Below are 57,671 nucleotides of genomic sequence, written 5' to 3'. Positions count from 1 at the left end.
TTACCGTCGGCGAACGGCGTGATCAGGGCGACGAGGGAACCGGCGAGGGCGGGCGTGGCGGTGGTCATCTCTGCAGTCTCCGTGGGCATTCGACCCGAAAGGCGCGAACCTTAGCGGCCCGGACCCTGGGTGACAAGCGACGAGAAAAGACCCCCTGGCCCCCGTTACGGCGGGGGCTGGCCGCCTTGATCCTACCGCTGTCCCTGCTGTGCGCGCCGATGGCGGCCATGGCCCAGTCTTCCAGCGATATCAGCACCTACCGTGCCGCCTTCAAGGCGGCCGACAGGGGCAAGTGGGCCGACGCCCACAAGCTGGCCGAGCGCGGGCATGACCCGCTGGGCGAAAAGGTCCTGACCTGGATGGATCTCGGCCGCGCCGACACCGATGCCAGCTTCCAGGAGCTGACGGACTTCATCGACAGGAATCCGGACTGGCCCGGCCTGGCGGCCCTGCGCCGCAACGCCGAAATCCGCATGCCCAATTTCGGCGACACGCCGACGCGCGACTGGTTCGACAAGCACCCGCCCCTGACCACCGCCGGCTTCATGCGTTACGCCGACAGCCTGCTGAACCTGGGCGACAGCGAGAAGGCCATCGGCCTGATCCGTGATCGCTACATCAAGGGCAACTTCGGCGTGGTGGACGAGCGGACGTTCCGCACCAAATACGTGGCCATCCTGCGCCCCGCCGACCATTGGGCCCGCCTGGACCGCCTGCTGTGGGAAAATGACGAGGAAGACGCGCGGCGCATGCTGCCCATCGTCGACCCTGGCCACCAGGCGGTGGCCCTGGCCCGCCTGGCCATGGCCGACCTGGACCCGGGCGTGGAGCGCCTGCTGCAGCAGGTGCCCGCCCCGCTGATGAGCGAACCCGGCATCACCTATGAGCGCCTGCGCTGGCGCCGCCGCAAGGAGATGGACGCCGGCGCGCTGGAAATCCTGGAGAACCTGCCCAAGGACGCGGGCCCCAAGAATGCCAATGGCGACCTGGGCCATCCCGAGGCCTGGTGGACGGAACGCCACATCCTGGCGCGCCATCTGATGGACCAGGGTCAGATGCAGCGCGCCTATCGCCTGGCGGCCAACCATGGCGTGACCGACGGCCTGGGCTTCATCCAGGCGGAGTTCCTGGCCGGCTGGCTGTCGCTGCAGTTCCTGAACAAGCCGGAACAGGCGCTGGAGCATTTCACCCGCCTGTATGAGGGGGTATCCTCGCCCGTCGGGCAGTCGCGCGGCGCCTATTGGGCCGGCCGCGCCTGCGAGAAGCTGGGCAACCCGGAACGCGCCCGCCAGTGGTATGAGCTGGGGGCCCGCTACGGCAGCACCTTCTACGGCATGATGGCGCAGGAGAAGCTGGGCCAGGCGGAGGCTATCCCCATCGCCCCCACACCCTCCGTCGAGGCCCGCGCCAAATTCGAGAAGAATGAACTGGTGCGCGCCGCCCGCCTGCTGGACAAGGTGCTGACCGAGGACGACGACCGTGTGGACCTGTTCCTGCGCAAGCTGTCGCAGGACGCCAAGGCGCCGGACGACTTCGTGCTGGTGGCCAAGGCGGCGCTGGAAATGCACCGCCGCGACCTGGGCGTGGGCATCAGCCGGCTGTCGCTGAACAAGGGTATCGTGCTGGCAGACGCCGGATATCCCATCGTCTCCAGCCACCTGCCGGCGCAGCCGGAACCGGCGCTGATCCACGCCCTCATCCGCCAGGAAAGCAGCTTCAAGGTCGACGTGGCCAGCGGTGCCGGCGCCCTGGGCCTGATGCAGCTGATGCCGCCCACGGCGCAGCAACTGGCCAGGCGCGAGGGCATGAAATATACGGTCGCCAAGCTGACCCACGACCCCGACTTCAACATCCGCTTGGGCAGCGTGTTCGTGCAAGATTTGCTGGACCGTTTTGGCGGCTCCTACGTCCTGGCCATCGCCGCGTACAACGCCGGCCCCGGCCGGGTGGCCAACTGGCTGCGCGACTATGGCGACCCGCGCATCGAGGCGGTGGATCCGGTGGACTGGATCGAGACCCTGCCCTTCTACGAAACGCGCAACTATGTCCAGCGCGTGCTGGAGAACCTGCACGTCTACCGCATCCGCATGGGGGGGCGCCAACTGCCCATGACCACGGACTTGAAGCGGGGCACGGCCGGTTGATGTCCAATCGGCAACACTATTTTGGTTAATTCGCGCAAAAGGTTAGGGGGGAAACCCTCAGACCCAATGTTAACTTGCGATTAACGACGAACGCCATATCCTACCCGGGTAAACAGTTCCCGGTAGGTACGCGCTATGGCCTCTGTTCCCCTGGCTCCGCAGCCGCTTCCCGCCGCCCTGCTGCGGGCGGCCGTCATTCATCATCGTCTTGTCGACGCCTTCATCCAGTTGACGCGGACTGAGCTGGCGCGCCAGCGCGATGATTACGCCCGCGACAGCCTTAATGAATTGCTGGACGTGTTGAAGGCCCAACTCGCCGTTTACGGACCGGACGCCGTAGTCCCCTCGCCGGCAGGGGTGCTGACGGGGATGCCCACGGGGCTGGAAGCCGCCAATCTACCCTAACCTACGCGATTAGGAGGCGCCGGGGCTTGGCGCCCACGGGAACAGTGGCGCGAGTCGGCGCGCATACTCGTCTGTGCCTGAACTTTTCAGCCGTGATACCCCTGGCATCACTGCCTCTCCCCGGTGTTCGCGATTGTTTCAGGGACTGAAAGGATGAATACTATTGTATTCTTTCAGCTAAACAGCTCTAAAGAAGGAAACAGCAGGGGAAGGTTGAGTGTGGGAAGACAATGCCAGTTGTCAGCGCCAAGGCGCCTTCATACTCTCGCCCCAATTCAGGCTTCCTACCTTAGTAGGTTATGCTGTCGTCCCATCCGATGATCTCAGATGGCGCGTCATCGACTTGGAGTAGTGCCCATGCCCCGTAGGACTAAGAACACGGTTGTTGCCGAACTTGAAGGCAAAATTGAGAACCACGTTGCCAGCCGCATCCGTTTGCGCCGCGGTCTTCTGGGGATGAGCCAGTCGGATCTGGCCCGCGCCTTAGGCATCACCTTCCAGCAGGTGCAGAAATACGAGCGGGGTTCCAACCGCGTCTCGGTGGGCAAGCTGTATCGCCTGGCCGAAATCCTGGACGTGCCGCTGACCTTCTTCTTCGACGACCTGGAAAGTGGCGCCGACCGCCCCGCCCCCACCACCTTCAGCGCACCGGACGAGGGCTCGCCGCTGCTGTCGCGCCGCGACCTGGACCTGCTGCGCGCCTGGCGCAACGCCCCGGCGGATATCGCCGACTGCGTCGCCGGCCTGCTGCGCGCCGTGTCGCAGGATGAGGACGGTGCCGGAACCGCCCCGGCCGCAGCCTCCACCGCTGCCTCTGGCGACGGCGAGGAAGACACCGGCGGCGACGCCAAACCCGCCCGCCGCCGCCGTGGCGCCGTGTGGGACCCCGCCGACATGTACAAGGCCGCCAAAGCGCCCAAGCGCGGCAAGTCAGCCCCCACGCCGCCGTAAGGCCAGCACACGATCCCTTCATGGGGACGGCTTCAGGTCGAAGACGGGCGCGGCGGGCAACTGCCGCGCCCGTCTCGTCTCAATTCAGGCAATTGGACATGATCGACTTCACTATCGCGTGATCCAAGCCGCCTAACCCTTCCCCCCTTGCGGCCCATCCATCGCCCGGCGTATCCGCTCGTAAAGCGAGGTGCGCGCCAGGGCGGCGTCCAGGCGGTCGAGCATCGACATCACGTCCGCCACCTCGGCGTTGAGTTCCACCGCGACCACGTCCATCGCCGCCCAGACGGGCGCCAGTTGGCGGTACAGCGCTCGCCCCTGATCGGACAGGTCAAGCCGCCGGCTGCGCGCGTCGCGAGGGTCCGCTTGCGCCTGGATGAGGCCCGCCGCCTCCAGGGAGCGGCGCGTCTGGCTGACGGATGGCTGGGTGATGCCCAGGGCCCGCGCCAGTTCCGCCACCGACGCCGGCCCCTGCTCGGCCAGGTGTTCCATCACCCCCCACCACCGCTGTTCGAACACGACCCCCAGGTCGGCGTAAACCCGGCCGGCGTCCTGGTCCATGCGTTCGACCAGGCGGCGCAGACGGCCGCCGATGGCCAGGGGGCCGCGCTTGCGGGTGTGATCCGTCGCCATCGGTTCCTCATTCTTGTATTTACATAGGCGCCTAATTAATATCAGCGCCATCCGGGATTGGATATCACCTGGATGCGAAAACAGCGAAGGGGGGATCATGCGACACGCTTCCGGCATGTTGATGGGGCGCCGTGTTCGGGCCTTGGCGCTTCTTTGTGGCTCGACCTTGGGCGCCTTGGCCTTGGGCGTCTTGACCTCGGGCGTCCTGGCGCTCGTCCCTCCCCCGGCGACCGCGCAGCCCGCCGTCCAGGCCAGTTATTCCCCCGACCAGGTGCTGGCGGACCTGGACATGCTGTATCAGCGGTTGAAGGCCGACGCCTTCGACCTCTACGCCTTCACCCCTGAGGCGGAGATGGACAGCCTCTACCAGACGCTGCGGGCGGGGATCACGGGGCCCATGACGCGCAGCGAGGCCGAGGCGCGCTTCCAACGCCTCGTGGCGATGGCCCACCAGGGGCATGCACGGGTCGAGGGCGTCTACGGCGCCTGGGCGGCCTACCGGAAGGCGGAGGGGCGCGCGTTCCCCTTCATGGTCCGCATCCGCGATGGCCGCCTCCATATCGCCGCCAATCTCAGCGACGTTCCACATCTGCCCCGGGGCGGTGAGATCCTGGCCATCGACGGGGTGCCGGCGGCACGCTGGCTGGAGCGCACGCGCGCTCATGTCTCGGCCGAGACGACGGCGCTGGCGGACAGCATCCTGGAATATGATTTCCCCATGTACCTCTGGGTGGAAGCCGGCGCCCGGTCCGGTTTCAAGGTCCGCGTGAAGACGGCCGACGGCGACGCATTCGACACTGACGTCGCCGCGCGAACGGCATCGGAAATCGCAGCGGTTGCCGGCCGGCAGCCGCCCCGCCTGGACCTGGAGCATCCCCTGCGGGACGCCCGGATCCTGGCCAATGGCGTCGGCTATCTGCGCCCCGGCCCGTTTTATAATGAGGCCGCCAAGACCGGCGCGGACGAGTGGGATGTGACCGCGTTCCGGACGTTCATCAACAACGCCTTCGGCATGTTCGCGGCCAAGGACGTGCACCGTCTGATCATCGACCTTCGCGGCAATCCCGGCGGCGACAGCCTGTTCAGCGACGTCATGGTCTCCTGGATCGCCGACCGGCCCTATCGCTTCTTTTCATCGTTCAAGATACGGGTCAGCGCCGACGCCGTCACGGCGAACCAGGACCGCATCCTGCACGACGCGGTCGCGGCTGGCCCCATCTCCCGCCGCTTCGCCGATTTGTACGCCACGGCCCATCCCGGCGCCGTCGTGGACTTCACCCTTCCGGAAACACAGCCCAATCCGGGCGGACGGTTCCAAGGCACGGTGTACGCCCTGATCGACCGGCACACCTATTCCAACGGGGTGGCCGTCGCCGCCACCATCCAGGACTATGGGTTCGGCAAGGTCCTGGGGGAGGCGACCACCGACATGGCGACTGCCTATGGCGCCATGGAACGGTTCACCCTGCCCGCCACCGGCATCACCGTGGGCTTTCCCAAGGCGCACATCGTGCGGCCCAACGGCGACACGCGGCCCCGGGGGGTGACGCCGGACATCGCCATCCCGGCGCCGTTGATCGAAACGCCCGACGACGCCATGCTTCAGCGCGCGGCGGAGATCGCCGCCACGGGCCCAGCCCGACACTGAAAGTCCGGCTCAACCTTTCTTCACGAACTCCGCCCGCAGCACCAGGCCCTTGATGGTCTCGTGGCGGCAGTCGATCTCCTGCGCGTCGCCGGTCAGGCGGATGGACCGTATGACCGTGCCGCGCTTCAGCACCTGGTTGGCGCCTTTTACCTTCAGGTCCTTGATCAAGGTGACGCTGTCGCCGTCGGCCAGCAGGTTGCCCACGGAATCCCGCACCTCGACTGTACTGGCCGCCGCCGCGTTGGCCGCCGCTTGGCTGGCCGGGATCCATTCGCCGCTGGCTTCGTCGTAAACGAACTCTTCATCGGCCGAACTGTTCATTGGGAACCTCAATCTCTGGGTATGAGCCACCGTCGCCCGGGGACGCCGAGACGGCGCGGGCGCGGTAGCGTGGGTGGGCCTATCGCTTGGCCGGTAGATCAGGGCGCCGGCACGCCGCCGGGAAGGTAGCGGACGGACCGGCGGCCGTCACTCCCGAAAGCCCCGCCGGTGCTATAATGGCGGCACAACGGCGTTGTTTCATTCAGGGGGCCCACCTCATGACCGACCTTCCCCAGGACCTCCAGGGCACGCGTGTGCTGGTTTGCGCGGCGGAGGGGCCGCCGCTGACCGGCGACCAGGACGCAGTGCCCCTGATCGGCCTGGCGTGGGAGCATGGCGCCCGGGTGGTGGCCATCCCCCTCGGCCGCCTGGCCCCCGGCTTCCTGACCCTGGCCACGGGCCAGGCCGGGGCCATCATCCAGAAGTTCGCCAACTACCAGCTGCGCCCCGTCATCGTGGGCGACGTCAGCGCCTGGACGGCCGGCAGCGGGGCCCTGCGCGATTTCATCTATGAGGCCAATCGGGGCCAAGTCGTGTGGTTCGTAGATGATCTGGCGGCGCTGGAACGGCGGCTGGCGGCATGAACGGCCGGCATCGTTACGTGCCCGGAACCAGAAACGACAAAGCCGCCCCGAGGGGCGGCTTGTCCGTTCACTTAGCCCATGATGTGGCTTGCGCTAAGTGATGGCGGAGGGGATGGGATTCGAACCCACGGTACCAGTTTCCCGGTACGACGGTTTAGCAAACCGTTGCCTTCAGCCACTCGGCCACCCCTCCGTCCACCGACTGTCGTCGGCGGTTCGCGTATGTACTCGGGCGGCGGCCCCCTTGTCAACGATAACGGTGAGGAAAAATCGCCGGAAAATGAAAAGGGGGACCGACCGGCCCCCCTGCCCACGCCATCCCCGGGAAAACCCCGGTGCGGCACGCCATTTTTCCTGCCGGACCAAGGCGCAAGGGCCCGGTCCTAACCTTAAGCCTGCGCTTCAGCCCTTCAGCTTGGCGGTCAGGATCTCGTTCACCAGGGCGGGATTCGCCTTGCCCTGGGTGGCCTTCATGACCTGCCCCACGAAGAAGCCGAACAGCTTGTCCTTGCCGCTGCGGAACTCCGCCACCTTGTCGGCGTTGGCCGCCATCACGGCCGCAATGGCCTGGTCGATGGCGCCCGTGTCGGTCACCTGGCGCAGCCCCTTCTCCTCCACGATCTGGGCGGCGGGCTTGCCCGTCTCCAGCATGTCGGCGAACACCTCCTTGGCGATGCGGCCGGAGATGGTGTTGTCGGCGATCAGGTCGATCAGGCCGCCCAGCGCCGCGGCGCTGATGGGCGAACTGTCGATATCGGCACCCGTCTTGTTCAGGGCGCCCAGTAGGTCGCCGATGACGAAGTTGGCAGCCTGCTTGGGATCGCGGCCCCGGGCCACCTCTTCATAGAAGTCGGCGCGCGAGCGCTCGGCCACCAGCACGCCGGCGTCATAGACCGGCAGCTTGTAGTCGGCCATGAAGCGGGCCTTCTTCTCATCCGGCAGTTCCGGCAGGGTGCGCTTGATCTCCTCGACCCAGCCGGCGTCCAGTTCCAGCGGCAGCAGGTCCGGGTCGGGGAAGTAACGGTAGTCGTGCGCCTCTTCCTTGGAGCGCATGGACCGCGTCTCGCCCTTGTTCGGGTCCCACAAGCGGGTTTCCTGCACCACCACGCCGCCATCCTCGATCAGCGCCACCTGGCGCTGGGCCTCGTACTCGATGGCCTGCTGGACATAGCGGATGGAGTTGACGTTCTTCGTCTCCGTCCGGGTGCCATACTTCTCACCCGGCTTGCGCACCGACACGTTGATGTCGCAGCGCATGGAGCCTTCCTCCATGTTGCCGTCGCAGGTGCCGAGATAGCGCAGGATGGTGCGCAGCTTGCGCAGGTAGGCGGCGGCCTCCTCCGGCGTGCGCATGTCGGGTTCCGACACGATTTCCATCAGGGCGACGCCCGACCGGTTCAGGTCGATGTAGGTCTTGGTCGGATTCTGGTCGTGCAGGCTCTTGCCCGCGTCCATCTCCAAATGCAGGCGGGTGATGCCCACCTCGCGGGTGGAGCCGTCCGCCAGGTCCAGCACGATGGTGCCATGGCCGACGATGGGCTGCTGGAACTGGCTGATCTGGTAGCCGGAGGGCAGGTCGGCGTAGAAGTAGTTCTTGCGGTCGAAGACCGAGCGCAGGTTGATCTGCGCCTTCAGGCCCAGGCCCGTGCGCACCGCCTGCTCCACGCAGACCTCGTTGATCACCGGCAGCATGCCGGGGAAGCCCGCGTCCACGAAGCTGACTTGGCTATTGGGCGCGGCACCGAAGGCGGTCGCCGCCCCGCTGAACAACTTGGCATTGGAGACGACCTGGGCGTGGACCTCCAGCCCGATCACCACTTCCCATTCGCCCGTCTCGCCTGCAATCCGATAAGCCATCGTCTTCGCCATCAAGTCCAATCATGGAGTGAGGGGTTTTCATGGCCGGAATCGCGTAAAAACGCAACCGGCTTGGGCGACGGTGCAGCCCGGCGCCCACCAGGGCCGTCCCCATGGTCGCCCCGAATCACCCACTAAAAGTTGCGGCGAGAGAGTCGTTATTTTATTTTCAATGGTGAATAAGTATGGAAATTCGGCGCGGAAATTAAGACATCATCAACCGGTTGCCCATTACCTACGGCTTAACTCTTTCCGTAACAGGATCGTCACGATGCTCCAGTCCCTCAAGATCGCCCACAAGCTGGGCCTGGCCGTCCTGCTTTTCCTGGTTCCCGTGGGCTACCTGCTGTACGCCTTGATCGCACAGCAGCAGATATCCATCGATTTCGCGGCCAAGGAACTGGCCGGCACCGCCTACCTCAGGGGCTTGCAGACCGTGCAGGCCCGCCTGGCCGCCGCGGAAACGGGCGGGGCCGCGGTGGATGCGGCCGGCAGCGCCGCCACCGTGCGCCAGTTGCAGGCCGCCTGGGGCCAGGACATGGAGAGCGCCGCCAAGGCGGATGAGCTGGTGGCGGCCCTGGGCAAGAAGGACGGGGGCAGCAGCCCCGCCACCCGCGCGGCCTTGCGCGCGCTGATCGCCCAGATTGGCGACAAGTCCAACCTGATCCTGGATCCGGACCTGGACAGCTTCTATGTCATGGACATCGTCCTGGTCAAACTGCCCGACCTGCAGGACCAGACCACGGGCCTGCGGGCAGTGACGCATCAGGCGGGGGACAACAAGGTCGACCTGTTCGTCGCCCTGGGCGGGGTCAAGGCCCTGCTGTCCGGCGTCGATTCCTCCGCCACCTCGGCTTACGGCGGCAATGCGGACGGCAGCGTGAAGAAGGCCCTGGAGGCCCCGGTCGCCGCCCTGCAGAAAGCCGCCGGCGCGCTGACCGCCGGCGCCGAGAAGGGCAGCGTCGCCGACGCGGAAACACTGTCGGCGCTGAAGACGCAGGATGCCCTCTACACGGCCGCGTCGGCCGACCTGGAACGCCTGCTGAACGCGCGGATCAGCGGCTTCAAGGCGACGCAGCTGCGCGTGCTGCTGATCTCGCTGGCGCTGTTCGCGGTCGCCGGCGGCGCCGTCTACCTGGTGGTGCGCCGCTTCGTCATCACCCCGCTGAGCGACCTCACCGGCGCCATGTCGGGTCTGGCGCAAGGCCGCCTGGACACCAGCATCGCCCACGCCGACAACGGGGACGAGGTCGGCGCCATGGCCCGCGCCCTGGTCGTCTTCAAGGAAAACGCCCAGCGCACCCACGCGCTGGAAGCAGCACAAACCCTGGAACAGGAAAAGCGGCTGCGCCGCCAGCAGGCGCTGGAAACCCTGACCAAGGATTTCCAGCTGGCCATCAGCGCCGAGTTGCGTGGCATGGCCGCCGCCGCCACGGAACTGGAGGCCACCGCCGGCTCACTGGCCAGCCAGGCCGACAACACCGCCGCCCGCACCCAGGCCGCCGACGACAGCGCCGCCCGCGCCACGGCCAACACCCAGACGGTGGCGGCGGCGACGGAGCAGCTGGCCGCCAGCAGCAACGAGATCGGCGCGCAGGCGGAGCAGACGGCCGCCACCACCAAGACGGCGGTGCAGGAGGCGGACCACGCCCGCAACGTGGTGGATGAACTGGCCACCGTGGCCGAGAGCGTGAACGAGGTGGTGCGCTTCATCCAGACCATCGCCGCGCAAACCAACCTGCTGGCGTTGAACGCCACCATCGAGGCGGCACGCGCCGGCGAGGCCGGCAAGGGATTCGCCGTGGTGGCGACCGAGGTCAAGAGCCTGGCCAACCAAACGGCACAGGCGACGGAAGACATCCAGGCGCGGGTCGGGGGCGTGAAGGCCGCGGCCGACAACGCCATCGGCATCATCAACCGCATCGCCACCACCATCGGCGTTGTCGACGGCAATTCCGGCGCCATCGCCGCCGCCGTCAGCCAGCAGAGTGCCGCCACCAGCGAAATCAGCCGCAACGTCGCGGAGGCCGCGGCCCGTACGCAGGAGGTGACCGAGTCCCTGACCCTGGTACGGGACAGCGCGGAATTCACCAAGGAAGCCTCGGGGCAATTGCTGGTCGCGGCCAACGAGCTGTCGCGGCAGTCGGAGCAGCTGCGCACCGACGTGGAACATTTCCTGGTCGCCATGCAGACGGCCGAGGATCGCCGCCAGTTCGACCGCCACGACATCGACCTGCCGGCCCGCGTGGGGGCGCCGGGGGCCGCCCTTTCCGGTCCCGCGACGCATCACCTGGTCAATATCGGCCGGGGCGGCTGCGCCGTGATCGGCCCCGCCATCGGCGGCGCCGGCCATGAGGTCGAGATCGACCTGGATGGCCGCCGTTTCCGGGGACGCGTCACCGCCCAGGAGGGCGACACCACGCGGGTCCAGTTCCGCTTGACCGATGAAGCCGCCCAGGCGGTGGATGCCCTGGTGGCCCGACACCAGGCCGCAGCCTGATCACGCGCCCTTTCAGGCCGAGGATACCCGTAAAGGTGGGGCGGCCGAACCACTGGATCCGAACAATCGGGAATCCAATACCTATAAGTATAGAGTTGGGGATGTGGGGTTAATCCTAACGATTTCTTCAGGCTAACTGGCGAAGATGGCCGCTGAAGAATCGTGAGGTCGGGATGCGTTCTCAGAATTCGCCGTCATTCTCCAGCAACGGCGATATCCATCCCGCCCCTTTCCCCTGGCGGCTGCCGGGCGCCGATGGCGTGCCTGCCGGCTTCAGCCACCTTGCCCTATTTTTACCCTTGCTGGTCCTGGCATTGGCGCTGGTCGGCGGCGCGATGGTCGCCCGCCTCACCGATGCCCATAACCGCGCCCTGGCCGCGGACAGCCTGTCAGCGCGCGCCGGCGAAATGACGGAAGACCTGCGCCAGCAGCTGACACTGTACCAATACGGCCTGCACGGCGCTCGCGGCGCGGCGGTCGTCGCCGGATTGGATTCCCTGACCGCGGACCAGTTCCGCCGCTACAGCCAAACACGCTCCTTGGAGACAGAATTTCGCGGGGCGACGGGTTTCGGCATCGTGCGGCGGGTGCCCATCGCCGAGGAGGACGCCTTCGTCGAGCGGGAGCGTCTTGACGGCCGTCCGGGATTCCGCATCTGGGAACTCAAGCCCCACGATGGCGAACACGCCGTCATCCAGTTCGTTGAGCCTGAAGGCGTGAACGCCACCGCTGTGGGCCTGGACATCGCCTCGGAACCCGCACGCCATGCGGCCGCCATAGCCGCCATGCGGTCGGGCGAACCCCGCCTGACCGCCCCCATTTCCCTGGTGCAGGCCCCGGGGGACAACGGCGGCTTCCTGCTGCTGTTGCCCATCTACCGGCAGGGGGCGGATCTCGCCACGCCCGGCGCGCGCGAAGCCGCGACGATGGGGTGGGCCTATACCCCCTTCCTGATCAGCAAGATGATCGCCGGATCAGAACTGGTACGGACGGACGTCGGCTTCACCCTGAGCGACGTGACCGACGGCCCGGGCGCTCTCCCCTTCTACCAAACCCCCTTTCCCGCCATAGGCTACGTCGATGCCTTGGTCCACGATGATCGCCTGTCCATATTCGGCCGCCAATGGCTGATCCATTATCAGGCGACGCCCATCCTGCGGCAGGCCCTGAACCTCACGCCGCCCTTGCTGGCGGCGGGCCGCGTTGGTGTCGCCGGCGTCCTGCTGGCCTTGCTGACGCATCTCTACATGGCGAACCATGCCCGCCGGCTGGCGGCTGGCCGGGAGCAGGCACGCCAGACGGACATGCTGGAGCGGGAGGTCAAGGCCCGCACGGCCGACCTGGCACAGCGGGAGGCCCGGTTCAAGACGCTGACGGAGCTGTCCACCGACTGGTACTGGGAAACCGACGGTGAAGGCCGCTTCACCGCCGTGTCGCAAGGCGTCTCCCGCATCGGGCAGGATCACCGGAGCCTGATCGGCAAGACCCGGCGGGAATTGTCAGCCGACGCTACAGACCCGCGCCTTGACCAATATGAGGATTTCGTTCGCCGCGGGCAGTCCTTCCGCGACCTGCGCTATGACCTGAGGGGCAACGACGGCGCCTTGCGCCATATCGTCATCAGCGGCACGCCCATCCTGGACGCCGCAGGCGCCTGCATCGGCTACCGCGGGTCGGGGCGCGACGTCACCGAACAGCTGCGGGCCGAGGAGGCGCTGCGCGCCACCTCATCGCGCCTGGCCTTGGCCACCAAGGCCAGCGGCATCGCCATCTGGGAATACGACGTGGCCACGCGCCGCCTGGATTGGGACGACCAGATGTTCCAACTCTATGGCGCGCGGCGCGGCGATGACGATTGCTTTTCCATCTGGCGGACGCATTGCCAGCCGGACGACGCGGCCCGCCTGGCGGCGGAGTTCCGGCGCGTGCTGGATGGGAGCGCCGACCTGGACACGGAATTCCGGGTGGTGCGGCCCGACAGCGGCATACGCCATGTGAAGGGCGCCTCGATCACCGACAGGGACGCCGACGGCCGGCCCGTCCGCATCATCGGCGTGAACTGGGACATCACCGAGGTGCGCGACCGCGAGGCCGCCCTGGTCGCGGCCCAGGCCGCCGCCGAAGCGGCCAGCCGGGCGAAAACCGATTTCCTGGCCAATATGAGTCATGAAATCCGCACGCCGATGAACGCCGTCCTGGGCCTGACCCAACTGCTGGCGGACTCCCGGCTGGCCGCGCAGCAACGGGACTTCGTCACCAAGATCTCCTCGGCCGGCCGCAGCCTGATGGCGCTGATCAACGACATTCTCGACTTCTCGAAGGTGGAGGCGGGGCAGCTGGATCTTGAGCACGCCCAATTCAAACTGCCCGACCTGGTGGACGGGCTGGTGTCGCTGGTGTCGGTCAACGCCGATGAAAAGAAGCTCGCCCTGGCGGCGGCCATCGCGCCCCACACGCCGGTGATGGTGATGGGTGACCGCCTGCGCTTGCAGCAGGTGCTGCTGAACCTGCTGGGTAACGCCATCAAGTTCACCCAAGCCGGCAGTGTGATGCTGAATGTCCGCGCCGTCGCCTGGCCCCGGTCGGACCGGGTGGCGCTGCGTTTCTCGGTGACCGACAGCGGCATCGGCATTCCCGCCCACGCCATCCCCACCCTGTTCAGCGCCTTCACCCAGGCCGATAGCTCGACCACCCGCCGCTATGGTGGCAGCGGCCTGGGGCTGGCCATCAGCAAGCGCCTGGTCACCCTGATGGGCGGCGAGATCGGGGTGGAAAGCCAGCCCGGCGCCGGCAGCACCTTCTGGTTCATCGTACCCCTGGACTTGGCGTCGCCGGCGCACGCGGCGGGCCAGGCGAACCGCACCGCGCCGCCGCCGGACGCCGCCGCGAGCGCCCCCCGGTCGCACAGGACCAAGCGGCTGAAGGGGCTGCGCCTGCTGATGGTGGAGGACAACAGCATCAACCAGGAGGTGGGCCGGCTGATCCTGGAGCGCGAGGGGGCCAACGTCACCATCGCCGCCGACGGCGCCCAGGCCCTGGCGCGGCTTCGGGCCCGCCCCGATTCCGTGGACCTGGTGCTGATGGACATGCAGATGCCGGTGATGGACGGTTATGAGGCCACCCGCCTGATCCGGCAGGAACCGGGCCTGGGCACGCTGCCCGTCGTGGCGCTGACCGCTGGCGTCCTCGATGCGGAACGTGCCCGCGCCTACGCGGCTGGAATGACCGACTTCATGACCAAGCCATTCGATCTGGAGCAGATGGTCGCCACCATCCTCCGCCACGCGCCGACGATCACGGCGCCTCGCCAAGGCCGCCGCGGCGCGGCCGCGCCGTCGCCCGACCGATTGGCGCGTTTGCGCACCGTCCTGCCTGACCTGGACGAACGCCTTGAGGCCATGGGCCTTGAGGACAATCAGGACCTGTACCTCAGTCTGATCGAGCGTTTCGTACAGGAGTTCGCCGACGTGGCGCCGGAACTGCGCCAGGCAGTGACGGACGACAGGCCCGCCGACGCGGCCCGCCGACTTCACACCTTACGCGGCACGGCCAGCCAGATCGCCGCCCATGGCGTGGTCACGGCCGTAGCGGCGGCGGAACATGCGCTGGCGCACCAGAACTGGGCGGTATGGGACGCCAGCCTCAACATACTGGCGACAGCCATGGGCAAGCTGGCGGCGGCCGTGAGGTGACGACCGCCGCAGCGCCTGAGGCTCAGACCTGCTGGATGGCCGACAGCAGCCAGCGGCCGCCATCCGCCCGCACGAAGGTCCAGAGTTCCTGCACCTCCTCCGCGTGGCGGTCATCGCCGGACACGACGCGGCCGGTGTTCTCATCCACCGTCCAGTCGCGGGCGCGCCAGCGCAGCTGGGCGGTACAATAGGTGCGGCCGTCCTCGTGCCAGCTTTCCACCACGTCGCCCTTCACCAGTTGGACGTCGGCCACCAGATTGCGGATGCCCCGGCTCTGGTTCTCCGTCATTTCCTCGCCGTAATAGGACAGCATCTCCGGCGTCAGGTGGCGGCGCAGGGCCGTCAGGTCGCCCTTGCTCCAGCTGTCCATGATGCCGGTCAGGATCTGCTCGAACGCCGACAGGTCCTGGCCCTGCATCTGCACGCCGATGGCGGGCACCGGCGCGGGCGGCGGCACCGACGCCGACCCGCCGAAGGGCATGGCCTGGTAAGGCGCGTCCTGCGGCGGATACATCTCATAGGTCATGCCAGACGCCGGGGCCGTGCGCGGACCGCTGATGGCCATGCGCACCAGGCGGTAGATCAGGTAGGCGATGCCCAGCATGATCAGCAGGCGCATGAAGCCGCCGAAGGCGCCGCCCGAGCCGCTGCCGTAATCGCCGCCCACGCCATAGCCGTGATGGCCGAACAGCGAGTTGTACAGGCTGGCGCCCAGGAAGCCGCCCATCATGCCGGACAGGAAGGGATGGCGCTGGGTGAAGCTGGGCTGGGCGAATCCCGGCTGGGCGAACGGCTGCTGGAAGGCCGGGCGCGGCTGATAGGCCGGTGCCGCGGGCGCGGCTGCCGGGGGCGGGGTGATGCTGCGCTGGATGGGCTGGCCCGTCACCGAGGGGGTGGCGGGCGTGGTGTAGGTCCGGCTGCCGCGGCTGCCGGAACTGGAACTGCGGCCCGGGCGGGCATCGGCGGCCAAAGGCGCCAAGGCCAGGGACACCGCCAGCACGGCGGCGACCGCACGCGAACCAAACCGACCGAACATTCTCTCTCCCCCTGAAAAAGGGACCGATCTTTCAGTCCCACCCTAATGTGGGCCCCCTTTGCAAATTTGCGAGGGCCACTGTCGTACGCCCGCACCATACCGCTTTTTAGCGGCCTGCGGCGGATGGGACCTTTGCCCACGCGCCCCCCTCATGTCTAGACTGGCGCCCAAGCCCGGGCCGGCACTGCGGGGAAGCGCCGGACGCCGGGCAACAACGAAACCAGGGGTTATGGGGGTTCCTACACATGCCCGCACCGAAGTGGAAGCTGGCGGCCCTGCTGGCCGGCACGGCCATGGTCTTGCTGACCACGCACATGGCCATCACCAGCACGCCCGCCAACGCCGGCGACAAGCCGGCGGCCGACCAGGCCAAGAGCGACGACAAGGCCGACAAGGCCGGGGGCGATAAGGCCGGGGGCGATAAGGATTGGACGCCCAAGCACTTCACCGTCGACCGCAGCGGCACCTTCAACGGCAAGCGCGTGGACTACCAGGTGCTGGCCGGTGAAACCCACCTGGTGAACGACAAGGAAGAGGATGCGGCCACCGTCTTCTCCACCGCCTATGTGAAGAAGGGCATGAAGGATGCGACCCAGCGCCCGCTGATCTTCCTGTTCAACGGCGGCCCCGGCTCGGCCAGCCTGTGGCTGCACATGGGCGCCTGGGGCCCGAAGCGCGTGGACGTGCCCAGCGACGCCACCAGCGCCGGCAGCCCGCCCTATCCCCTGAAGGACAATCCGCAAAGCCTGCTGGACGTGGCCGACCTGGTCTTCATCGACCCGGTGGGTACCGGCTACAGCCGCCTGCTGCCCAAGGGAGAGGAGAAGGACTATTACGGCGTGAAGCAGGACGCCCACTCCATCGCGCAGTTCATGCGCCGCTGGCTGACCGACCACAAGCGCTGGAACTCCCCCGTCTTCATCGGCGGTGAGAGCTATGGCGGCATGCGCATCGGTGCCCTGCTGCCCGAACTGCTGGAGAATGGCGCGCCGGTGGGCCTGAACGGCCTGATCGTCATCTCCGGCGCCGTCGACTATGGCGCGTTCGAATTCAACCGCGGCAACGACGTGCCCTACCCGGCCTTCCTGCCGACCTATGCCGCCGTCGCCTGGTACCACAAGAAGATCGTCGACACCTCCATGGGGTTCGACGCCTTCATGAACCAGGTGCGCAAGTTCGCGGTGGAGGAATATCCGGTGGCCCTGCTGAAGGGCAACCGCATGACCCCGGCGGAGCGCAAGGGCGTGATCGACAAGCTGGCGCGCTTCACCGGCCTGTCGCCGCTGTACCTGGACCGCACCAACCTGCGCATCCGGGACGTGCGCTTCGCCAAGGAACTGCTGCGCGACCAGGGCAAGGTGGTGGGTATCTATGACGGGCGCTATACCGGCCAGGAATACGATTCGGCCGGCGACCAGGCGGAAAGCGATCCCTCCGGCTATAGCGTGGGCGCCGCCTTCGCCACCACGCTGCAGAGCTATTTGCTGAGCGACCTGAACATCAAGATGGACCGGGAGTACCGGACCAGCGGCGACGTGGGCAAGAACTGGGACTGGAAGACCTGGGGCGATGAAGGTGGCGGCTACGCCAACGTGGCGCCCTGGTACGGCGACGCCATGCGTCAGAACCCCAAGCTGAAGGTGTTCATGGCCGGCGGCTGGTACGACATCTGCGTGCCGTTCTTCTCCAACGAGAACGCCATGAACGCCAACGGCGTGCCTACCGACCGGGTGACCTTCAGCTATTACGAGGCCGGGCACATGATGTACCTGAACCGCGCCGCCCTGGATAAACTGACCGACGATGTCCGCCACTTCGTCAAGGCGGCGGCGCCGGGGGCGGGCGAGTAGGACGGGCGACCGGCGGGGGTGGTCAGCGCCGCCCCGCCGGTTTACCGATGGACGTCAGAAGCGATGCACGATGCCTGCCTGCTTCATGACCATGTTGGCCGTGATATGAGACATGGTCTTCTTGTCGACCGGAAAGTTGGCATTGGTGATAGGACTGCGCCAGATTTCGTGGTCCCCTTTGCCCTGCCGGACAAAGACGCAACCATGCTCCCTCAAGATACGAATGATCTCGATATAGAGCTACGCCATTAGCAGTGGGCGTCCGCGATTATGGTCCGACGCGTGACCAGTTCCAGCGGCACCTGGGCCGCAACGCCCTCATCCAAAAGATGAGCGTTCAGTTCCAGCAACTACGGCACCAACTCCCGAAGTTTCGCTTCCAGGTCCTCAATCGTTTCTGCCTCTGCCGCCAGCCCCGGAACGTCGCTGTCCGTGACAGACCACACTTGGGCATCCATATCCCAGGTGGCGAAAACGCGAAAAATCTTCTGCGGCATCATCTCTCCCGCTGTCGTTCAACAGGGCTGATCCCCCGACCGCGTGACTATGGCCCCATAGGTGGTCTCATTGGCGCGCCGGGTCAAGCCACGCCACACCCCAGCGCAGACTGCTCCCCCATCAACTCCAGCGCCCGGCTGAAGTCGAAGCCGCGCACCGACTGGATGAAGTCGTCGGCGCGGGGGGGCGGCAGGGCGGTGCGCAGCAGGTGCAGATTGCTCTCGGCCAGTTCCTCGGCCTCTGGGTCGTTGTCGGCCAGCAAGTCGCGCAGGCGGGCCATCAGGGCCGCCGCCTTGGCCGGGTCGGCGGCCGGCGGGGCCATCGGCGCCGGGACCGGCGCGTCCTGGATCAGCCAGCGCTCGATCCCGGCCGCCACATCCTCCAGCAGCGGGGTCAGGATGGCCACCGTCCGTTCCGGCGCGGCACCGCTGCGCAAGGCGGCCTCCACCGCCGCCGCCGCGCGCTGCACCGCGCCGGCGCCGATGGTGCCGGCGACACCCTTCAAGGTGTGGGCCAGCCGCTCCGCCGTCGCCGTGTCGCCGCTGCGCCAGCGGTCCAGGATGGCGGCGGGGGTGGCCCGCTGGTTGGCGGCGAACTTTTTCAGGATATCGGCATAGAGCGCCCGCTTGCCGCGCACCCGCCGCACCCCCTCCTCCGCATCGATGCCGGGGATGTCGATGGCGCGCTCCGGCACCGGCTCCGGTCGCTGCCCCATGACAAGCGGCAGGGGGACAAGCGGCAGGGCGCGCGGCCCTGCCGCCTCGGTCCTGCCTTGCCCCCAACGCGCCAGGACGGCGAACAGCTGGTCGGGATCGATCGGCTTGGAGACATAGTCGTTCATGCCCGCCGCCAGGCAGCGTTCCCGGTCCGAGGCCATGGCGTTGGCGGTCATGGCGATGATGGGCAGCGCCGTCTCCCCCATCTCCCGGATGCGGCGCGAGGCCGTCAGGCCATCCATGACCGGCATCTGCACATCCATGAGCACGGCGTCGTAGCGCCGTTCCACGATCCTCTCCAGCGCGATGGCGCCGTTCTCCGCCAGGTCGACGCCGACGCCTACGTCGGTCAGCAGCTCGATCGCCACCTGCTGGTTGAAGTCGTTGTCCTCCACCAGCAGGACGGACAGGCCCTGCAAGGCTTCGAAGTCGGCGGGCAGGTCGCCGGCCCTGGCCTTGGGTTCCGCCGTCTCGGTGCCGGCGATGGCGCGGATGACGGCGTCGAACAGGACGGAGGAGTTCACCGGCTTGATCAGCACGTCCTCGATGCCGCTCCGCTCCGCCGCGCGGCGCACATCCTCGCGGCTATAGGCCGTCACCATGATCAGGTGCGGCGGATGGGCCAGGCCCAGCGCGCAGATGCCCCGCGCCGTCTCCATGCCGTCCAGGTCCGGCATCTGCCAGTCCAGGAAAGCCACGTCGTAAGGCGCACCGGCGGCGGCAGCCTCCCTGATGGCGGCGATGGCGGCGCGCCCGTCCCCCGCCCCATCGACGCGGAAGGACATGGAGGTCAGCATGGCCGACATCACCCGGCGGGCGTTGCGGCTGTCGTCCACCACCAGCACGCGGCGGCCGCGCAGGTCGGGCCGGGGCAGCAGCGGCTGGCTGGCCGACACCCGCCCCAGCTTGGCCGTGAACCAGAAACAGGACCCCTTGCCATAGTCGCTGTCGACACCGACGGCGCCGCCCATCAGCTCCGCCAACCGCTTGGAAATGGCCAGGCCCAGGCCCGTGCCGCCGAAGCGCCGGGTGGTGGTGGTGTCCGCCTGTTCAAAGCTGCGGAACAGGCGGCTTTGCTGTTCCGCCGTCATGCCGATGCCGGTGTCCGCCACCTGGAACAGCAGGGTCACCGAGGCCTCATCCTCCTCGATGGCGCGGATGTTGATGGAGATGCGGCCCGTCTCGGTGAACTTCACGGCGTTGCCAGCGAAGTTGATGAGGATCTGCGCCAGGCGCAGCGGATCGCCCATGAGGTTGCCGGGCACCGCCGCGTCCACGTCGAACACGAACTCCAGCCCCTTGGCCGCCGCCCGCTCCGACACCAAGTTGGCGACACCGTCCAGCACCTCGTCCAGCCGGATCTCCACCTGCTCGATGGTCAGCTTGCCGGCGTCGATCTTGGAGAAGTCCAGGATGTCGTTGATGATGCCCAGCAGGTGCTGGCTGGACCGCTGGATCTTCGTCAGGTAATCGCGCTGGCGCGGGGTGAGCTCGGTCTTCAGCGCCAGGTGGCTCATGCCGACGATGGCATTCATCGGCGTGCGGATCTCATGGCTCATGTTGGCCAGGAAGTCCGCCTTGGCCTGCGACGCCGCCTCGGCGGTATGGCGGGCCGCCTCCAGTTCCACCGCGCGGGCGCGGGTCATGGCGACGATGCGGCTCAGCAGCGCCACCCCCGTGCCGACGCCCGCGTACAGGCCCTGGTCGGTGATCAGGAAGCCTTCCGTCAGCGCCTTGGGATGGTCGCTGGCGATCATGGCGCTGACCTCGTCCAACGGAGTCTCGACGTCGATGCACAGATAGGGCCGGCCCAGCAGGAAGGCCACCGGCCGCCGGCGGTACAACTCGGACTTGATCTGATGGGCGAAGGTGGACAGCAGGAACTCACGGGCGATGAGCCCCAACACCCCGCCCCAGTCGTCCACCACGGCCACGCAGGGCAACAGCGGCGCGCCCAGGAAGATCTGCACCACATCGCCACAGGGCGTGCGCTCACCGATGCCCTGGGCGGGCTGCAGGATGTCGCGCGCGCGGTAGACCACCGGCATCGCCACCGTGGCCTCACCCGTCGCCATCCTATCCGCGCCCGCAGTATCCATGTGCAGCCCCTGCCGGAAGCCGGGCCTCCCCGATCCCTTTTTCACTCTTTGTCTTTCACCGGCTTCGTCTTTCACCGGCCCTCGGCCGCCATCGCCAGATAGTCGCGCTTCCCGTCCAGGAAGCCGTCCTGGTCGGCGAAACGCTCGGCGATGGCGCGGAACTCGTCCTCGATCTCCAGGAAGGCCTTGACGATGTCGGGGTCGAAATGGCTGCCCGAGCCGTCGGCGATGATGGCCGCCGCCTGCTCGTGCGGCATGGGATCCTTGTAGACGCGGCGGCTGATCAGGGCGTCGTAAACGTCGGCGACGGCCATCAGCCGGGCGGAAATGGGGATCGCGTCGCCCGAGAGCCCCTCGGGATAGCCGCTGCCGTCCCACTTCTCATGGTGGGAGTAGACGATTTCCTTGATGCAGGTCAGGAACTCCACCGGGGCGCCCAGCGCGTCCTCCGCCGCCTCGATGGCATCGCGGCCCAGCGTGGTGTGCCGCTTCATGATCTCGAATTCTTCCGCCACGTAGCGGCCCGGCTTCAGCAGGATGCGGTCGGGGATGCCGACCTTGCCGATGTCGTGCAGCGGCGCCGACTTGAACAGGGTGTCGATGCGGCTGTCGGTGATGTAGCCGGCGAAGCGGGGATGGTGGCGCAGCCGGATGGCCAGGGCGCGGACGTAGAACTGGGTTCGGCGGATGTGGTTGCCCGTTTCGGTATCGCGGGTTTCCGCCAATGAGGCCAGGGTCATGACGGTGACGTCCTGGATGGCCATGACCTCCCGCGTGCGGCGGGCCACCTCGGCCTCCAGGAAGTCGGCCTTGTCGCGCAGCAGGTCGGCGATGGCCTTCAGCCGCAGGTGGGCGCTGACGCGGGCCAGCACGATGGGCGGGCTGATGGGCTTGGTGATGTAGTCGACGGCGCCCAGGGCCAGGCCCCGCTCCTCATCCGCCACCTCGTTGCGGGCGGTCAGGAAGATGACGGGGATGTCGCGCGTGGCCGGGTTGGCCTTCAGCCGGCGGCAAACCTCATACCCGTCCATGCCGGGCATGACGATGTCCAGCAGGATCAGGTCCAGGCTGGAATGGGCGGCGACCACGGCCAGGGCCCGCTCACCGGAGTTGGCGACCCGGACGTGGTAATCGTCCTTCAGCAGGCCGCTCATGATCTTGAGGTTGTCGGGCGTATCGTCGACGACCAGTATTTGGGGCCGCGTCTTCTCCGCAATCACGGGATTATTGTCTTCCCACATCGGCCGTCGCCCAATTGAGAGGTGCCGGTGCAGCCCATGACGGGCGCGCCGCTGGAAATCTTCCCGCCACACCAAGCCATTGGCGCGCCTGTCGCGATTCCGATAATGGAACGGCGGGCGGTTCTAGCCCAGGTGGCATTCCTCTTTTGTATAGGCGATTTATTTCGCTGATATGACGGTTTGAGAAAGATTACACCCTGATTACTCGTCCGCTTCACATCGGGTTTCTTATCCCCGATGCCACCACCCTCCCCCCAGCGCGACATAGAGGGCGGCCGTGTCGGAGAACCTGGAGGCCATCGCGCTCAGGCGGGCGACGGTGGCGCTTTGATATTGCTCCTCGGCGTTGAGAAGGTCCGCGTAGCCGATCTTGCCGTACTGGTACTGGACTTCCGATATTTCCAGGCTCTGGCGTGCCCGCTCCTCCTGCCGGGTCGTGATCGACAGGTTCTGGGCATCGGCTTCGATCGCCGCCAGGACATCACAGACATTTTGAAGGGCGCTGAGAACGGTCTGGCGATAGGCCGCCGCCGCCGCGTCATAGGCCGCCCTGCTGGCGTCCTCGCGTGCCGCCAGGGCGCCGCCATCGAACAGGGTCTGGGTCACGCTGGCCCCCAGACCGATGACGCCGCCGGAAAACAGGGTCTGAAGCGCGCCCGAATTCGTCGACAGCGCCGCCGTCAGGCCGATGTCCGGAATCCGGGCGGCAACGGCCACGCCGATCGCCGCCGACGCCTGGTGCAGCGCCGCCTCGGCTTGGCGGATGTCGGGCCTCCGCTCCGTGAGCTTGGCGGGCACGCTGGATGGCAAGTCCGTCGGCAGCGTCAGGCCGGAAAGCGTGAGGCCGCCGCCGGCGAAGGTGGCGGGATCGTCGCCCAGATAGACGGCCAGCAGATGGCGTATCTGCGCGCTCTGGGTCCGCAGCGTCGTCAGCGCGGCCTCGGTGCCCAACAGCACGCTTTCCTGCGTCAGCACATTCGCGGGCGATTCCGCGCCACTTTGCTCCCGAATCCGGATGATCTCCAGCTGCTTGGCCTGGCGCGTCCGTATTTCCTCCTCTGCCGCGCTTTCGGCCGAGAGCAACGCCTCCTGCAAGGCGGTGGTGACAACGTTGGATGTGAGGGTGAGATAACTGCTTTCGACGGAGAAACGCTGCTGATCCAGTGCCGCCTGCTGCATTTCAATCATTCTGCGGACGCCGCCGAAGACATCCAGGGTATAGGATGCCCCGACGGACGCGCTGTACTGCGACGCCGTCGATGCATATGGTCCCGTCGTCCTGCTCTTATTCGCCGAAACGGTCAAACTGGCGGCGGGCAGCAAGCCCGCCCTGGCGGCCACAAGGTTGGCGCTCGCGGAGCGGAGTGTCGCCTGGGCCGCCTCCAGCGTCGGGCTTCCTGCGATGGCGTGGGCGATCAGGGCGTCCAGCTTCCGGTCATGGTACAATGTCCACCAATCCCCCTGGACGTCGTCGGTGGCCCCGAAGCCCTGGGCGGCGCCGGCAGGCCCCTGGGAAGCGGCGGTACGGTCCGCATGCGGCGCCGGCGCATACCCATCGGATCGGGGCTTCACGAAATCAGGGCCCACGACGCACCCCGCCAAGGTGGCGGCAAGGGCCAGGGGGAACAGCCTGCGCAGTTTCATGACGGCGGCCATCAGCTTTTCCCCAGGGCATCGACGGGATTGAGCCGGGCGGCGTTGCGCGCCGGGACAAATCCGAAAATGAGGCCGATGCTGGTTGAACTGGCGAAGGCGATCAGGATGGTCACCGGCGAGATCACCATAGCCGTCGCTGGGGCGACCTTTGCCAGCACCTCGCCAATGCCAATCGCGCACAGGACACCCAGCACGCCGCCGATCAGGCACACGAATACCGCCTCCAACAGAAACTGGCTCAGGATATCGCTTTGACGTGCGCCAACGGCCAGGCGCACGCCGATCTCCTGCGTGCGCTCCGTCACCGAAACCAGGGTGATGTTCATGACCCCGATGCCACCGACAATCAGGGAGATGACCGCGATCATCGACGTCAGCAGGGTCATGGTGTAGTTGGCGCCCTCGATCGACTTGCGAATCAGGTCGACATTGTAGGTGTAAAAATCCTTCCGCCCGTGCAGCAGCGCCAGGAGCTTGGTGACGGCCTGCTCGGCGACCTCGGTCGTATAGCCGGCCTTGGGCCGAACCGTGATGCCCTCCAGCCGGGCCGAACCTGTCAGCCTGCCGGATACGACAGTGTAAGGCGCCCAGACGTTCAGGTCGCCCCGGCGGATGGCGCCCAGATTGTCCTCATCGGCGACGCCGATGATCCGGCACGGTACCATGCCCACCAAAATGACTTGGCCGAGGGGATCCATCCCCGGTCCGAAGAACTTGTCGCGGACTTTGGAGTCTATGACGATCACGGGCGCGAGTTGGGAAACCGCGTCGTCGTCAAAAACCGTCCCGGAGGACAGCCGGACGCCGTGGACCCGAAAATATTGGCTTCCCACGCCACTGATGCTGGCGTTCGCGGCCAGGTTGCCAAAGCGCAGCGTGACCTTGCCGGTGACCATGGGGGTGACGCTGTCGATATAATCGTGGCGGCCCAGCGCAGCGACATCGCTTGCCTTCAAGGTCGCGACGGCACCGGCGCGCATGTCGCCCCAACCGGCCCCTGGATAGATATCCAGGGTGTTCGTCCCCAGGGTACTGATGTTGGCGATGACCCGCAGACGGGCGCCTTCGCCCAGCGCCGCCACGGTCACCACGGCCGCGGTGCCGATGATGATGCCCAGCATGGTCAGCAGCGTGCGGAGGCGGTGGGCGTTCAACGATGCCATCGCCATCCGGGCCGCTTCCAGATGGCGCCACAGGCCGATCCAGCCGGATGATCGGGGGCGGAATGAATCTTGCCGGCCCTCATCCTGGATCGCCCGCAGGCCGGAATCCGCGATGATGGAGCCGTCCCGGATCTCGATGATCCTGTCGGCGTGCTGGGCCACCGTCATGTCGTGCGTGACGATGATGACCGTGTGCCCCTTCGCGTGCAGTTCCTTCAGGGCCTGCAACACCTGCTCACCGGTATTCTGGTCCAGCGCCCCGGTGGGCTCGTCGGCCAGAATGACAGGGCCGCCGTTCATCAGCGCCCGCGCTATGCTGACCCGCTGTTGCTGACCACCGGAGAGTTGATGGGGCCTGTGATCGGCCCTGTCCTTCAGCCCAAGCCTTCCCAGCAGCGTTTCCGCCCGGCGTATCCGGTCGCGGCGCGGCAGGCCGTCGTAAATGGCCGGCATGGAAACGTTGTCAACCGCCGTCAGGCTGGACAGCAGGTTGTAATGCTGGAACACGAAGCCGACCCGCTCCCGGCGCAGCCGCGCCAGATCATCGGACGACAGCACGCCCGTTTCCTGGCCGGCCACCCTGTAGCTGCCGGCCGTGGGGCGATCCAGGCAGCCCAGGATATTGAGTAGCGTGGATTTCCCGGAACCGGAGGCCCCGACGATGGCGACCATCTCACCCGGTTCTATGGTCAAAGAAACGTCCCGCAAGGCGGCGATCGTATTCGGCCCGGAGATGTACTCCCGGGTCACGCGCGTCAGTTCGAGCCGCGTGTCGTTCATCGCGGCCCCCTATCGCCGTGTCGGCTTTTGAGATCCGTCGCCGGGCGTCATTTCCCCGACGATCACTTTTTCGCCGGCCTCAAGCCCGCTCAGGATTTCCGCCTGCTCATTATTGTCGATGCCGACGCGCACCGTCCGCACAGAGACGCCTTCCGAGCCAAGGACCCGCACGGTCCGTTCCCCTGGGGTGCCGGCCGGTCCCAGCGCGGCGGACGGAACGATCAGCGCGTTTTCTGCCTTGGCCAGCACGATGAAGACCTCCGCCGTCATGTTGGGCCGCAGTTGCCCATCCGGGTTTTCGACGTCGAAACGGCCGTTGTAGTAAACCGGATTGGCCGTGGCCGCTGAACCGCTGCTGCCGTGGCTGCTCGAGCCCGTGTCCATGGAGGACGCTATATCCTCCGGCGCCGGATCTATGGACCGCAGGGTCGAGTAATAGCGGCGTTCATTGGACGCCAGGATCTTGAAATACACATCCTGGCCGGTCTTCACCTTGACGACGTCCGCTTCGGAGATTTTGGCCTTGACCGTCATGGTCTTCAGGTCGGCCAGCAGGATGATCGTCGGCGCGGTCTGGTTCGCGTTCACGGTCTGGCCTTGCTCCGTCACGACGGAGACGACGGTGCCATCTATGGGGGCGGAGATCTTGGTGTAACGCAGATTGACCTTGGCCAGGTCGACGGCGATCTTGGCCTGGGATATCTGGGCGTTGAGCGAGGCGACATCGGCGCGGGCATTCTCGTAGGCCGCCCGCGCCGTCTCATAATCCAGCCTTGAGTTCGCGTTCCTGGCCGCCATAGCGGCCTCACGCTCAAAATTGAGCTTGGCCTGCTCCAGCGTCGCCTGCCGGCCTCCCAGTTCCGCCTGGACATTTTCCAGCGCCGCCTCGGCGGCGTTCAGGGCATTCACCTGCGGGGCGGAATCGATTTCGGCGATCAACTGCCCCTGGGTTACCTGCTGGCCGAGCGAAACGTTCAGAAGTTTCACCTGGCCGGACACCTGGGCGCCGACGCTCACCAGTTTTTTGGGGAAGAGGACGCCGCTGGCAAGGACCGTCTGCTCGACGGCCCCACGCTTCACCGGCACCGTCACGTACTGTGGCGCGGCGTGCGATGGCCACAATAAAAGCTTCATCAGGACGCCCACCAGCGTCAGAAACCCAGCGGCACTGATGTAGGTTAGTTTTTTCACTTTAAAGTATGCCCGTCATGCCCAGGTCCAGTGCGCGCGTAGGCCGAAGCCCAGCCAGCCTCGCTTACGGCTGCGCCCGGACGAATGATTCTGCCGTATTAAAAATCGCCCTGTTCTTATCAGCGGAGATTTCACTCCCCTGCGTTTCCGGGAAAATGGGACGCTGACTTAAATAAGTCAATCCCGTTCATCTACAGAAATGAAGCTTATGATGGCATAAGCATTATTAATAATGCCCTTATATTTTCCCACTTCAAAAAACAAACACCAGAACATATAGTTTTATCTTGTTTACGAAATCGCCCAATCCTCTCATCTCAATCCCTGAACCGACAAAGGGAAGACGGATTCTCCGAGACCGGAGAGGTAAGGCGTGCTTGGCCGTGGCAGGTTCATATCCCTCTCGCATTTAATGAAGCGGATACCGCAACGGGCGGCGGCTGGGCCGGACGACCAGCAGATGCGTAGCCGTCGCCGGTGAACAGTTGAAGCGGCCCATTTTCGACCGCCCTTCGCCCCAACCCATCCTTGCAGGATACGGCACCATCCCGTGATGGAACGTTTCCGCGAATTAAAATTTAAATATCAAGGAGATTAACTTGGGTCTTTTGCAGATAAACGGAGAAGACTTCGAGGAAAAGGTGCTGGCCGCCAAGGGGCCGATACTGCTCGACTTGTGGGCGGATTGGTGTGCGCCCTGCCATGCCCTGATGCCAACCGTCGAGCGTCTGGCCAAGGCATACGGCACGGCGCTGACGGTCGCGCAAATGGACATGGACGCCAACAAGCCCTTCTGGGACCGCCTGGCGGTCCGCGGCATTCCAACCTTGTTGCTGTTTAGGGATGGTGGTGAAGTAGCGCGCATCACCGGTGTCCATCCTTATGGCAAGCTGGTCGCCTGGCTGGATGCCAATGGCGTCACGCCGGCCGCTGGCCGCCCTCAACCCGTTCAGCAAGACGGGGAGTGGTGCGCCTTTCATGGCGATGCGGAGTTGAAGCGCTTTTTCCTCGACAGGGTCTCGGCCCATGCCGAGGCCGGTGAAATCACCAACGCCCGCATGTCTTATTGGGGCCCCAAGGGGGGCACGATCTCTTCGGCGTTCATGCGACAGGCGAAGCCATCCGTTTTTGAGCGGGCCACGGGTCTGCCGATTTCGTTGGGCTTGGCCATGGAGTTCGCCGGCGTCACCACCGCCGAGCAGGTGGGCCGCGTGCTCGACGCCATTCCGCTTGGCGCCGACCTGGCCGACGTCGCGCGACGCCTGATGCTGGCCTGGCTGGGCAATCCGGCTGCCCTGTCCCCCGCCTACCTTGACGACCCCCGTCTCGATGCGATCCGCATGGACTGGGCACGGCATCTGCGGGCGGCGCTGGCGGGGGAAACGGTCGCCCCCGCCGTATGGGTCGAGCTGCGGCAGCGGGCGGCGAACCTGCGCAAAGAAATGCCGCTGGACCGCTCGGTGCCAAGACATGTCGCCGCGATGCTGGCCGATCTCTCCCCGCCGCCCCAGCCGGATAACGGCGGTGAATGGGCGGGCATCCTTTTGCTTCTGGGCAAATACACGATATCCACCCGTCTCTTATTCGAGGCCGGCTATTCGCACTACCATCTTTCCTTGGAAGATGTCCGCTACCAGTTTTGCGAAAAAGTCGCCAACGGGCGCGACCCCACCCCGGAAGTCATCGCGGAAATCCATCAGAAATGGGAGAGCGAGCACGGGGATCTGCAAAACCTCATCGAGACGATGCAGGCATTCTCCCATGCCAACGGGAATGCGGAAGCCAACCATTTGCTCCCGATGCTCATCGCCGCCATCGAAGACACTGTTTCCCCCTGAAAGAAACAGTGTCATTCAGGTTGACCACCCTGGCCGCTGGAGTGCGATCGCGTCAGCGAAAATGAGGAAAACTCTAGGCCATCGCCCTAGGCCATCGCCCGCTGCGGCCGGGTGACGACGAAGGCCAGCCCCAATGCCGCCACCAGCAGCACGGCCGCCAGCATGAAGGGCGATCCCTGGGGCAGCATGGCGAAGGGGCCGACGCTGTCGGCCAGCACGCTGGTGAACAGCATGGGGCCGATCATGCCGGTGATGCCGCGGATGCTGACCAGGGTGCCTTGCAGCAGCCCCTGTTCCGTCGCCGACACCTGAGCCGACATCATGCTTTGCGCCGAGGGGCCGACCATGCCCCACAGCGCCACCAGGGGAATGCCGCAGAGAAGGCCCGCCCCCACGGGGGAGGCGCCGAAGGTGGTGAAGCCGGCAGCACCCGCCACCAGGCCCACCATCATGGTGCGCCGCGCGCCCAGGCGCTTGACCACGCGGCCCACCAGGCCGCCCTGCACCACCGTGCTGCACACGCCCACGCCCGCCAGGGTCAGGCCCACGGACTCCGGCCCCCAGCCGTAACGGTCGTTGACGTAGATGACGAAGGTGTTGTTCAGCACCTCATGCGCCAGATAATAGAGCCAGACGATGCCCCCCAGGCCCAGCAGGCCGGGCGCGCCGCGCAGCAGGGCGAAGGCGCCCAGCGGGTTGGCCCGCCCCCAGGAGAAGGCGCCGCGCCGGTCGGCCGGCAGTGATTCCGGCAGCACGAACAGGCCATAGCAGGCGTTCAGCAGGCTCAAGCCCCCCGCTACCCAGAACGGCAGGCGCGGCTCGATCCCGCCCAGCAGGCCGCCCGCCGCCGGGCCGACGATGAAGCCCAGGCCGAAGGCGGCCCCCAGCATGCCGAAGGCGCCGGCGCGCTTTTCCGCCGGGGTCACGTCGGCGATGTAGGCCGAGGCGGTGGTGAAGCTGGCGGCGGTGATGCCGGAAAGGATGCGCCCCACCACCAGCCAGCTCAAGGTCGGCGCCAGGGCCATCAGCAGGTAGTCCGCCCCCAGGCCAAAGCAGGAGACCAGCAGGATGGGCCGCCGGCCGAACCGGTCGGACAGGGCGCCGATGAGGGGGGAAAACAGAAACTGCATGGCGGCGAACAGGGTGCCGAACAGGCCCACCATGTGTGCCGCCCGGGCATTGTCGCCACCGACGAAGCCTTTCACCAGATCAGGCAGGACCGGGATCACGATGCCCAGGGCCAGGACGTCCAGCAGTGCCGTCACGAAAACGAAGGCCAGCGCGGCACGGCGCGGCGTGGGGGATGCGGTCATGGTCAGGCCCGGAACTGGAACCCGGCGTTGCGGGCGCCGGGATGAGTTGGTCATTCTTTGCAGGGTCTACCCTTAATCCTTTTGGCCGGCGGCGGGGAGTCCCGAAAACACCGCCGGTCATTCTGTCCAATCCGTCCCCCCTGTCTAACCCGCCCGCATGTTGACGCGCTGGCCTTGGCCGGCCCGCTGCCGGTATGGTGCCTGCCCATCACGAGCTCAGGTTAACGAGGACGAACGATGCGTGAAGTCAGCTGCGTTCTGGACGCCCAGGCCCAGTTGGGCGAATGCCCGCGTTGGGACCCGAACGGAGGGGACGCCGGGGGCGGTGTGCTGTACTGGGTGGACATCCCCGCCAAGACGCTGCACCGCTTCGACCCCGCCACCGGCCAGGACGTGCAGCGCGGCTTCACCCAGCCGGCCGCCTGCCTGGTCCGCCATGGCGATCGCGGCTTCGCCCTGGGCATGAAGGACGGCTTCGCCCTGCTGGCGGATTTCACCGCCGACCCCGTACCCCTGGGCGCCCAGGTGGAGGAGGCGCGCGCCGATAACCGCTTCAACGACGGCCGCTGCGACCGGCTGGGCCGGTTCTGGTCCGGCACCCTGGACGGCACCAAGCAGCACCGCAACGGCACCCTCTACCGCCTGGACGTGGATGGCCAGGTGACGGACGTCGCCACCGGCTTCCTCACCAGCAACGGCATCGCCTTCTCGCCCGACGATCGCACTTTCTACCTGTCGGACACGCCCAACCACGTCATTTACGCCTACGATTTCGACCTGGCATCCGGCCGCATCGCCAACCAGCGCGTCTTCCACCAGTTCCCGCATGGCCTGGGCCGCCCCGACGGCGCCTCGGTGGATGCCGAGGGCTGCTACTGGACGGCGCTGTACGACGGCGGCCGGGTGGTGCGCCTGTCGCCCCAGGGGGACATCCTGGAAGAGGTGGCCATCCCCGCCCGTCTCTGCACCATGATCGCCTTCGGCGGCCCCGACCTGAAGACCGCCTACGTCACCACCGCCCGCCAGAAGCTGGATGAGGCCGAACTGGCCCGCCACCCGCAGTCGGGCGGCATCTTCAGCTTCCGCGTCGACGTGCCGGGCCTGCCGGAGCACAAGTACCGGGGGTGAGCGGAACAGGGGTGCATGAGGCCCCCGACGGCTCAGTCATCCCCGGCCGCGTGCTCCGTCGCCGGCCGTAGCGGGTGGCTGTGGTGGCCGCTCACCTCGGCGCCGGCATCCGGATCCAGGCGGATGAAGAAGAAGAACGAGGCCAGGCCGATCACCATCACGGTCAGGAAGGCCACCATGAAATCGTGCGGCACCAGCTGGGCGCCGCCGTGCAGGGCCAGGGTGGTGTGCAGCAGCAGGGCCCCGGTGGCGACCCCCATGCCCAGCGACACCTGCTGCACCATGGACGACAGGCTGGTGGCCGCGCTCATGCGGGCCGCCGGCACGTCGGCGAAGGCCAGGGTGTTCAGGCCGGTGAACTGCAGGGACCGGAAGAAGCCACCGACCAGCAACACCAGCAGGATCAGCGGCACCGGCGTGTCCGGCCGGAACAGGCCGATGGCGCCGGTCAGCAGGGCGGACAGCACGCTGTTGATCACCAGCGCCTGGCGGAAGCCATAGCGGCGCAGGATGGGACCGGCGGTCATCTTCATCACCAGGGCGCCGGCGGCGGTGGCGAAGGTCAGCAGGCCGGAAACGAAGGCCGTCATGCCGAAGCCCACCTGCAGCATCAGCGGCAGCAGGAAGGGGATGGCACCCATGCAGATGCGGAACAGGGAACCGCCCAGCACGCTGATGCGGAAGGTGGCGGTCTTGAGCAGGTCCAGGTCCACCAGCGGGTGGGGATGGCGGCGCGAGTGGCGCACGGCGACAATGCCCACCAGCACGCCGAAGGCCAGCAGCGACGGCGCCACGCGCCAGTCCACGCCGTCGCGGCCGATGGACTCGAACCCAGCCATCAGGGCCGCCAGGGCCACGCCGGAATTCACGAAGCCCCAGCCGTCCAGCTTGGCCACCGCCTCCTCCCGATGATCGGCGATATAGCGCCAGGAGAGGTAGAGACCCAGGAGGCCGATGGGGATATTGATGAAGAAGATCCAGCGCCAGGACAGGTAGGTGGTCAGCAGGCCGCCGATGGGCGGGCCGATCAGCGGGCCCACCATGGCCGGCGTCGTCAGGTAGTTCATGGCCCGGACCAGCTGGTCCTTGGGCACCGTGCGCAGCAGCACCAGGCGGCCCACCGGCACCATCATGGCGCCGCCCACGCCCTGCAGCAGGCGGGCCAGAGCCAATTGCGGCAGTGACTGGCTGAGCCCGCAGGCGATGGAGCCCAGGGTGAACAGCACGATGGCGGCGCGGAAGACGCGGCTGGAGCCGAAGCGGTCGGCCACCCAGCCGCTGATGGGGATGAAGACCGCCAGGCTGAGGATGTAGGCGGTGATGGCCAGGCTGAGATGGATGGGACTGACGCCCAGGCTCTCCCCCATGGCCGGCAGGGCCGTGGCGAGAACGGTGGCGTCCAGGTTCTCCATGAACAGGGCGCACGATATGATGAGGGCGACGAGCATCGTCGTCACAGTGCCTTTCATCCGGGGGCCGCAAGCGACAGGAAATCGCTACCTGCCGTTCGAGAATCTGGGCAAAGCCGGGCCCCTGACAAGTGCCGCCCGGGCATGGCAGACCGTCATGCATGCACATCTATTCGGCACGCGTAAAAATTCGGCGACCGACGGAATAAGGCCCCGGCCGGGGACGTCAACCGAGCGGTCCCATAAGGACCAATGGCTCGACCACGGGAGGAATCCAGGATGCTGAAACAGATCATCGCCGCCACCCTGCTGACCGCCGGCATCGCCCTTGCGGCGCCCGCCTTCGCGCAAGGTCCAGCGGGTGCCACCGTAGCGGAAACCGCCAAGGGCAAGACCCTGGTGGATGCCAAGGGCATGACCCTCTACACCTTCGACCATGACATGAGCGGCCAATCCAACTGCATCGCCGGCTGCGCCAAGAACTGGCCGGCCCTGCCGGCCGCCGCCGACGCCGGGGCCAAGGGCGACTGGACCGTCATCACCCGCGACGACGGATCCAAGCAGTGGGCCTACAAGGGCAAGCCGCTCTACACCTTCGTGAAGGACGGGAAGCCGGGTGACATCACCGGCGACGGCCTGGCGAACGGCGCCTGGCACGTGGCGACACCGTAAGGATATGCGGGGCGGCGGGGTGTCAGGCCCCCGCCGCCACCTCCTGCACAAAATCCAGGAAGGCCCGCACCTTGGCCGGCGGCAGGTGGCGGCTGGGATGATAGGCGTAGAGGGGGTAGCGCTCCTCCGCCCAGTCGGGCAGGACCTGCACCAGTTGGCCGGACGCCAGCCAGGGGCCCAGGCCCAGCTCAAAGCTTTGGAACACCCCCTGCCCCGCGACGCAGGCCGCGACGGCCACGGACGGGTCGTCCATCACCACCCGGCCGGCCACGGCCACCGTCACCCGCTCCGCGCCGCGATGGAACTCCCATCCGAAGGGCAGGCCCGTCTGCGGGTTGCGGAACAGCACGCCCTCATGCCCCTCCAGGTCCTGGGGCGCTGCCGGCGTGCCGCACCGCGCCAGATAACCCGGCGCGGCGCAGGTCAGCACCCGCGTCTCCAGCAGCTTGCGCGCGATCAGGGAGGCCACGTCCGGCGGGCCGAAACGCACCGCCACGTCCACGCCGGCCATCATCTCCTCCCGGTGATTGCTGACCGTCATGTCCAGGACCAGGCCCGGAAAGCGGGCCGTGAAATCCGGCAGGCGGGGCGCCAGCACCATGCGGGCGAACCAGGGATCGACGGAGACGCGCAGGCGCCCGTCCACCGTGGCCGCCGCCCCGGCCGCGTCCAGCGCCGCCTCCTCCAACCCCGCCAGCAGCGGCGTCACCTGGGCGTGGAAGCGCCGCCCCTCCTCCGTCAGGGTCACGGCCCGGGGGCTGCGGTCGAACAGGCGCACACCCACCCGCGCCTCCAGCCGGGCGACGGCGCGGCTGACGCCGGAGGGCGTCAGGCCCAGCACCTCACCCGCGCGCACGAAGTTTCCCGCCTCCACCACGGCGGCCAGCACGCCGATTCCGGTCAACAGACGCGCGTCGAAGCCCATCGCCTTCCCTCCTTCCCACAGCCCACGCCACGGTGACTATAGATCATCCTTCAGCTGACAAGGATGCGCCTGATTCAAGGCCCTCCCCGCCTTAAAACACGCCCACGGCCCTGCGGCTGGCATTCGATTGAGGAGAAGGATCATGTACGTCATCACCGGCATCACGGGTAAGGTCGGCGGCGCGGTGGCCGAGGCGCTGCTGGCGGCGCGCCAGCCGGTCCGCGCCGTCGTGCGCGACGCCGCCAAGGGGGCGACCTGGGCGGCCAAGGGCTGCGAGGTCGCGCAGGCGGCCATGGAGGATGCCGCCGCCCTGACCCGGGCCTTCCAGGGCGCCACCGCCGTCTTCGTCCTGCTGCCGCCCAACTTCGACCCAGAGCCAGGCTACGCCGCCACCCGGACCATCATCGAGGCGGTGGCCACGGCGCTGGCGGCGGCCCAGCCGCAGCGGGTGGTCAGCCTGTCCACCATCGGCGCCGACGCCCCGCACGACAACCTGCTGAGCCAGCACACGCTGAGTGAGCGGCGCCTGGCGGCCCTGGGCTTGCCCATCACTTTCCTGCGCCCCGGCTGGTTTATGGAGAACGCCGCCTGGGACGCGCCCGCCGCGCGCGAAACCGGCGTGCTGCACAGCCACCTGCAGCCGCTGGACCATCCCTTCCCCATGGTCGCCACCTGGGATGTGGGCCGCACCGCTGCCCGCCTGCTGCAGGAGACGTGGGCCGGCCTGCGCGTGGTGGACCTGGAAGGACCCGCCCGGGTTTCCCCCAACGACCTGGCCCAGGCCTTCGCTCAGGCGCTGGGCCGTCCGGTGACTGCTGTGGCCGTGCCGCGGCCGACCTGGGAGGCGCAGTTCCGCGCCCAAGGCATGCGGCACCCCGGTCCCCGCATGCGCATGCTGGACGGCTTCAACGAGGGGTGGATCGAGTTCCGCGACGCAGGATCCCACGCCCTGAAGGGCGTAACCTCCCTGGACCAAGTCATCGCCGCGCTGGTGGCGGGTGTTTCCGGGCAATAAGGGGGCGGTGAGCGCGGCCATTTCGCCGCTTGGCATCCGGCAACGCCGCCCTTAGGAATGGACCCCCGTGTCACACGTCCCAAGGGCGGCCCTGGACCCAGGGCCCAGAAATGGCAGAGGAAATTCCATGAAGCTCTACTACAAGGCCGGCGCCTGCTCGCTCTCCCCGCACATCGTGGCGCTGGAGGCCGGCCTCGACATCGGCATCGAGGCGGTGGACCTGAAGACCAAGGTGACCGAGACGGGCGCCAACTTCCTGGAAACCAACCCCAAGGGCTCCGTCCCGGCGCTGATCCTGGACGACGGCAGCCTGCTGACCGAGGGTGCTGTGATCGTGCAGTACCTGGCCGACCAGGCTCCCGCCAGCGGCCTGATCCCCGCCGCCGGCAGCGTGACGCGTTACAAGGTGCAGGAGTGGCTGAACTTCATCGCCACGGACCTGCACAAGGGCTTCAGCCCGCTGTTCAACCCGGCCACGCCGGATGACTACAAGGCGATGGCCAAGCAGAACCTGGATCGCCGCTTCGCCCACCTGGAGCGGACGCTGGCCGATGGCCGCAGCTATCTGACCGGCGAAACCTTCACCGTGGCCGACGCCTATGCCTATGTGGTGCTGACCTGGGCGGCCCAGGTGGGCATCGATCTCACCGCCCATCCCAAGGTCGCCGCCTTCGTCACCCGCGTGGGCCAGCGCCCCAAGGTGCAGGCGGCACTGGAGGCCGAGGGCTTGCTGGCCGCCTGAGCTCCCCCCCCCATGAAGAGAAGGGCCGTCTCCGCCGGGCGGCCCTTCCTTACAATGTCAATGATACCGGCGCGGGAAAGAGGCGGCCCCCATGCCGATCCCCATGGAACTGCAGCACGCGTCCCAGGATTTCGAGCGCTTTCTGGCCGATGCCCGCGACCTCGCCGGCCTAGCCACCCGCAACCAGACCTACACCATGGTGCAGGGGGTGTTGCACACCTTCCGCCGCCGGCTTGGCCCCGCCGACGCCATCCGCTTCGCCGGCGTGCTGCCGCCGCTGCTGCGCGCCATCTTCGTTACCGACTGGCCGATCGATGAGCCACCAGTACCCTTCACCGACCGCGCCACCATGACGCGCGAGGTGCAGGCCCTGCGCCGCGATCACAACTTCGCGCCCGATACCGCGATCCGCGACGTGGCAGAGGCCCTGCGCCGCCACGTCTACCTGGATGACTTCGACCGTGTGCTGGCCTCATTGCCGGCGGGGGCAGCAGCGTTCTGGAGCGTGCAGCCTTCCGCCATCCCCGGCGCCATCACCGACAGCGCGGCAGCGGAACGGTGACGGCAGTGCCCGTGTAAACGATGGTCTTGGCGTCCTCCGCCCCCGGCGTGGCACCACAGACGACGCGGAAGCTTATGGACGGGGACATCCCCGGGAAGGCCCCGTCCCGCGCCTGGATTGTCAGCCGGCGCTGCTTGTCCGACCAGGCCATGGGAATGACCGCGCGCTTGCCCGCCTGGTAGCCATAGCCGTCGCCCTCATCGTCATACAGTTCGTACGCGGCGTCGCGGCCGGGGTAGACGCGCAGTTCCAGCGGTTCGTCGCTGGGGGCGTCGGCATAGGCCTTGACGGGACCCAGCGGCACGATGCTGCCCGCGCGCACGAACAGCGGCAGCGTCGCCAGGTCCGCCTTCGCCTCCACCCGCCGCCCGCCCGGCTGGGCCGCGCCCGTCCAGAAGTCGAACCACTTGCCGTTACCAGGCAGGTAGACGCTGCGCGTCACGGCCCCCGCCTGCAGCACGGGCGAGACGAGGAACGCCTTGCCGAACATGTACTGGTCGGTAACGCGCAGGGCGTCGGCATCGTCGGGGAAGTCGAAGGCCAGCGCCCGCATCATGGTCCCGCGATGGCTCAGCACATCCCAGGACAGGGAATAGATGTAGGGCAGCAGGCGATAGCGCAGCGTGACGTCGTCGATCAGGATTTTCTGGATCGCCGGGTCGAAGTTCCAGATCTCCTTGCCCTGCCCCGCGCCATGGACGCGGAACATGGGGTTGAAGACGCCGAACTGGTGCCAACGCACGAACAGCTCGGCATAGGCCTTGTCCTTCGCCGGGTCGGGGCTGAAGAACCCGCCGATGTCCGCCGACCAGTAGGGCTCACCGCTCAGCGAGAAATTGAGCGCGGCCGGGATCTGCTTGGCCAGCGTCTCCCAACTGGCGTGGGTGTCCCCCGACCAGGTGATGACGCCGTTGCGCTGCTGACCGGCGTAGGCGGAGCGGGACAGGATGAACACCCGCTTGTCCGGCTGGTCCCGCCGCATGCCGTCATGGACGCCGCCGGTGTGCAGCAGGGGGAAGCTGTTGTTGACGACGATGCCGGGGCCGGCGGCGGTCAGCTGCTCCCGCATCTCGCCGGTCTGGCCGCCCAGCTCGGCCTCATCCCCGTCCAGCCACCAGCCGTCGAAGCCGAGGACGCCCAGGTTCCGCATGACCTGCGACCAGTAGATCTCCCGGCCCTTGGGATTCCAGGCGTCGTACCAGCGTCCGACGCCGGCCGGGTAGACATTGTTGAAGGAATCCGGGAAGGCAGCCCCCGCCTGGTCCAGTTCCGCGAGGTTGGCGGTGCCCAAATCGAAGCGCGGCCACACCGAGATGATGGTGTGGACGTGCATGTCATGGATCGCCCCGACCATGGACTTGGGGTCGGGATAGCGCGACGCCTCGAACCGATGGCTGCCCCACTGGCCGGCCGCCCAATACTGCCAATCCTGCACCACGGCATCGATGGGCACACCCATGTCGCGATACCGGCGCGGAATGGCGACCAGTTCATCCTGGGTGCTGTAGTGCTCCTTGGACTGCCACATGCCCCAGGTCCAGCGGGCCATCAGGGGTACGTCCCCGGTAAGCGCGCGATAACCCGCGACCACATCGTCCAGCTTGGGGCCCAGGATGAAATGATAGTCGATGCCCGGCCCCGCCTCGGACCGGATGCCCAGCGGCGCCTTGCCGGTGGCGACGTCGACATCGGTGACAGAGGCGTTGTTCCACAGCAAGCCGAAGCCCGTGGGCGACACCAGCATGGGGATGCCCACGTCGGTGTTGGCTTGCTGCAGGTGGATGGTGTGGCCGCTATAGTCCAGCAACCCGTTCTGGTGCTGCCCTAGTCCATAAACCGGCGTCGCGGTCTTGAACCATTGGGTGGCCCCCACCCCGGCGTCACGGTCCCCTTCCTCCAGGATCACATGGTCCTTGGCGTCCAGGAAGGTCACGGCCGCCGTCCGCTTGGCGACGCGGACATGCAGCCGCGCGGTGGTCAGCACATAGGCGTCGGCCGTCTCATTCACCTGGAAGGCGACAGTGCCGGGTTGGGCGATGACGGCCGGATTGTAGTTGCCGCGATAGCCCGGCGTCCCGAACCGGACATGGATGATGCCGTCCTGCCAGGGCTCAAGGGTGAGGACCCCACGCTCGGTGCGCAAGGCCATCGCGCCGGCATCGTCCAGCCTCCGCACCACGGTATCGGCCCGGGCCGCCGACGTGAGCGCCAGCGCCATGCCGACCGCCGGCAGGAAACGCCTGGACATGAAATCCTTCAATGGTGAGCGCATGGCCATCCCTGTCGTTGTTTGTTCATGGGAGACGCGGGGGTTACAGGGGCCGGGGCGCCAGCCCCATGACCGGGCCGTCATAGGACAGCTCGACAATGGCGACGCCATTCCGCAACGCCCCCGGGGGAATGCCGATGTCCGTGCCGCCCTTCCCCTTGTGCACCGTCAAGCTGTCACCCGTCCCGACCAGCCGCGCCCGCAACAGCGCGGGCCCGCCGGGGAACTCTGGAACCGTGATGATCGTGGGAAGGTGGTCGCCCTCCCCACCCAGCAGATGCAGGAACACGGTGCTGTCCACGCGGGTGGACCCCATGGTCGCCGTCGGAAGGAAGGGCCCGCCCCGCGTCCCGTATATGGCCCGGCCATATTTTTGCAGCCACGCGCCCAGTTCCCCCAGACGCGCGATCTGGTCTGGGGGGATGTGCCCATCCGGCGCCGGGCCGACGTTCACCAGAAGGTTGCCGTCACGGGTCGCGGTCTGGACCAGCAGGCGAACCAGCTCATCCAGCGACCGCGGCCTCGCCCCCGGCTGGTATCCCCAGGTGCCGGCCAGGGTTATGCACAACTCCCAGGGCTGGACATCGTCGAAGCCCCCCAGGTTGACGGGGTTTTCACGGGTCCGCCAATCGCCGGGAACCGATGTGCGATCGTTGACCAGGATGTCCGGCTGCAACTGGTGCAGACGCTGGTCGACCTCCTCGTCCCGCCAGGAAAATCGACCCGTGTAGGGCTTGCCCCGGTCGCGTGAGCCCCATTTGGCCCCGTCGAACTCCAGGCCGCCGAAGCCCAGCCACTGCTCGCCGCCGCCATCATACCAAAGCAGATCTATCTTGCCGTAGTCCGTCGCCAGCTGCTCAACCTCGCGGTGATACTGGTCGCGCATGGCCTCCGCCGAATCCAGATAGAGATCCGGCATGAAGTACCCCGGGAATCGCCAATCCAACGGCGAATAATATAGTCCGACACGCAACCCTTCACGGCGGGCCGCATCCGTGTAGCTTTTGACGACGTCCTGCCCGTTGTTGTGGCTGGCAACGTTGAAATCATTCGCTCGCGAGGCGAATAAAGAGAAGCCATCGTGGTGGCGAGCCGTCAGTACCATGTACTTCATGCCCGACTGCCGCGCGACCTTCGCCCACTCGGCGGGAGCCGCGGGATCGGGATGAAAGTCATCCGCCAGCTTCGCATAGTCGTTTCTGGGGATGTGCTCACTGAACATGGCCCATTCGCCATGACCCAGGACCGAATAGACGCCGAAGTGGATGAACATGCCCAGGCGGGCCTGCCGCCACCATGTCACGCGCTGGTCGGCCACGGGCCCGACGCGCACGTCGGACAGGCCAAAGGGCGGCGGCGGCAAGGTCACATCAGCGGCAGCCTCCGCGCCGGCCAGGATGCCGCCACAGAACAAGGACAATGCCAGGAAGCGTCGAATGCGCATGAGCCCCCCTGTTCCCGCCGCCTCAGGGCGCGACGGCGTTTAATGTGACCCGCTGCGGTGACAGCCCCGGGCCGGTGACGTCCACGGTCACGGGGCCGGCCTGCGTCCCGGCCCGCACAGCGGCGACCACCCGCCCGTGGAAGGTACGACGCTGGCCGGACTGGAAGCTGCCGGCATCCCGCGGGTCGCCGTTGCCCATGCCGGCCAGCGCGCCAGCCCCCGCAACATGCACGGTCACCTGGCGATCGGCGTCCCGCGCATAGACGGGCGTCCCACCGGCGTCGGCCAGCTCCACCGTCAGATAGGCCAAATCCGCGCCATTGGCCCGCACCGTCGGCCGGTCCAGCGACAGCCGCGCCAGGACGGGCGCGCCGGCGGTGCGCAGTTCCCACCGCCCCGCCGGCTGGCCGTCGCGATAGCCGACAGCGACCAGACGGCCGGGCGCGTAGGGAACCTGGAAGGTGGTCTTGTATTCGCTGTCCACGCCCACCGGACGACGGCCCAGGCTGCGGTCGTTCAGGAACAGCTCCACCTCCGGGAATTCGGAGTAGACCACCACCTCCAGCGGCTTGCCCTCCTGCCCCGGCCAGGTCCAGCTGGGGTGGACGTCATCCAGCGACCAGTCCAGGTGCGGCGGCTGGATGGGGAAGTAATGCCGGTCGGGCAAATCCTCCGTCCCCGGCGGCTGGCGCACGAAGGCGGAAATGGGGTCGATGCCCGTCTTCCACAGCACCTCGCGGTAATAGGCCGCCGGGCGCTTGCGGCCCGTGGCATCGATCTCGCCGCAATAGGCCAGGGTCCAGGGATAGGGCGCCAGTTTCTGCCAATCCTGGCTGTAGCCCATCCAGCCGATGCCGGCCTCGCCGATATAATCGACCGCCGTCCAGACGAAATCGCCGATCACCCAGGGCATGGTTTCCACCGGCCGCCAATATTGGAAGGCGTCCTTGGGCGTGGACTCGGTGGTCAGCATAACCCGGTCGGCGAACTGGACGTGGTCGGGACCGAACAGATGGGCGCGGTAGTTGTAGCCCGCCACGTCCAGCACGGCGAACTGGCGGGCGTTGTCCGGCCCGTCGATGCTGACCGCCTGGGTCACGGGGCGGGTGGGGTCCAGGCGGCGCACGCGCTCGGCCAACCGCCGGCCCGTCTCCGCCCCCTCCGGCGTGCCTTGCTCCGGTATCTCGTTGCCGATGCTCCAGAACAGCACGCTGGGATGGTTGCGGCCGCTGACCACCAGGCTGTCCAGGTCGGCCGCCCAATCCTGCGCGAAGAAGCGGGCGTAGTCCTGGGCGCGCTTGGGCTTGTCCCAGGCGTCGAACGCCTCGTCGATGACCAGCAAGCCCAGCGCGTCGGCGGCGTCCAGCGTCGCCTGGCTGGCGGGGTTGTGGGCGCTGCGGATGGCGTTGTAGCCGGCGGCCTTCATCAGCGCGACCTTACGCGCGTCCGCGTCGGGCAGGCCGGCGGCCCCGACCATGTAATTGTCGTGGTGGATGTTGCCGCCCTTCAGCACCACCTTTTGACCGTTGATGCGCAGGCCCTGGCGCGCATCGACGGTGATGGTGCGGATGCCGAAGCGGGTACGCCGCTCATCCTTCAGCGCGCCGCCCACGCGCACCTGCTGCACCAGGGTGTAGAGATTGGGCGCGTCGGGGGACCATAGCGCCGGCCGGTCCACCATGAGCGGCTGGTCCAGATCCGCGTGGCCGTTGGCCGGCACCGGCCGTACCTGCCGCGCCTGGGCCACCACGGCGCCGTCGGCCGCCACCACCTGGGACTGCAGTTCGACCGTCGCCGCGTGCGCCGACCGGTTCACCACCGCCGACCGCACCGCCACCTGCCCCCGCTCCGCCGTCGCCACCGGCGTGGTGATGGCCGTGCCCACCGGGTCAAGGTGGACGGGGTCCAGGATGTCCAGGCTGACCGGGCGGATCAGGCCGGTGCCGGCATACCAGCGCGACGACGGATCGGGATGGTTGACCCGCACGGCAATGACATTGTCGCCGGGGCGCACCTTGCCAGTCAGATCGAGGCTGAAGGCGGTGTAGCCATAGCGATGCCGCGCCAGCGGCTGGCCGTTCAGCCAGATGTCGGCATCCATGTAGACGGCTTCGAAATTCAGGCGGATGACGCGGGTCGCCCGCGCCGCGTCCAGCACCAGGTGCCGGCGGTACCAGGCCTGGCCCCCCGGCAGGTAACCGGAGTCCTGCCCGGCGACCGCCTGCGCGTCGAAAGGCGGCGTGCCATCGGCACGATCATCAATGGAAGCGTCGTGGGGAACGGTGACCAGCCGCCAGTCCTTGTCATCGAAGGCCACGGCCTCCGCGCCCGCCGCCTCGCCGCGGTGGACGCGCCAGCCGGATACCAGGGGCAGTTGCTCCGCCCCAGCACCGGTGGACAGGACGGCGAGCAGCGCCGTCAGCGCCAGGACGCGGCCGCAGCTTCGTGGCATCACTCTGACTCCCTGGGTTCTCCCTGGGCCCGCCTCCCGTATCACAACGGGCCCTTGTTTATTCTGGCGCCACCGGTCAGCCACGGCCGCCCAGCCCGCCATGCGGCAGGCCGGGTGGGCCGCGCCTGTGATAGCGCTAACATCCACGCCCATTTGTCTGAGTAATCAGGTTAATGTCAACAGGGCACGGAATGATGGGGGCGAACCGGCACGACGCCCCGCATGACGCCCCCATACGACGCCCCTACCGCACGGGTCACGGCAGGAAGGCCTGGTTATCCCGCATCTGCTTCAGCATGTCCTTGCCGGCGTCGTTCACGACCTGCCCGAAGGCGCCGTACATCATGTCCAGGCTGGCGCGGGCGACGGGACCGCCGGGGTCAGTCTTCTCTGGCGGGATCCAGGGATATTCGCCGCCGTCCTCCTCCCCCGTTCGCGGATTGACCAAGGACACCAGGTGCCGGGTCTCGACATAGCCATGGTCTGTCATGTCCTTGGTCTGTGCCAGGAGGTGCAGGGTGGGGCCGGTCAGGCTGCCACCCGGGAAGCTGGACATGAAGCGCTGCTTATCGACCGTTTTCGTGCCATCCGCGCTCAGCTTTCCAAACAGCGCATTGGCATCGGCCTTGTCGCCCTGGCCGGATGCGACGGCGGCCTCCACCTCTTTGGCACTGAGGACGCCGTCCTTGTCGGTATCGCTGACCTCGAAAATCTGGGTCAGCGCCGACTGCTTAAGGCCGGTATCGTCGCCCGGCGGCCCCAGGTGGTTGATACCGATGGCGACCCCGCGATTGACGACAGGCATTATTTTAATCGTTCCCCTCCCACAAATCTATTGATGGGTGACGAACGACAAACATGCAACTTTTAAGCCAGATCCAAACCCTTGATTCCAGGAACGTCGTCCGCCGGCGACACCGGAAAGGGCGGGTGCCGCCGGTCAAAATCTGCCGAACCGCCCGGCGAAAGATGCCTCACGCCACGAAGGCGTTGTCGACGCCGGCCCAGCCGGGCAGGCCCTCGGCCACCACCAGATGGTCGCGCACCTCCCGCACGCCGGGACCGTTCTCCGCCACCACGCGGAAGGCCTGGGCCACCCGGGCGTCATAGACGGCGCCGGTCAGGGTGACGACGCCGTTTTCCACCACCACGTCCACTCGGCTGTCGGCCCACCAGCGCTTGTCGGCCAATTCCATCAGCAGACGGTAGCGGATTTCGGCGTCCAGCAGCGGCGGCTCCTCCCCCGGAGGGGTGGCCAGGTCGAAGGTGTGCAGCAGGGCCCGCACCACGTCGGCGCGGCTGATGACACCGGCCAGGTGGCCGTGGGCCAGCACCGGCAGCCGCTTCACCTTGCGGCCATCCATCAGGGCGACGGCGGTGGCGATGTCGTCGTCCACTTCCACGGTCAGGACGTCGCGCGTCATCACCTCCGCCACCCGGCGGCCGTGCATCTTGCTGTACTGGTCCGCCTGGTCGCCCGGGGTGGTGAACATGCGCTGCCACCAGCGGTCGTGGACCTCGGTCCCCGTTTCGGCCCGGCGCATCAGGTCGCCCTCGGTCAGGACGCCGACGACGCGGCAGCCGCCACCATCGGCGGCGACGTCATCCTCCACTACGGGCAGGCCGCTGATGCGATTGCGCACCATCAGGCGCAAGGCGTCGACCAGGGGCGTGTCCGGGCGAACGGTCAGGACGCCCGGCGTCATGATCTGGCGAACGGCGGTGGGCTTGAAAATCTCTAAGGTCGGGGCGGGCGCGGTCATGACGGCATCCTCCGGTTGGGATGGGGCCATCATGGGCTCAAGGCCGGAGCGCGTCCTTGATGCGGCTCAATTCAGCGGCCGCATGTGTCCCGAAAAAAAACGGTGACCGAAAAAACGGTGACCTCAGCAGGCGGCCCCGGCATCCAGGATGGGGGCGACCAGGGCGTGCAGGGACAGAGCATCCGGCGCGGCGCGCAGGGTGGCGGCCAGGCCGGGGGTGCGCAGGGCGCGGCTGATGCGGGCCAGGGCCTGCAGATGGGCGTTGCCGCAATGGACGGGGGTGAGCAGGCCGAAGACCAGATCCACGGGCGCACCGTCGATGGCCTCGAACTCCACCGGCTTGGCCAAGCGGACGAAGGCGCCGATGGGGCGGCTGATGCTGCTGAAGCGGGCGTGGGGGATGGCGATGCCGGCGCCCACGCCGGTGGAGCCCAGCGCCTCACGGGCGCGCAGATCGTCCAGGACGGCACCGACATCCAGCGCGCCGGCGGCGGCGATGCGCAGGGCGATTTCCTTCAGGACGGCGTCCTTGGAGGCCGCCGTGACGCCCAGCCCGACGGAGGACGGCGCCAAGGAGGAACCGGCGCCGGTGGGGCCGCTAGTGGGAGCCGATGACGGATCGGATGCGATCGACGCCATGACGTCAGCGACCTTGGGAGCGGCGAAGGCCCATCGGGACGCCACGCTGGAGCGGAGCATGAAAACAACCGTACTGGTGACCGATGGCCGTCAAATAAGCGATCTCGGGGGCTTTGGGAAGCCCCAACTGCGACAGCATAACGCGCCTGCCCGCAGGGTATGGATGCCCGTCCATGATTCGTTTCCTTAAGATCCCTATCGAATCAAAGGGATTCGTCGCTAATGACCAGGCGGTAGCCGATGCCGGGTTCCGTCTGAATGATTCCCGGCGCGTTGGGGTCGCTTTCAATCTTCTGGCGCAGCATGCGGATATAGACCCGCAAGTACTGCACCTCGTCTTCCTTGGCGGCCCCCCAGACTTCCTTGAGGATTTGCCGGTGGGTCAGAATCTTGCCGGCGTGCGCCGCCAGGAAGCGCAGCAGGTCGAACTCCGTGGGCGACAGGTGCAGCTTTTCCTCGCCCCGTGTGACCTGCCGGTTGATGAGGTCGATGGCCAGCCCGCCGGCGGTCACCACCGACCGGCCGCCCTGCTGCTGCACGGCATGGCGCAGGGCCGCGCGGATGCGGGCCATCAGCTCCGCCGTGCCGAAAGGCTTGGTGACATAGTCGTCGGCGCCCAGGTCCAGTGCCGCCACCTTGTCCTCCTCCTGGTCGCGGCTGGACAGGATGATGATGGGCGTGGGGCGCTCGGCCTTCAGCTTGCCCACCAGATCCAGGCCGTCGCCGTCGGGCAGTCCCAGATCCAGCAGGATGAGGTCCACGCCCGGCAGGCGCGCCTGCACCAGCCCCTCCTGCGCCGTCGCCGCCTCCACCAAGGTCCAGCCTTGGGGGGCCAGCACGGCGCGCAGCAGGCGGCGGATGGCCACCTCGTCCTCGATCACCAGGATGCGATGGGGTTTGCTCATGATCTCGACCCTATTCCAACATCCAGGCATCAAGCGCGTCATCGGTGGGCAGCGTCAATTCGAACACGGCGCCGGTCTTGTCCGTGCGGTTGGCGGCCTTGATGGTGCCGCCCAGGGCCGTCATGAAGCCGCGGCAGATGGCCAGGCCCAGGCCGGTGCCGGCCTGGCGGTGGTCCCGCGCCTCCACCCGGTAGAACTTGTCGAAGATGCGCTCCAGGCTGTCGGGCGGGATGCCCACGCCCTCATCCATCACGCGGATGACGACATGGTTGTGCCGGCGCGCCGCGCTCACGCCCACCCTGCCCTCGGGCCCGGAATACTTGGCGGCGTTGTCCAGCAGGTTGAACAGCACCTGTTCCAGCAGCAGGTAGTCGGTGCGCACCAGCGGCAGGTCGGCCGCCAGGTCCAGGTCCAGCGGCCGGCCGGCCAGGATGGGCTTGGCCCGCTGGGTGGCGGTGTGCACCACGTCCACCAGGTCCGTCGGCTCGCGGCGGATGTCCAGCCCGGCCTCCAGCCGCGTCATGTCCAGCAGGTTGCGCACGAAGCGTCCCATGCGCTCCGCTTCCACCAGCAAGTCGCCGGTCAGCTGCGCGCGGGTGGCGGGCTCCAGCCCTTCCCCCTCGCTCTTCAGGGTGGTGGCGGTGCCGATGATGGCGGCCAGCGGCGTGCGCAAATCGTGCGACAGCGAGGTCAGCATGGCGGAGCGCAGGCGTTCCGTCTCCCCCTCCAGCCGGGCCTTGTCGATGTCCTGCACCAGCTTCACGCGCTCGATGGCCACGGCCGCCTGGTCCATGATGGCGTCCAGCAGGCGGCGCTGGTCCGGCGTCAGGATGGGGCCGGGATCGTCGGTGTCCACCCCCACCACCGCCACCACGCCGCGTTCCGTGCGCACGGGCAGGAACAGGCGCTGGGTACCCGGTAGCGTGGGGGCGCCGCGCCCCGCCGGCTTGGCGTTGTCATAGGCCCAGCGCGCGGCGGCCAGATCCATCTCCCCCACCTGGTCCTCCGGCGGGTAGCCCGCCCGCACCTCCAGCGCGCCGTGGTCGTCGGGCATCAGCAGCACGACGCGCACCTTCAGCAGCAGCGCCACCTGGTGGGTGGTGGCCCACAGCAAATCCTCCATCTCGCCGATGCCGGCCAGCTTGCGCGCGAAGGAGAACATCTGCGCGGTGATGCGGGCGCGGTTGGCGGCGATGGTCGCCTGTTCCCGCACCCGCGCCGTCAGGCGGCTGGTGAAGACGGCGACGATGGTGAAGAACACCAGCGCCACCACGTTGGACGGGTCGCGGATGGTGAAGGTGTACAGCGGCGGCAGGAAAAAGAAATTGTAGGCCAGCACGCTGAGGCAGGAGGCGAACAGCGAGGGGCCGTAACCGTGCAGGATGGCGCTGGCCAGGACGGCGGCGATGTAGACGAGCGAGAGATTGCGCACGTCCATGGTGTTGCCCAGCAGGGTGCTGACCACGGTGGCCAGGCCCACCATCAGCGTCGCCACGCCATAGGGCTGCCACGCCAGGCCGCTGGACTCCGGCCGGGTGCGCACCATCTTGGGCGGGATCTCGTCCGCCTCCACCACGTCGCCGGCAATGACGTGGACGGAGATGGTGCCGGCCTTGCGCACCAGCTCGTGCACCACCGAGCCGTGCACGATCTCGAACCAGCGCGGCCGTTCGGACTTGCCGATGATGATGTGGGTGAAGTTGTTGGCGCGGGCGTAGCCCAGCACATCGGCGGCGATGGTGCGGCCGGGCACGGTGATGGCCTCGCCCCCCAGCTGCTCCGCCAGGCGCAGGGTGTCGGCGATGCGGTCGCGCGCCGCCTCCGTCAGGCGCTGGGTGCGCGCGGTCTCCACGTAAAGGGCGGTGAAGCGGGTCTTCAGCCGGTCGGCCAGGCGCTTGGCGTAGCGCACCAGGCCGCCGGCGGTCCTGTCCTCGGACACGCAGACCAGCACGCGGTCGCCCGCCGCCCAGGGGCCCTGGATGGCATGGCGCTGCATGTAGGACAGCATCTGGTCGTCCACCCGCTGCGCCGTGCGCCGCAGCGCCAGTTCGCGCAGGGCCGTCAGGTTGCCGGGGGAGAAATAATGCTTCAGCGCCCGCTGCGCCTGCTCGCGGATATAGACCTTGCCCTCGTTCAGGCGCTTGATCAGGTCCTGCGGCGGCAGGTCGATGACCTCGATCTCGTCCGCCATCTCCAGCACGCTGTCGGGCACCGTCTCGCGCACCCGGATGCGGGTGATCTGCGCCACCACGTCGTTCAGGCTTTCCACATGCTGGATGTTCAGCGTGGTCAGCACGTCGATGCCGGCGGCCAGCAACTCCTCCACATCGGAATAGCGCTTGGCGTGGCGGCTACCCGCCGCGTTGGTGTGGGCCAGTTCATCCACCAGGGCCAGGCGGGGACGGCGGCGCAGCAGGGCGTCGATGTCCATCTCCTCCAGGGTGCGGCCCTTGTACTCCAGCACCCGGCGGGGCACGACCTCCAGCCCGGCCACCATGGCCTCGGTCTCGCGTCGGCCGTGGGTCTCCACCACGCCCACCACCACGTCCACGCCCTCCGCCTTCAGCTGCCGCGCCGTTTCCAGCATCTGGTAGGTTTTGCCCACGCCCGGGGCGGCCCCGAGATAGATGCGCAGTTTGCCCCGACGCTCCTGCATGGCCTGGCTCAGCAAGGCGTCCGGCGACGGGCGGTTGATGTAATCGGCGTTGGTCACGGGTGGTCTTTCAAATGCGCCCTCAAACGGCGGGCGCCGGCATCCGCCGGCTTGCCTTATCCTCGGCTTCCAGTCCGCTGACGCTCCCCGGAAACCTCCAGCGGCTGCGGTCGCAGCCTACAGGGGCATGAGACCATGCCCCTGCTGTAACGGCCCCTACTGTAACGGCAAAAGCCGCCGCCCCGGAACGTCGGCCAACAATAGCGCCAACGGATCCGAAGCGGCGAGCTTTTCCCTTTAAGACAATCAGTTACCGGACGGGTGCGCCGCGTCCAGGGCGCGGTTCAGCGCCAGGACGTTCACATGCGGCTCGCCGATCAGGCCCAGCAGGCGGCCTTCGACATGGGCATCCACCAGGCCTCGCACGGCGGCCTCGGTCATCCCCCGGGCCTTGGCCACGCGCGCCACCTGGTAATAGGCGCCGGCAGGCGAGATGTCGGGGTCAAGGCCGCTGGCCGAGGCGGTCACCAAGTCCACCGGCACGGGGTGGTCCTTGGTGGCGCCATACTTCTCCGCGTCGCCGGCGATACGGTCGACCAGCGCCTTGGAGGTCGGACCCAGGTTGGAGCCCATGGAGTTGGCCGCGTTGTAGGGGGCGGCCACCGTCTTGGTGCTGTCGTTGGGATCGGTGTCGGTGGTCACCGACGGGCGGCCCCAGAAGTACTTCTCCGACGTGAAGTTCTGCCCGATCAGGGTGGACCCGATGACCGTGCCGTCCTTGGCGGTGATCAGGCTGCCGTTGGCCTGGCGCGGGAACAGGACGCGGGCGATGCCGGTCATGCCCAGGGGATAGATCAGGCCGCAGACGACGGTGAAGAAGACGGCCAGCGAGATGGCCGGACGGATTTGCTTGAGCATGGCTCTCGGGCCTCCTTTAGGCCAGGCCGACGGCGGTCACGACCATGTCGATGGCCTTGATGCCGATGAAGGGAATGATGATGCCGCCCAGGCCATAGACCAGCATGTTGCGCGACAGCAGGCTGGCGGCCGGCAGGGCGCGGTACCGCACGCCCTTCAGGGCCAGCGGGATCAGCGCGATGATGACCAGGGCGTTGAAGATGATGGCCGACAGGATGGCCGACTGCGGTGTGGCCAGGTGCATGATGTTCAGCGCGTTCAGCGCCGGGTACAGGCCCGCGAACATCGCCGGGATGATGGCGAAGTACTTGGCCACGTCGTTGGCGATGGAGAAGGTGGTCAAGGCGCCGCGGGTCATCAGCAGCTGCTTGCCGATGCCCACGATCTCGATCAGCTTCGTCGGGTCGCTGTCCAGGTCCACCATGTTGCCGGCCTCGCGGGCAGCCTGGGTGCCGGTGTTCATGGCCACGCCCACGTCCGCCTGGGCCAGGGCCGGGGCGTCGTTGGTGCCGTCGCCGCACATGGCGACCAGGCGGCCCTCGGCCTGTTCCTTGCGGATCAGGGCCAGCTTGTCCTCTGGCGTGGCCTGGGCCAGGAAGTCGTCCACGCCCGCCTCGGCCGCGATGGCGGCGGCGGTCAGCGGGTTGTCGCCCGTGATCATCACCGTGCGGATGCCCATGCGGCGCAGTTCGGCAAAGCGGTCGCGGATGCCGCCCTTGACGATGTCCTTCAGGTAGATGACGCCCAGCACCCGGTCGTTGCGCACCACCGCCAGCGGCGTGCCGCCGGCCTTGGCGATGCGCTCGGTGATGGCCTCCAGCTCCGGATGGCGCACGGGCTGGCTGCCCCGCAGGGCCGTCACGTGGCGCAGCACGGCGTCAACCGCGCCCTTGCGGATCTGGATGCCGCCCTCCCCGTTTTCATTAGCCAGATCAACGCCGCTCATGCGCGTCTGGGCGGCGAAGGGGACGAAGCGGGCGTTCAGGGCCCCCATGTCCTTGCCGCGCAAGCCGTACTTTTCCTTGGCCAGCACGACGATGGAGCGGCCCTCCGGCGTCTCGTCGCTCAGTGACGACAGCTGGGCGGCCTCCGCCAGTTCCTTGTCGGTGACGCCCGAGACGGGGATGAACTCGGCGGCGTGGCGGTTGCCCAGGGTGATGGTGCCGGTCTTGTCCAGCAGCAGGGTATCGACGTCGCCCGCCGCCTCCACCGCGCGGCCGGACATGGCCAGGACGTTGAAGCGCACCAGGCGGTCCATGCCGGCGATGCCGATGGCGGACAACAGCGCGCCGATGGTGGTGGGGATCAGGGTGACGAACAGCGCCACCAGCACCACCACCGACACCGTGCCGCCGGCGTAGGCCGCGAAGCCCGGGATGGTGACGACCGCCAGGATGAAGATCAGGCTCATGCCCACCAGCAGGATGTTGAGCGCGATCTCGTTGGGGGTCTTCTGCCGCTCCGCCCCCTCGACCAGCGCGATCATGCGGTCGAGGAACGTGGAGCCTTGCGCCGCCGTAATGCGGACGATGATGCGGTCCGACAGCACGCGGGTGCCGCCGGTGACGGCCGAGCGGTCGCCGCCGCTCTCCCGGATCACGGGTGCCGATTCACCGGTGATGGCGGACTCGTCCACGGTCGCGATGCCGTCGACGATCTCACCATCGCTGGGGATGATGTCGCCGGCGTCGACCACCACATGGTCGCCCACCTTCAGGTCGGCGGCCCCCACCGTCTGAAAGCTGGTGACGGCCGCCCCCCTTGCGACCATGGGGCCAGTCAGGCGCTTGGCCACCGTCTCGGTGCGGGTCTTGCGCAGGCTGTCTGCCTGGGCCTTGCCCCGGCCCTCGGCCACCGCCTCGGCGAAGTTGGCGAACAGCACCGTGAACCACAGCCACAGCACGATCTGGAAGGAGAAGCCGGTGCCCTGTGCGCCAGTGGCCAGGTCGCGCGCCAGCAGCACGGTGGTCAGCAGCGCCACCGCCGCCACCAGGAACATGACGGGGTTACGCACCAGGGTGGCGGGGTTCAGCTTGGTGAAGCTGGCCTTGACCGCCGGGCCCAGGATGGCCGGATCCAGCAGCGCGGACTTGGTGCCCCGGCGGGTCGGTGCGTTCGGCTGCTGGGGGGCCGCCGGCTGCTGCCCCGGGTGGAACATGGAAGGGGATGACATCTCAAAATCTCCGAAGAACGGATGACGCCAATGCAAGGCTTCTACCCGGGGGTCAGTAGGTGGTGCCGGCCATCATCTGCAGGTGCTCGACCACCGGCCCCAGCGCCACGGCGGGGAAGTAGGTCAGGCCGCCCACGATCAGGATCACGCCCACCAGCAGGCTGACGAACAGCGGGCCGGTGGTGGGGAAGGTGCCGGCGGAAGCGGGCACGGACTTCTTCGCGGCCAGGGCGCCGGCGATGGCCAGGGCCGGGATGATGATGAAGAAGCGGCCCACGAACATGGTCACGCCCAGGCTCACGTTGTACCAAAGGGTGTTGGCCGACAGGCCGCCGAAGGCGCTGCCGTTGTTCGCCGCACCGGAGGAGAAGGCGTAGAAGATTTCCGAGAAGCCGTGCGGGCCGTTGTTGGCGATACCGGCGACACCCGCCGGAATGGCGGAGGAGATGGCACTGAACACCAGGATGACCAGCGGCATGGCCAGGATAGCCAGCACCGTCATCTTCACCTCCTTCGCCTCCAGCTTCTTGCCGATGTACTCGGGCGTGCGGCCCACCATCAGGCCGGCCACGAACATGGCGATGATGGCCATTAGCAGGATGCCGTAGAGGCCGGCGCCCACGCCGCCGACGATGACCTCGCCCAGCAGCATGTTGACCAGGGGCACCATGCCGCCCAGGGGCATGAAGCTGTCGTGCCAGCCGTTGACGGCGCCGCAGGAGGCGTCGGTGGTGATGGTGGCGAACAGGGCGGTGTTGGCGATGCCGAAGCGCACCTCCTTGCCCTCCATGTTGCCGCCAGGCGATAGGGCGCTGACCGTCTGGTCCACCGGCAGGCCGGCGTACAGCGGGTTGGCCTGGGACTCGGCCCAGTAGCAGACGCCGACGCCGACGATGAACATGGCGCCCATGGCGGCCAGGATGGCCCAGCCCTGGCGCTCGTTGCCCACCATGCGGCCGAACACGTTGGTCAGGCCGGCGCCGATGGCGAAGATGGTCAGCATCTGCACCAGGTTGACCAGGGCGTTGGGGTTCTCGAACGGGTGGGCGGAGTTGGCGTTGAAGAAACCGCCGCCGTTGGTGCCCAGCATCTTGACGGCCAGCTGCGAGGCCACGGGGCCCTGTGCGATGATCTGCTTGGCCCCTTCCAGCGTGGTCGCCTCGGTATAGGCCAGCAGGTTCTGCGGCACGCCCTGCCAGACGTAGAACAGGGTCAGGACCACGCAGGCGGGCAGCAGCACGTAGAGGGTGGCACGGGTCAGGTCGACCCAGAAATTGCCGATGGTGCGGGCGCCGCGGCGGCTGAAGCCGCGCACCAGCGCCAGCGCCAGCACGATGCCCGTGGCGGCGGACATGAAGTTCTGCACCGTCAGGCCCGCCATCTGCACCAGATAGCCCATGGTGGTCTCGCCGCCATAGGACTGCCAGTTGGTGTTCGTCACGAAGCTGATGGCGGTGTTGAAGGACAGGTCCGGCGCCACCGCCGCCTGACCCTGTGGATTGAAGGGCAACAGGGCCTGCAAGCGCATCAGCGCGTACAGCACCAGAGCACCCACCAGATTGAACAGCATCATGGCGACGGCATAGGTCAGCCAGTGCTGCTCCGCTGTCTCATCCACGCCGCAGACGCGGTAGAGGGCGCGCTCGACAGGGCCGAAGACGCGGCCGAACAGGGTGTTCTCGCCGGAGAAGACGCGGGTCATGAAGCCGCCCAGGGGCCGCGTCAGGACCAGGATGATCGCCGCGAACAGCGCGATCTGTAGAATGCCGTTGAAAGTCACGGGGGAAGTCTCCGCATACGCGTATGGGGCCTGCGGACCGCGCTCAGAAGCGCTCGGGCCGGATCAGGACGTAGACGAGGTAAAGGGTCAGGCCGACCGAGACGGCGGCGCCCAGGATCAGGTCGAACATGGCGGTCACAGCCTTTCGCAGGCGTAGGCGTAAGCCACGCCCAGGCCGAAAAGCCCCACCAGCAGGGCGAGCAGGATGACGTCGAGCATGCGGATGTTCCTCACGAACGAAACCCGGAAGGCCCTCGACGGGACGCTTTCCGGGCGGGATGGGTCGATGCTGAGGAGACAGCCGATGGCCATCAAAATTCGATGGCAAAGCCGGGGGCTGGAAATAAAAGGATTTTAACGGCGGCCGGCGCGGAAGGCGCGGGCTGACGGGCAAAACCGCCCCGACCTCAATGGGTTGAGCACCTATTCCGATTGGATGCATGGAAAATCCGGCATGGGGACGAATAAAGGGCGGCGGAACGGAGCTGCCGCAATCCCTTTGGCAATTCCCGGCAAACGGCGGATAAGTTCTCCCTGGAAACGGGAGCGACACCCCGGCGCTGCGGAAAAGAACCCATGACGACACGCTTTCGCTGGCTGGCCGCTTTGACCGCCTTGATGCTGGCCGGCGGCGCGCACGCCGCCGATGCCCCACCCGCCGCCAGCACACCGGCGAGCACCCCCGCCGCCAGGGCCGACCGCCTGGCCCAGGCCGATGCCGCCCGCCAGCGGCAGACGCCGGCCGACGTGAAGGCGGCACGGGCCCTGACGGCGCAGGGGGACCGCGCCTATCGCCGGGGCGAGTATGGCAAGGCCTACGCCGCGTACAGCAGCGCCTACCCCAACAGCCCTCTGGCCTACGCCTATGTCATGGCCAGCGACGCCCATTGGCGCGCCGTGGTGCAGGCTCACGCGGCGGCGCGCAAGAAGGGCGGCAAGCGCTGCGACCCGGTGGGCAGCGACCGCCTGGCGGGCGACTTGGCGCAAAGCCTGGAGCAGGAGCTGGACTTCGGCCTGGCCCTGGCCGCCCACGACAAGGACCGCGCCTTCCTGGACTCGCCCCTGGCCATCCGCGCCGGCGGCATCGCCACTTGCCTGCGCGACCTGACCCAGCGCCTGCGCGCCGGCGCCCCCCGCTGCGACGACACGCGCGCCATCGAGCACTGCCTGGGTGAGCCGCTGCCGGTGGGCGGTGGCTGACAAGCTCAATTGACCATGGGCGCACCCTGCCCTATCGTCCGGTGGTGCGGTCGCCAAGCCGCCACCGGACCCGCGGGAAGGGCTGAGCCCACTGGCCATATCCTGCGCGGTCACACCTGACCTTTGTGCAGCCGGATTTGCGGGTCGTCGGCGCCTCATGCACGGAGGTTCGCTTATGACCCGATCCCTTCCCGACCATCCCCATATCGACCAGTTGAAACGCCAGGCCAAGGAACTGCTGGCGTCCTACCGGCGCGGTGACGCCGACGCCCTCGCCCGCTTCCGGGCCAGCCTGCCGGCGGCCCGAGGCAAGGACGACGCGGCCCTGGCGGCGCTGACGCTGCGCCTGCACGACGCCCAATCCTGCCTGGCGCGCGAATATGGCTTCCCCTCCTGGGCCGAGCTGGATGCCTTCGTCGCCAGTCGCCGGGCCACCTCGGCCAACAGGGCGGAGGCCCGGCTTGAATGGTTGCGCCTGGTGTATCCCGGTGACATCAGCGGCAGCATGCGCCGTCCGCGGCCAGCCGCCGCTTTGCGCCTGCTGGCGGAGAACCCGGATGTGGCGGCGGGCGATCCCATCCTAGCCTGCGCCATCGGCGATGTGGAGCGCGTGCGCCAGGCCATCGCCCAAGACCCCGCATGGGTCAACCGCGCCGGCGGCCCGCTGCGACTGCCGCCCCTGGTGGCGGTCGCCCACTCCAGCCTGGCGCGGGTGCCGGAGGTCGCCGGGCGCCTCCACGCCTGCGCCCAGGCCTTGCTGGCAGCGGGTGCCGATCCCAACCAGGCGGTGGGCAACCGCTGGCCGCCCGCCAGCGTGGCCCAGCCGTCGGAAACGGAGCGGCTGTCGGCCCTTTATGGCGCCGCCGGGCAGAACCATGACCCGGTCCTGACCGCCCTGCTGCTGGATGCCGGGGCCGACCCCAATGACGGGGAGTCCCTGTATCATGCCCTGGAAAGCACGGCCTGCGTGGAATTGCTGCTAAGGGCCGGTGCCGTTGTCGCGGGCACCAATGTCCTGTACCGGGCATTGGACCTGGACAATCTGCCGGTGCTTCGGCTGCTGCTGGCCCATGGCGGCGACGCCAATGAACCGGCGCGCAATCGCCCCATCTCCGACTGGGGATCGCCGCTGCTGTGGGCCATCTACCGGCGCCGCTCCGCCGCGCACATCGCGGCCCTGCTGGCGGCGGGCGCCGACCCGGCCGCCCGCCTGCCGGACGGTACCAGCGCCTACACGGTCGCCCTGCGCTTCGGCATGGCGGATGTGGCGGAGGTGCTGCGCCAGGCGGGCGGAGGTGCTGCGCTGTCGCTGGAGGACCAGTTCGTCGCCGCCTGTGCCGCCGGGGATGAGGCAGCGGCGCGCGCCCTCCAGGCCCAGCGGCCGGACCTGCCCGCCAGCCTGTCGGACCGGCAGCGGCGCCTGCTGCCGGAACTGGCGGCGCAGGGGGGCTGCGACAACGCCATCGCCGTCATGGTCCGATTGGGCTGGCCCCTGACCGTGCTGGCCGGGGACTGGAACGCCACCGCCCTGAACCACGCCGTGTTCCGGGGCGACGCCGCCCTCACCCGCTTCCTGCTGGACCACGGCGCCCGCTGGACGGAGAGGCACGGCTACGGCGACGATGTCAGCGGCACCCTGTCCTGGGCGACGCTCAACCAGCCGGAGGACAGCGGGGATTGGGTGGCCTGCGCCCAGGCCCTGCTGGCCCACGGCATGCCGGTGGCCAAGGCACCGGCAGACGGCCAGGGTGGCGTCCTGATCGATGGCCACAGGAAGTGGTTCTCGGAGGAGGTGACGGAGGCCCTGTTGGCCGCCGCCTGAACCGATGCCCTACTCATCTATGGTCCAATGACCAGGGTTAGGTCGTTATTCGCGCATCCCGATATCAGTCTGTATGGCAATGGTGCGTCCATTAATCACCTGGACCGTACGACTAAGGAACACCCGCGCCTTATCGGCGTGAATGACAAGGGTGTGGGGGTCATCCCAGTGTAAATCTATTCTCACGACATGATCCGCGCGGAAAATAGGCTCCCCCACTACCGGCTTTCCTTCTTCCACTAATATTACAACTGTCGGCGTGGCTACAGTTGCATCCGTTGCCACCTCAGCCACGACCGCATCGATGCCTTTGCCTGGGGTAGTAATGCGTCTTTGCTCGGTATACGACTGGTCTGGAGAACACGCCGTTAACAATAGAGCGGCAGCCAAAGATGAGGGCCATAACCCAAGTTGAGACATTACTCACATCACAGTGAAATCGGAGCATAGGGCATATTGACATTAATATGGGTTATCCGGAATTTGTGTGCATTTTCTCATTAAAAATATTCTGACAAGGGCCGGCACGCGTATTTCCGGCCCTCTCGAGGGTGGGGATCTCTCCGCTTGAGGCGTCAGGGCGATCCCGCCTCCGCCACCAGTTGCGGCACCGCATCGCACGCGCGGTTGGCGGGACAGACGGCGCCGGTGGGGCGGATGTTGACCACGGCCGTGCCGGTGCGATCCAGGCCCAGGACCCGGGCGGCCGCGGCCGACAGGTCCAGCACCCGGCCCTTCACGAAGGGTCCCCGGTCGTTCACCCGCACCTGCACCACCTGGCCATGGGCCGACACCTCGATCACCGTGCCCAGGGGCAGGGTGCGGTGGGCGGCGGTCAGTCCCTCGGGGTCGTAGGCTTCGCCGCTGGCGGTGCGGTGGCCCGCATGCTCCCGCCCGTACCAGCTGGCCTTGCCGACCTGGGTGTGGTCATCCCCTGTCGTGGTGTTCCCCAGGGCCAAGGCCGGCGCAAGCGCCAGCCCGGCACCCAAGGCTAGGCAACCCCATCGCTGCGTCCTCATGGGACTCTCGCCGTCGTTGTTGAAATGGGTCGGGGCTTAGCCGCCGAAGGGAATCAGCACGTCCA

45 protein-coding genes and 1 tRNA gene (2 of these 46 cut by a window edge) are annotated in these 57,671 nt (G+C 67.5%); 16 read left to right on the top strand and 30 right to left on the bottom strand.

The features are described 5' to 3' along the window. A protein-coding gene (gene dapA / locus Y958_RS06955; RefSeq protein ID WP_004272620.1) for a 4-hydroxy-tetrahydrodipicolinate synthase crosses the window boundary here: on the bottom strand, positions 1-68 show its 5' portion. It extends 826 nt beyond the left edge of the window; the window shows 68 of its 894 coding nt (coding positions 1-68); its start codon is at positions 66-68; its stop codon lies off the left edge, out of view. Between the two features lie 117 nt (positions 69-185). On the opposite strand from dapA, the gene Y958_RS06950 reads away from it, so the two are divergent. From Y958_RS06950 to Y958_RS06940, 3 genes are all read left to right on the top strand, one after another. Then, on the top strand, positions 186-2,144 hold the full coding sequence (locus tag Y958_RS06950) for a lytic transglycosylase domain-containing protein (RefSeq protein ID WP_244909213.1): 1,959 nt from the start codon (positions 186-188) through the stop codon (positions 2,142-2,144). A gap of 135 nt (positions 2,145-2,279) precedes the next feature. Continuing rightward, the gene (locus tag Y958_RS06945; RefSeq protein ID WP_088871426.1) at positions 2,280-2,549 is read left to right on the top strand and encodes a hypothetical protein; all 270 of its coding nucleotides are present in this window, start codon (positions 2,280-2,282) and stop codon (positions 2,547-2,549) included. Between the two features lie 456 nt (positions 2,550-3,005). Continuing rightward, a complete protein-coding gene (locus tag Y958_RS06940; RefSeq protein WP_244909212.1) occupies positions 3,006-3,500 on the top strand; it encodes a helix-turn-helix domain-containing protein in 495 nt (164 codons plus the stop codon). Between the two features lie 132 nt (positions 3,501-3,632). Here Y958_RS06940 and Y958_RS06935 read toward each other — a convergent pair whose 3' ends face one another. Continuing rightward, entirely contained in the window at positions 3,633-4,133 is a 501-nt protein-coding gene (locus tag Y958_RS06935; RefSeq protein WP_186291098.1) for a MarR family winged helix-turn-helix transcriptional regulator, read from the bottom strand. Positions 4,134-4,230: 97 nt separating this feature from the next. On the opposite strand from Y958_RS06935, the gene Y958_RS06930 reads away from it, so the two are divergent. After that, positions 4,231-5,781 carry a S41 family peptidase gene (locus Y958_RS06930; RefSeq protein WP_088871424.1) on the top strand — a complete coding sequence of 517 codons (1,551 nt, stop codon included), beginning with the start codon at positions 4,231-4,233 and terminating at the stop codon, positions 5,779-5,781. Positions 5,782-5,790: 9 nt separating this feature from the next. Here the strand turns inward: Y958_RS06930 and Y958_RS06925 are convergent, their stop codons facing one another. Further along, complete coding sequence (locus Y958_RS06925) at positions 5,791-6,102, bottom strand: alkylphosphonate utilization protein (protein WP_088871423.1); 312 nt, start codon at positions 6,100-6,102, stop codon at positions 5,791-5,793. A 218-nt stretch (positions 6,103-6,320) separates the two neighbouring features. Here Y958_RS06925 and Y958_RS06920 point away from each other — a divergent pair, with 218 nt between their 5' ends. Then, a complete protein-coding gene (locus Y958_RS06920; protein ID WP_088871422.1) occupies positions 6,321-6,686 on the top strand; it encodes a DUF4180 domain-containing protein in 366 nt (121 codons plus the stop codon). 101 nt (positions 6,687-6,787) lie between these two features. On the opposite strand, the gene Y958_RS06915 is transcribed toward Y958_RS06920, so the two are convergent. Together Y958_RS06915 and gatB are read right to left on the bottom strand one after the other, a co-directional pair. After that, positions 6,788-6,879 (bottom strand) — tRNA-Ser (locus Y958_RS06915). Positions 6,880-7,088: 209 nt separating this feature from the next. Next, a complete protein-coding gene (gatB, locus tag Y958_RS06910) occupies positions 7,089-8,543 on the bottom strand; it encodes an Asp-tRNA(Asn)/Glu-tRNA(Gln) amidotransferase subunit GatB (protein ID WP_004271736.1) in 1,455 nt (484 codons plus the stop codon). Between the two features lie 271 nt (positions 8,544-8,814). On the opposite strand from gatB, the gene Y958_RS06905 reads away from it, so the two are divergent. Further along, the gene (locus tag Y958_RS06905) at positions 8,815-11,043 is read left to right on the top strand and encodes a methyl-accepting chemotaxis protein (RefSeq protein WP_145727820.1); all 2,229 of its coding nucleotides are present in this window, start codon (positions 8,815-8,817) and stop codon (positions 11,041-11,043) included. A gap of 173 nt (positions 11,044-11,216) precedes the next feature. Further along, positions 11,217-14,735 carry a CHASE domain-containing protein gene (locus Y958_RS06900; RefSeq protein ID WP_088871420.1) on the top strand — a complete coding sequence of 1,173 codons (3,519 nt, stop codon included), beginning with the start codon at positions 11,217-11,219 and terminating at the stop codon, positions 14,733-14,735. Between the two features lie 22 nt (positions 14,736-14,757). On the opposite strand, the gene Y958_RS06895 is transcribed toward Y958_RS06900, so the two are convergent. After that, positions 14,758-15,771: a Tim44 domain-containing protein gene (locus tag Y958_RS06895; RefSeq protein WP_088871419.1), complete on the bottom strand. Its 1,014-nt coding sequence runs from the start codon at positions 15,769-15,771 to the stop codon at positions 14,758-14,760. A 245-nt stretch (positions 15,772-16,016) separates the two neighbouring features. On the opposite strand from Y958_RS06895, the gene Y958_RS06890 reads away from it, so the two are divergent. Further along, the gene (locus Y958_RS06890; protein ID WP_244909211.1) at positions 16,017-17,621 is read left to right on the top strand and encodes a S10 family peptidase; all 1,605 of its coding nucleotides are present in this window, start codon (positions 16,017-16,019) and stop codon (positions 17,619-17,621) included. Between the two features lie 54 nt (positions 17,622-17,675). Here the strand turns inward: Y958_RS06890 and Y958_RS32955 are convergent, their stop codons facing one another. The 7 genes from Y958_RS32955 to Y958_RS06855 all read right to left on the bottom strand — a co-directional run bounded on the left by Y958_RS32955 (position 17,676) and on the right by Y958_RS06855 (position 26,965). Beyond that, entirely contained in the window at positions 17,676-17,837 is a 162-nt protein-coding gene (locus Y958_RS32955) for a type II toxin-antitoxin system HicA family toxin (RefSeq protein WP_211098467.1), read from the bottom strand. A gap of 134 nt (positions 17,838-17,971) precedes the next feature. After that, the gene (locus tag Y958_RS06880; RefSeq protein ID WP_088871418.1) at positions 17,972-18,121 is read right to left on the bottom strand and encodes a DUF1902 domain-containing protein; all 150 of its coding nucleotides are present in this window, start codon (positions 18,119-18,121) and stop codon (positions 17,972-17,974) included. 80 nt (positions 18,122-18,201) lie between these two features. After that, positions 18,202-20,934, bottom strand: coding sequence for a response regulator (locus tag Y958_RS06875; protein ID WP_088871417.1), 2,733 nt, complete (start codon positions 20,932-20,934; stop codon positions 18,202-18,204). A gap of 71 nt (positions 20,935-21,005) precedes the next feature. Then, positions 21,006-22,175, bottom strand: a complete 1,170-nt coding sequence (locus Y958_RS06870; RefSeq protein ID WP_088871416.1) for a response regulator — start codon at positions 22,173-22,175, stop codon at positions 21,006-21,008. 228 nt (positions 22,176-22,403) lie between these two features. Further along, on the bottom strand, positions 22,404-23,831 hold the full coding sequence (locus tag Y958_RS06865; protein ID WP_088871415.1) for an efflux transporter outer membrane subunit: 1,428 nt from the start codon (positions 23,829-23,831) through the stop codon (positions 22,404-22,406). Continuing rightward, the gene (locus Y958_RS06860; RefSeq protein WP_088871414.1) at positions 23,831-25,774 is read right to left on the bottom strand and encodes a MacB family efflux pump subunit; all 1,944 of its coding nucleotides are present in this window, start codon (positions 25,772-25,774) and stop codon (positions 23,831-23,833) included. The genes Y958_RS06865 and Y958_RS06860 overlap by 1 nt, the downstream gene beginning before the upstream one ends. Before the next feature lie 9 nt (positions 25,775-25,783). Then, positions 25,784-26,965 (bottom strand): efflux RND transporter periplasmic adaptor subunit, encoded by a 1,182-nt coding sequence (locus Y958_RS06855; RefSeq protein ID WP_088871413.1) that lies wholly within the window; start codon positions 26,963-26,965, stop codon positions 25,784-25,786. A gap of 599 nt (positions 26,966-27,564) precedes the next feature. Here Y958_RS06855 and Y958_RS06850 point away from each other — a divergent pair. Then, complete coding sequence (locus Y958_RS06850) at positions 27,565-28,803, top strand: thioredoxin family protein (protein ID WP_186291097.1); 1,239 nt, start codon at positions 27,565-27,567, stop codon at positions 28,801-28,803. An 86-nt stretch (positions 28,804-28,889) separates the two neighbouring features. On the opposite strand, the gene Y958_RS06845 is transcribed toward Y958_RS06850, so the two are convergent. Beyond that, positions 28,890-30,116, bottom strand: coding sequence for a TCR/Tet family MFS transporter (locus Y958_RS06845; protein WP_186291096.1), 1,227 nt, complete (start codon positions 30,114-30,116; stop codon positions 28,890-28,892). Positions 30,117-30,353: 237 nt separating this feature from the next. Here Y958_RS06845 and Y958_RS06840 point away from each other — a divergent pair, with 237 nt between their 5' ends. Beyond that, on the top strand, positions 30,354-31,244 hold the full coding sequence (locus Y958_RS06840; protein ID WP_088871411.1) for an SMP-30/gluconolactonase/LRE family protein: 891 nt from the start codon (positions 30,354-30,356) through the stop codon (positions 31,242-31,244). 32 nt (positions 31,245-31,276) lie between these two features. Here the strand turns inward: Y958_RS06840 and Y958_RS06835 are convergent, their stop codons facing one another. Further along, positions 31,277-32,692, bottom strand: coding sequence for a DHA2 family efflux MFS transporter permease subunit (locus Y958_RS06835; RefSeq protein WP_088871410.1), 1,416 nt, complete (start codon positions 32,690-32,692; stop codon positions 31,277-31,279). Positions 32,693-32,932: 240 nt separating this feature from the next. Here Y958_RS06835 and Y958_RS06830 point away from each other — a divergent pair, with 240 nt between their 5' ends. Then, positions 32,933-33,325: a COG4315 family predicted lipoprotein gene (locus tag Y958_RS06830; protein WP_088871409.1), complete on the top strand. Its 393-nt coding sequence runs from the start codon at positions 32,933-32,935 to the stop codon at positions 33,323-33,325. A 22-nt stretch (positions 33,326-33,347) separates the two neighbouring features. On the opposite strand, the gene Y958_RS06825 is transcribed toward Y958_RS06830, so the two are convergent. Further along, a complete protein-coding gene (locus Y958_RS06825) occupies positions 33,348-34,250 on the bottom strand; it encodes a LysR family transcriptional regulator (protein WP_088871408.1) in 903 nt (300 codons plus the stop codon). Between the two features lie 142 nt (positions 34,251-34,392). Here Y958_RS06825 and Y958_RS06820 point away from each other — a divergent pair, with 142 nt between their 5' ends. The 3 genes from Y958_RS06820 to Y958_RS06810 all read left to right on the top strand — a co-directional run bounded on the left by Y958_RS06820 (position 34,393) and on the right by Y958_RS06810 (position 36,569). After that, a complete protein-coding gene (locus tag Y958_RS06820) occupies positions 34,393-35,265 on the top strand; it encodes an NAD(P)H-binding protein (protein ID WP_088871407.1) in 873 nt (290 codons plus the stop codon). Between the two features lie 127 nt (positions 35,266-35,392). Next, complete coding sequence (gene gstA, locus Y958_RS06815; RefSeq protein ID WP_088871406.1) at positions 35,393-36,007, top strand: glutathione transferase GstA; 615 nt, start codon at positions 35,393-35,395, stop codon at positions 36,005-36,007. 91 nt (positions 36,008-36,098) lie between these two features. After that, complete coding sequence (locus Y958_RS06810; RefSeq protein WP_088871405.1) at positions 36,099-36,569, top strand: DUF2267 domain-containing protein; 471 nt, start codon at positions 36,099-36,101, stop codon at positions 36,567-36,569. Here the strand turns inward: Y958_RS06810 and Y958_RS06805 are convergent. From Y958_RS06805 to kdpF, 12 genes are all read right to left on the bottom strand, one after another. Beyond that, on the bottom strand, positions 36,541-38,817 hold the full coding sequence (locus Y958_RS06805) for a glycoside hydrolase family 31 protein (RefSeq protein WP_244909406.1): 2,277 nt from the start codon (positions 38,815-38,817) through the stop codon (positions 36,541-36,543). The genes Y958_RS06810 and Y958_RS06805 overlap by 29 nt on opposite strands. Positions 38,818-38,881: 64 nt before the next feature. Then, positions 38,882-40,282, bottom strand: a complete 1,401-nt coding sequence (locus Y958_RS06800; RefSeq protein ID WP_088871403.1) for an alpha-L-fucosidase — start codon at positions 40,280-40,282, stop codon at positions 38,882-38,884. A 22-nt stretch (positions 40,283-40,304) separates the two neighbouring features. Beyond that, positions 40,305-42,734, bottom strand: coding sequence for a glycoside hydrolase family 2 TIM barrel-domain containing protein (locus tag Y958_RS06795; protein WP_186291297.1), 2,430 nt, complete (start codon positions 42,732-42,734; stop codon positions 40,305-40,307). A 256-nt stretch (positions 42,735-42,990) separates the two neighbouring features. Continuing rightward, positions 42,991-43,539, bottom strand: a complete 549-nt coding sequence (locus tag Y958_RS06790) for an EF-hand domain-containing protein (RefSeq protein WP_088871401.1) — start codon at positions 43,537-43,539, stop codon at positions 42,991-42,993. A 169-nt stretch (positions 43,540-43,708) separates the two neighbouring features. Next, complete coding sequence (locus Y958_RS06785; RefSeq protein WP_186291296.1) at positions 43,709-44,497, bottom strand: CBS domain-containing protein; 789 nt, start codon at positions 44,495-44,497, stop codon at positions 43,709-43,711. Positions 44,498-44,620: 123 nt separating this feature from the next. After that, positions 44,621-45,136: a PTS sugar transporter subunit IIA gene (locus Y958_RS06780; protein WP_088872530.1), complete on the bottom strand. Its 516-nt coding sequence runs from the start codon at positions 45,134-45,136 to the stop codon at positions 44,621-44,623. A 203-nt stretch (positions 45,137-45,339) separates the two neighbouring features. Beyond that, on the bottom strand, positions 45,340-46,041 hold the full coding sequence (locus Y958_RS06775; RefSeq protein ID WP_088871399.1) for a response regulator: 702 nt from the start codon (positions 46,039-46,041) through the stop codon (positions 45,340-45,342). Between the two features lie 10 nt (positions 46,042-46,051). Continuing rightward, complete coding sequence (locus tag Y958_RS06770) at positions 46,052-48,754, bottom strand: sensor histidine kinase (protein ID WP_186291295.1); 2,703 nt, start codon at positions 48,752-48,754, stop codon at positions 46,052-46,054. A 246-nt stretch (positions 48,755-49,000) separates the two neighbouring features. Continuing rightward, positions 49,001-49,612, bottom strand: a complete 612-nt coding sequence (gene kdpC / locus Y958_RS06765; protein ID WP_088871398.1) for a potassium-transporting ATPase subunit KdpC — start codon at positions 49,610-49,612, stop codon at positions 49,001-49,003. A gap of 16 nt (positions 49,613-49,628) precedes the next feature. Continuing rightward, positions 49,629-51,770 (bottom strand): potassium-transporting ATPase subunit KdpB, encoded by a 2,142-nt coding sequence (kdpB, locus tag Y958_RS06760; protein ID WP_425600674.1) that lies wholly within the window; start codon positions 51,768-51,770, stop codon positions 49,629-49,631. Between the two features lie 67 nt (positions 51,771-51,837). After that, positions 51,838-53,565, bottom strand: coding sequence for a potassium-transporting ATPase subunit KdpA (kdpA, locus tag Y958_RS06755; protein WP_088871397.1), 1,728 nt, complete (start codon positions 53,563-53,565; stop codon positions 51,838-51,840). A gap of 43 nt (positions 53,566-53,608) precedes the next feature. Beyond that, positions 53,609-53,695 (bottom strand): K(+)-transporting ATPase subunit F, encoded by an 87-nt coding sequence (gene kdpF / locus Y958_RS31260; protein ID WP_081486685.1) that lies wholly within the window; start codon positions 53,693-53,695, stop codon positions 53,609-53,611. Positions 53,696-54,141: 446 nt separating this feature from the next. Here kdpF and Y958_RS06745 point away from each other — a divergent pair, with 446 nt between their 5' ends. Together Y958_RS06745 and Y958_RS06740 are read left to right on the top strand one after the other, a co-directional pair. Continuing rightward, positions 54,142-54,765, top strand: a complete 624-nt coding sequence (locus Y958_RS06745; protein WP_088871395.1) for a hypothetical protein — start codon at positions 54,142-54,144, stop codon at positions 54,763-54,765. Between the two features lie 175 nt (positions 54,766-54,940). Continuing rightward, entirely contained in the window at positions 54,941-56,587 is a 1,647-nt protein-coding gene (locus tag Y958_RS06740) for an ankyrin repeat domain-containing protein (protein ID WP_088871394.1), read from the top strand. A gap of 575 nt (positions 56,588-57,162) precedes the next feature. On the opposite strand, the gene Y958_RS06735 is transcribed toward Y958_RS06740, so the two are convergent. Next, positions 57,163-57,606, bottom strand: a complete 444-nt coding sequence (locus Y958_RS06735) for a septal ring lytic transglycosylase RlpA family protein (protein WP_088871393.1) — start codon at positions 57,604-57,606, stop codon at positions 57,163-57,165. A gap of 36 nt (positions 57,607-57,642) precedes the next feature. Next, on the bottom strand, positions 57,643-57,671 hold the 3' end of the coding sequence (locus Y958_RS06730; protein WP_088871392.1) for an outer membrane beta-barrel protein. Its footprint extends 1,273 nt past the window's final position; 29 of the gene's 1,302 nt are visible here — the last part of the coding sequence; the start codon falls outside the window, past its right edge — the gene reads right to left on this strand; its stop codon occupies positions 57,643-57,645.

Origin of the sequence: Nitrospirillum viridazoti CBAmc (genome assembly GCF_000730165.1) — a bacterium.
Lineage (GTDB): Bacteria > Pseudomonadota > Alphaproteobacteria > Azospirillales > Azospirillaceae > Nitrospirillum > Nitrospirillum viridazoti.
Note: the sequence above shows the minus strand (reverse complement) of the source record. Positions and strands in the feature narration are given on the sequence as shown.

Excerpts from the sequence above, each read along its gene's own strand:
- Y958_RS06780 (WP_088872530.1), bottom strand. The coding sequence starts at position 45,136 with ATGGCGTCGATCGCATCCGATCCGTCATCGGCTCCCACTAGCGGCCCC.
- Y958_RS06925 (WP_088871423.1), bottom strand. The coding sequence starts at position 6,102 with ATGAACAGTTCGGCCGATGAAGAGTTCGTTTACGACGAAGCCAGCGGC.
- Y958_RS06875 (WP_088871417.1), bottom strand. The coding sequence starts at position 20,934 with ATGGATACTGCGGGCGCGGATAGGATGGCGACGGGTGAGGCCACGGTG.
- Y958_RS06845 (WP_186291096.1), bottom strand. The coding sequence starts at position 30,116 with ATGACCGCATCCCCCACGCCGCGCCGTGCCGCGCTGGCCTTCGTTTTC.
- Y958_RS06920 (WP_088871422.1), top strand. The coding sequence starts at position 6,321 with ATGACCGACCTTCCCCAGGACCTCCAGGGCACGCGTGTGCTGGTTTGC.
- kdpB (WP_425600674.1), bottom strand. The coding sequence starts at position 51,770 with ATGTTCCACCCGGGGCAGCAGCCGGCGGCCCCCCAGCAGCCGAACGCA.
- gstA (WP_088871406.1), top strand. The coding sequence starts at position 35,393 with ATGAAGCTCTACTACAAGGCCGGCGCCTGCTCGCTCTCCCCGCACATC.
- Y958_RS06840 (WP_088871411.1), top strand. The coding sequence starts at position 30,354 with ATGCGTGAAGTCAGCTGCGTTCTGGACGCCCAGGCCCAGTTGGGCGAA.
- Y958_RS06800 (WP_088871403.1), bottom strand. The coding sequence starts at position 40,282 with ATGCGCATTCGACGCTTCCTGGCATTGTCCTTGTTCTGTGGCGGCATC.
- Y958_RS06825 (WP_088871408.1), bottom strand. The coding sequence starts at position 34,250 with ATGGGCTTCGACGCGCGTCTGTTGACCGGAATCGGCGTGCTGGCCGCC.
- Y958_RS06900 (WP_088871420.1), top strand. The coding sequence starts at position 11,217 with ATGCGTTCTCAGAATTCGCCGTCATTCTCCAGCAACGGCGATATCCAT.
- Y958_RS06865 (WP_088871415.1), bottom strand. The coding sequence starts at position 23,831 with ATGGCCGCCGTCATGAAACTGCGCAGGCTGTTCCCCCTGGCCCTTGCC.
- Y958_RS06930 (WP_088871424.1), top strand. The coding sequence starts at position 4,231 with ATGCGACACGCTTCCGGCATGTTGATGGGGCGCCGTGTTCGGGCCTTG.
- Y958_RS06895 (WP_088871419.1), bottom strand. The coding sequence starts at position 15,771 with ATGTTCGGTCGGTTTGGTTCGCGTGCGGTCGCCGCCGTGCTGGCGGTG.
- Y958_RS06735 (WP_088871393.1), bottom strand. The coding sequence starts at position 57,606 with ATGAGGACGCAGCGATGGGGTTGCCTAGCCTTGGGTGCCGGGCTGGCG.
- Y958_RS06860 (WP_088871414.1), bottom strand. The coding sequence starts at position 25,774 with ATGAACGACACGCGGCTCGAACTGACGCGCGTGACCCGGGAGTACATC.
- Y958_RS06740 (WP_088871394.1), top strand. The coding sequence starts at position 54,941 with ATGACCCGATCCCTTCCCGACCATCCCCATATCGACCAGTTGAAACGC.
- gatB (WP_004271736.1), bottom strand. The coding sequence starts at position 8,543 with ATGGCTTATCGGATTGCAGGCGAGACGGGCGAATGGGAAGTGGTGATC.
- Y958_RS06905 (WP_145727820.1), top strand. The coding sequence starts at position 8,815 with ATGCTCCAGTCCCTCAAGATCGCCCACAAGCTGGGCCTGGCCGTCCTG.
- Y958_RS06820 (WP_088871407.1), top strand. The coding sequence starts at position 34,393 with ATGTACGTCATCACCGGCATCACGGGTAAGGTCGGCGGCGCGGTGGCC.
- Y958_RS06830 (WP_088871409.1), top strand. The coding sequence starts at position 32,933 with ATGCTGAAACAGATCATCGCCGCCACCCTGCTGACCGCCGGCATCGCC.
- Y958_RS06745 (WP_088871395.1), top strand. The coding sequence starts at position 54,142 with ATGACGACACGCTTTCGCTGGCTGGCCGCTTTGACCGCCTTGATGCTG.
- Y958_RS06795 (WP_186291297.1), bottom strand. The coding sequence starts at position 42,734 with ATGCCACGAAGCTGCGGCCGCGTCCTGGCGCTGACGGCGCTGCTCGCC.
- Y958_RS06945 (WP_088871426.1), top strand. The coding sequence starts at position 2,280 with ATGGCCTCTGTTCCCCTGGCTCCGCAGCCGCTTCCCGCCGCCCTGCTG.
- kdpC (WP_088871398.1), bottom strand. The coding sequence starts at position 49,612 with ATGCTCAAGCAAATCCGTCCGGCCATCTCGCTGGCCGTCTTCTTCACC.
- Y958_RS06870 (WP_088871416.1), bottom strand. The coding sequence starts at position 22,175 with ATGTGGGAAGACAATAATCCCGTGATTGCGGAGAAGACGCGGCCCCAA.
- Y958_RS06785 (WP_186291296.1), bottom strand. The coding sequence starts at position 44,497 with ATGACCGCGCCCGCCCCGACCTTAGAGATTTTCAAGCCCACCGCCGTT.
- Y958_RS06805 (WP_244909406.1), bottom strand. The coding sequence starts at position 38,817 with ATGTCCAGGCGTTTCCTGCCGGCGGTCGGCATGGCGCTGGCGCTCACG.
- Y958_RS06890 (WP_244909211.1), top strand. The coding sequence starts at position 16,017 with ATGCCCGCACCGAAGTGGAAGCTGGCGGCCCTGCTGGCCGGCACGGCC.
- Y958_RS06940 (WP_244909212.1), top strand. The coding sequence starts at position 3,006 with ATGAGCCAGTCGGATCTGGCCCGCGCCTTAGGCATCACCTTCCAGCAG.
- Y958_RS06810 (WP_088871405.1), top strand. The coding sequence starts at position 36,099 with ATGCCGATCCCCATGGAACTGCAGCACGCGTCCCAGGATTTCGAGCGC.
- Y958_RS06880 (WP_088871418.1), bottom strand. The coding sequence starts at position 18,121 with ATGATGCCGCAGAAGATTTTTCGCGTTTTCGCCACCTGGGATATGGAT.
- kdpF (WP_081486685.1), bottom strand. The coding sequence starts at position 53,695 with ATGTTCGACCTGATCCTGGGCGCCGCCGTCTCGGTCGGCCTGACCCTT.
- Y958_RS06790 (WP_088871401.1), bottom strand. The coding sequence starts at position 43,539 with ATGCCTGTCGTCAATCGCGGGGTCGCCATCGGTATCAACCACCTGGGG.
- Y958_RS06935 (WP_186291098.1), bottom strand. The coding sequence starts at position 4,133 with ATGGCGACGGATCACACCCGCAAGCGCGGCCCCCTGGCCATCGGCGGC.
- Y958_RS06775 (WP_088871399.1), bottom strand. The coding sequence starts at position 46,041 with ATGAGCAAACCCCATCGCATCCTGGTGATCGAGGACGAGGTGGCCATC.
- Y958_RS06835 (WP_088871410.1), bottom strand. The coding sequence starts at position 32,692 with ATGCTCGTCGCCCTCATCATATCGTGCGCCCTGTTCATGGAGAACCTG.